General features: G+C 65.5%; 52 protein-coding genes, 2 tRNA genes and 1 pseudogene (1 of these 55 only partly in view). 16 read left to right on the forward strand and 39 right to left on the reverse strand.

The features are described 5' to 3' along the window. Positions 1 to 369: 369 nt before the first annotated feature. Genes ACJJVR_RS16290 through ACJJVR_RS16300 form a run of 3 tightly spaced genes read right to left on the reverse strand, consistent with a single transcriptional unit; the run spans position 370 to position 3,746 of the window. Positions 370 to 1,839: a carboxypeptidase M32 gene (locus ACJJVR_RS16290; RefSeq protein WP_405406131.1), complete on the reverse strand. Its 1,470-nt coding sequence runs from the start codon at positions 1,837 to 1,839 to the stop codon at positions 370 to 372. After that, a complete protein-coding gene (ctaA, locus tag ACJJVR_RS16295) occupies positions 1,836 to 2,981 on the reverse strand; it encodes a heme A synthase (protein ID WP_405406133.1) in 1,146 nt (381 codons plus the stop codon). The genes ACJJVR_RS16290 and ctaA overlap by 4 nt, the downstream gene beginning before the upstream one ends. Before the next feature lie 36 nt (positions 2,982 to 3,017). After that, positions 3,018 to 3,746, reverse strand: a complete 729-nt coding sequence (locus ACJJVR_RS16300; protein WP_405406135.1) for an RNA methyltransferase — start codon at positions 3,744 to 3,746, stop codon at positions 3,018 to 3,020. Positions 3,747 to 3,814: 68 nt separating this feature from the next. Here ACJJVR_RS16300 and ACJJVR_RS16305 point away from each other — a divergent pair, with 68 nt between their 5' ends. After that, the gene (locus ACJJVR_RS16305; protein ID WP_405406137.1) at positions 3,815 to 4,417 is read left to right on the forward strand and encodes a thiamine phosphate synthase; all 603 of its coding nucleotides are present in this window, start codon (positions 3,815 to 3,817) and stop codon (positions 4,415 to 4,417) included. On the opposite strand, the gene purN is transcribed toward ACJJVR_RS16305, so the two are convergent. Then, entirely contained in the window at positions 4,414 to 5,001 is a 588-nt protein-coding gene (purN, locus tag ACJJVR_RS16310) for a phosphoribosylglycinamide formyltransferase (RefSeq protein WP_405406138.1), read from the reverse strand. The two genes, ACJJVR_RS16305 and purN, sit on opposite strands and share 4 nt — an antisense overlap. Next, positions 4,998 to 6,038, reverse strand: coding sequence for a phosphoribosylformylglycinamidine cyclo-ligase (gene purM, locus ACJJVR_RS16315; RefSeq protein WP_405406140.1), 1,041 nt, complete (start codon positions 6,036 to 6,038; stop codon positions 4,998 to 5,000). Before purM ends, purN begins: the two co-directional genes overlap by 4 nt. Positions 6,039 to 6,143: 105 nt before the next feature. Between purM and ACJJVR_RS16320 the strand changes: the two genes are divergently transcribed. Beyond that, positions 6,144 to 6,220, forward strand: a tRNA-Ile gene (locus ACJJVR_RS16320). Between the two features lie 181 nt (positions 6,221 to 6,401). Here ACJJVR_RS16320 and arsJ read toward each other — a convergent pair. The 4 genes from arsJ to ACJJVR_RS16340 all read right to left on the reverse strand — a co-directional run bounded on the left by arsJ (position 6,402) and on the right by ACJJVR_RS16340 (position 10,265). Next, a complete protein-coding gene (arsJ, locus tag ACJJVR_RS16325; protein ID WP_405406142.1) occupies positions 6,402 to 7,673 on the reverse strand; it encodes an organoarsenical effux MFS transporter ArsJ in 1,272 nt (423 codons plus the stop codon). Then, a complete protein-coding gene (locus ACJJVR_RS16330; protein WP_405406143.1) occupies positions 7,670 to 8,680 on the reverse strand; it encodes an ArsJ-associated glyceraldehyde-3-phosphate dehydrogenase in 1,011 nt (336 codons plus the stop codon). The genes arsJ and ACJJVR_RS16330 overlap by 4 nt, the downstream gene beginning before the upstream one ends. Before the next feature lie 4 nt (positions 8,681 to 8,684). Further along, complete coding sequence (locus tag ACJJVR_RS16335; RefSeq protein WP_405406144.1) at positions 8,685 to 9,521, reverse strand: metalloregulator ArsR/SmtB family transcription factor; 837 nt, start codon at positions 9,519 to 9,521, stop codon at positions 8,685 to 8,687. Between the two features lie 351 nt (positions 9,522 to 9,872). Continuing rightward, positions 9,873 to 10,265 carry a RidA family protein gene (locus ACJJVR_RS16340; protein WP_405406147.1) on the reverse strand — a complete coding sequence of 131 codons (393 nt, stop codon included), beginning with the start codon at positions 10,263 to 10,265 and terminating at the stop codon, positions 9,873 to 9,875. Between ACJJVR_RS16340 and ACJJVR_RS16345 the strand changes: the two genes are divergently transcribed. Continuing rightward, a complete protein-coding gene (locus ACJJVR_RS16345) occupies positions 10,227 to 10,979 on the forward strand; it encodes a TetR/AcrR family transcriptional regulator (RefSeq protein ID WP_405406148.1) in 753 nt (250 codons plus the stop codon). The genes ACJJVR_RS16340 and ACJJVR_RS16345 overlap by 39 nt on opposite strands. A gap of 1,118 nt (positions 10,980 to 12,097) precedes the next feature. On the opposite strand, the gene ACJJVR_RS16350 is transcribed toward ACJJVR_RS16345, so the two are convergent. From ACJJVR_RS16350 to ACJJVR_RS16415, 14 genes are all read right to left on the reverse strand, one after another. Continuing rightward, positions 12,098 to 12,173: transfer RNA gene (locus ACJJVR_RS16350), tRNA-Phe, on the reverse strand. Positions 12,174 to 12,287: 114 nt separating this feature from the next. Further along, the gene (locus ACJJVR_RS16355) at positions 12,288 to 12,449 is read right to left on the reverse strand and encodes a DNA gyrase inhibitor YacG (RefSeq protein ID WP_405406150.1); all 162 of its coding nucleotides are present in this window, start codon (positions 12,447 to 12,449) and stop codon (positions 12,288 to 12,290) included. Further along, the gene (locus tag ACJJVR_RS16360; RefSeq protein ID WP_405406153.1) at positions 12,449 to 13,504 is read right to left on the reverse strand and encodes a ribonuclease E/G; all 1,056 of its coding nucleotides are present in this window, start codon (positions 13,502 to 13,504) and stop codon (positions 12,449 to 12,451) included. The genes ACJJVR_RS16355 and ACJJVR_RS16360 overlap by 1 nt, the downstream gene beginning before the upstream one ends. Continuing rightward, a complete protein-coding gene (locus tag ACJJVR_RS16365; RefSeq protein ID WP_405406154.1) occupies positions 13,504 to 14,100 on the reverse strand; it encodes a Maf family protein in 597 nt (198 codons plus the stop codon). The genes ACJJVR_RS16360 and ACJJVR_RS16365 overlap by 1 nt, the downstream gene beginning before the upstream one ends. 40 nt (positions 14,101 to 14,140) lie before the next feature. Beyond that, the gene (infA, locus tag ACJJVR_RS16370) at positions 14,141 to 14,359 is read right to left on the reverse strand and encodes a translation initiation factor IF-1 (protein WP_010397442.1); all 219 of its coding nucleotides are present in this window, start codon (positions 14,357 to 14,359) and stop codon (positions 14,141 to 14,143) included. An 87-nt stretch (positions 14,360 to 14,446) separates the two neighbouring features. After that, on the reverse strand, positions 14,447 to 15,556 hold the full coding sequence (locus ACJJVR_RS16375; RefSeq protein WP_405406156.1) for a hypothetical protein: 1,110 nt from the start codon (positions 15,554 to 15,556) through the stop codon (positions 14,447 to 14,449). Between the two features lie 61 nt (positions 15,557 to 15,617). Beyond that, positions 15,618 to 18,263 (reverse strand): ATP-binding protein, encoded by a 2,646-nt coding sequence (locus ACJJVR_RS16380; RefSeq protein WP_405406157.1) that lies wholly within the window; start codon positions 18,261 to 18,263, stop codon positions 15,618 to 15,620. Next, positions 18,253 to 18,528 carry a hypothetical protein gene (locus ACJJVR_RS16385; RefSeq protein WP_405406159.1) on the reverse strand — a complete coding sequence of 92 codons (276 nt, stop codon included), beginning with the start codon at positions 18,526 to 18,528 and terminating at the stop codon, positions 18,253 to 18,255. The genes ACJJVR_RS16380 and ACJJVR_RS16385 overlap by 11 nt, the downstream gene beginning before the upstream one ends. Then, complete coding sequence (locus ACJJVR_RS16390; RefSeq protein ID WP_405406161.1) at positions 18,528 to 18,887, reverse strand: response regulator transcription factor; 360 nt, start codon at positions 18,885 to 18,887, stop codon at positions 18,528 to 18,530. The genes ACJJVR_RS16385 and ACJJVR_RS16390 overlap by 1 nt, the downstream gene beginning before the upstream one ends. Before the next feature lie 55 nt (positions 18,888 to 18,942). Further along, entirely contained in the window at positions 18,943 to 20,232 is a 1,290-nt protein-coding gene (locus ACJJVR_RS16395) for a short-chain fatty acyl-CoA regulator family protein (protein ID WP_405406163.1), read from the reverse strand. A 3-nt stretch (positions 20,233 to 20,235) separates the two neighbouring features. Continuing rightward, positions 20,236 to 21,075: an ATP-binding protein gene (locus ACJJVR_RS16400; protein ID WP_405406165.1), complete on the reverse strand. Its 840-nt coding sequence runs from the start codon at positions 21,073 to 21,075 to the stop codon at positions 20,236 to 20,238. Continuing rightward, positions 21,072 to 21,929, reverse strand: coding sequence for a twin-arginine translocase subunit TatC (gene tatC / locus ACJJVR_RS16405; RefSeq protein ID WP_405406166.1), 858 nt, complete (start codon positions 21,927 to 21,929; stop codon positions 21,072 to 21,074). The genes ACJJVR_RS16400 and tatC overlap by 4 nt, the downstream gene beginning before the upstream one ends. After that, a complete protein-coding gene (tatB, locus tag ACJJVR_RS16410) occupies positions 21,930 to 22,421 on the reverse strand; it encodes a Sec-independent protein translocase protein TatB (protein WP_405406168.1) in 492 nt (163 codons plus the stop codon). It lies immediately after the preceding gene. A 28-nt stretch (positions 22,422 to 22,449) separates the two neighbouring features. After that, the gene (locus tag ACJJVR_RS16415) at positions 22,450 to 22,713 is read right to left on the reverse strand and encodes a twin-arginine translocase TatA/TatE family subunit (protein WP_405406169.1); all 264 of its coding nucleotides are present in this window, start codon (positions 22,711 to 22,713) and stop codon (positions 22,450 to 22,452) included. A 195-nt stretch (positions 22,714 to 22,908) separates the two neighbouring features. Here ACJJVR_RS16415 and ACJJVR_RS16420 point away from each other — a divergent pair, with 195 nt between their 5' ends. Both ACJJVR_RS16420 and ACJJVR_RS16425 read left to right on the forward strand, forming a co-directional pair. Continuing rightward, positions 22,909 to 23,529 (forward strand): MarC family protein, encoded by a 621-nt coding sequence (locus ACJJVR_RS16420; RefSeq protein WP_405406172.1) that lies wholly within the window; start codon positions 22,909 to 22,911, stop codon positions 23,527 to 23,529. Further along, the gene (locus tag ACJJVR_RS16425; RefSeq protein ID WP_405406174.1) at positions 23,526 to 24,098 is read left to right on the forward strand and encodes a TIGR02281 family clan AA aspartic protease; all 573 of its coding nucleotides are present in this window, start codon (positions 23,526 to 23,528) and stop codon (positions 24,096 to 24,098) included. Before ACJJVR_RS16420 ends, ACJJVR_RS16425 begins: the two co-directional genes overlap by 4 nt. Here ACJJVR_RS16425 and ACJJVR_RS16430 read toward each other — a convergent pair. Both ACJJVR_RS16430 and ACJJVR_RS16435 read right to left on the reverse strand, forming a co-directional pair. Then, positions 24,095 to 25,342: a Zn-dependent hydrolase gene (locus ACJJVR_RS16430; protein WP_405406176.1), complete on the reverse strand. Its 1,248-nt coding sequence runs from the start codon at positions 25,340 to 25,342 to the stop codon at positions 24,095 to 24,097. The two genes, ACJJVR_RS16425 and ACJJVR_RS16430, sit on opposite strands and share 4 nt — an antisense overlap. Beyond that, the gene (locus ACJJVR_RS16435; protein ID WP_405406177.1) at positions 25,339 to 26,526 is read right to left on the reverse strand and encodes a hypothetical protein; all 1,188 of its coding nucleotides are present in this window, start codon (positions 26,524 to 26,526) and stop codon (positions 25,339 to 25,341) included. The genes ACJJVR_RS16430 and ACJJVR_RS16435 overlap by 4 nt, the downstream gene beginning before the upstream one ends. A gap of 166 nt (positions 26,527 to 26,692) precedes the next feature. Here ACJJVR_RS16435 and ACJJVR_RS16440 point away from each other — a divergent pair, with 166 nt between their 5' ends. Continuing rightward, the gene (locus tag ACJJVR_RS16440) at positions 26,693 to 27,274 is read left to right on the forward strand and encodes a MarR family winged helix-turn-helix transcriptional regulator (protein WP_405406178.1); all 582 of its coding nucleotides are present in this window, start codon (positions 26,693 to 26,695) and stop codon (positions 27,272 to 27,274) included. Here ACJJVR_RS16440 and ACJJVR_RS16445 read toward each other — a convergent pair. The 6 genes from ACJJVR_RS16445 to ACJJVR_RS16470 form a co-directional block, all read right to left on the reverse strand. Next, positions 27,178 to 29,451 (reverse strand): FdhF/YdeP family oxidoreductase, encoded by a 2,274-nt coding sequence (locus tag ACJJVR_RS16445; RefSeq protein ID WP_405406180.1) that lies wholly within the window; start codon positions 29,449 to 29,451, stop codon positions 27,178 to 27,180. The two genes, ACJJVR_RS16440 and ACJJVR_RS16445, sit on opposite strands and share 97 nt — an antisense overlap. A 50-nt stretch (positions 29,452 to 29,501) precedes the next feature. After that, positions 29,502 to 31,718 carry a molybdopterin cofactor-binding domain-containing protein gene (locus tag ACJJVR_RS16450; RefSeq protein ID WP_405406182.1) on the reverse strand — a complete coding sequence of 739 codons (2,217 nt, stop codon included), beginning with the start codon at positions 31,716 to 31,718 and terminating at the stop codon, positions 29,502 to 29,504. Continuing rightward, positions 31,715 to 32,677, reverse strand: coding sequence for an FAD binding domain-containing protein (locus tag ACJJVR_RS16455; protein ID WP_405406183.1), 963 nt, complete (start codon positions 32,675 to 32,677; stop codon positions 31,715 to 31,717). The genes ACJJVR_RS16450 and ACJJVR_RS16455 overlap by 4 nt, the downstream gene beginning before the upstream one ends. Continuing rightward, positions 32,674 to 33,201, reverse strand: a complete 528-nt coding sequence (locus ACJJVR_RS16460; RefSeq protein ID WP_405406184.1) for a 2Fe-2S iron-sulfur cluster-binding protein — start codon at positions 33,199 to 33,201, stop codon at positions 32,674 to 32,676. Before ACJJVR_RS16460 ends, ACJJVR_RS16455 begins: the two co-directional genes overlap by 4 nt. A gap of 77 nt (positions 33,202 to 33,278) precedes the next feature. Continuing rightward, entirely contained in the window at positions 33,279 to 34,259 is a 981-nt protein-coding gene (locus ACJJVR_RS16465; RefSeq protein WP_405406186.1) for a bile acid:sodium symporter family protein, read from the reverse strand. Between the two features lie 10 nt (positions 34,260 to 34,269). Beyond that, on the reverse strand, positions 34,270 to 35,847 hold the full coding sequence (locus tag ACJJVR_RS16470) for a gamma-glutamyltransferase family protein (RefSeq protein WP_405406188.1): 1,578 nt from the start codon (positions 35,845 to 35,847) through the stop codon (positions 34,270 to 34,272). Positions 35,848 to 35,939: 92 nt separating this feature from the next. Here ACJJVR_RS16470 and ACJJVR_RS16475 point away from each other — a divergent pair, with 92 nt between their 5' ends. Next, entirely contained in the window at positions 35,940 to 36,575 is a 636-nt protein-coding gene (locus tag ACJJVR_RS16475) for a GntR family transcriptional regulator (protein WP_405406190.1), read from the forward strand. Positions 36,576 to 36,578: 3 nt separating this feature from the next. Here ACJJVR_RS16475 and ACJJVR_RS16480 read toward each other — a convergent pair whose 3' ends face one another. Continuing rightward, positions 36,579 to 39,653 carry an efflux RND transporter permease subunit gene (locus ACJJVR_RS16480; RefSeq protein WP_405406191.1) on the reverse strand — a complete coding sequence of 1,025 codons (3,075 nt, stop codon included), beginning with the start codon at positions 39,651 to 39,653 and terminating at the stop codon, positions 36,579 to 36,581. Continuing rightward, positions 39,650 to 40,759, reverse strand: a complete 1,110-nt coding sequence (locus ACJJVR_RS16485; protein WP_405406193.1) for an efflux RND transporter periplasmic adaptor subunit — start codon at positions 40,757 to 40,759, stop codon at positions 39,650 to 39,652. The genes ACJJVR_RS16480 and ACJJVR_RS16485 overlap by 4 nt, the downstream gene beginning before the upstream one ends. A gap of 174 nt (positions 40,760 to 40,933) precedes the next feature. Here ACJJVR_RS16485 and ACJJVR_RS16490 point away from each other — a divergent pair, with 174 nt between their 5' ends. After that, positions 40,934 to 41,716 (forward strand): inositol monophosphatase family protein, encoded by a 783-nt coding sequence (locus tag ACJJVR_RS16490; RefSeq protein ID WP_405406196.1) that lies wholly within the window; start codon positions 40,934 to 40,936, stop codon positions 41,714 to 41,716. Here ACJJVR_RS16490 and ACJJVR_RS16495 read toward each other — a convergent pair. Then, on the reverse strand, positions 41,713 to 42,444 hold the full coding sequence (locus tag ACJJVR_RS16495; protein WP_405406198.1) for an FkbM family methyltransferase: 732 nt from the start codon (positions 42,442 to 42,444) through the stop codon (positions 41,713 to 41,715). The two genes, ACJJVR_RS16490 and ACJJVR_RS16495, sit on opposite strands and share 4 nt — an antisense overlap. Positions 42,445 to 42,731: 287 nt before the next feature. On the opposite strand from ACJJVR_RS16495, the gene ribA reads away from it, so the two are divergent. Genes ribA through ACJJVR_RS16520 form a run of 5 tightly spaced genes read left to right on the forward strand, consistent with a single transcriptional unit; the run spans position 42,732 to position 46,755 of the window. Further along, entirely contained in the window at positions 42,732 to 43,775 is a 1,044-nt protein-coding gene (ribA, locus tag ACJJVR_RS16500; protein WP_405406481.1) for a GTP cyclohydrolase II, read from the forward strand. A 32-nt stretch (positions 43,776 to 43,807) separates the two neighbouring features. Next, complete coding sequence (locus tag ACJJVR_RS16505; protein WP_405406200.1) at positions 43,808 to 44,716, forward strand: zinc-binding alcohol dehydrogenase; 909 nt, start codon at positions 43,808 to 43,810, stop codon at positions 44,714 to 44,716. A gap of 16 nt (positions 44,717 to 44,732) precedes the next feature. Next, positions 44,733 to 45,128: a 6-pyruvoyl trahydropterin synthase family protein gene (locus ACJJVR_RS16510; RefSeq protein ID WP_405406202.1), complete on the forward strand. Its 396-nt coding sequence runs from the start codon at positions 44,733 to 44,735 to the stop codon at positions 45,126 to 45,128. Positions 45,129 to 45,130: 2 nt separating this feature from the next. Beyond that, a complete protein-coding gene (locus ACJJVR_RS16515; RefSeq protein ID WP_405406204.1) occupies positions 45,131 to 45,904 on the forward strand; it encodes a class I SAM-dependent methyltransferase in 774 nt (257 codons plus the stop codon). A gap of 20 nt (positions 45,905 to 45,924) precedes the next feature. Then, positions 45,925 to 46,755 carry a RibD family protein gene (locus tag ACJJVR_RS16520; protein ID WP_405406205.1) on the forward strand — a complete coding sequence of 277 codons (831 nt, stop codon included), beginning with the start codon at positions 45,925 to 45,927 and terminating at the stop codon, positions 46,753 to 46,755. Here ACJJVR_RS16520 and ACJJVR_RS16525 read toward each other — a convergent pair. Next, a complete protein-coding gene (locus ACJJVR_RS16525) occupies positions 46,739 to 47,896 on the reverse strand; it encodes a CaiB/BaiF CoA transferase family protein (RefSeq protein ID WP_405406207.1) in 1,158 nt (385 codons plus the stop codon). The two genes, ACJJVR_RS16520 and ACJJVR_RS16525, sit on opposite strands and share 17 nt — an antisense overlap. Continuing rightward, positions 47,889 to 49,097, reverse strand: a complete 1,209-nt coding sequence (locus ACJJVR_RS16530; protein ID WP_405406209.1) for an acyl-CoA dehydrogenase — start codon at positions 49,095 to 49,097, stop codon at positions 47,889 to 47,891. The genes ACJJVR_RS16525 and ACJJVR_RS16530 overlap by 8 nt, the downstream gene beginning before the upstream one ends. A gap of 106 nt (positions 49,098 to 49,203) precedes the next feature. Between ACJJVR_RS16530 and ACJJVR_RS16535 the strand changes: the two genes are divergently transcribed. The 3 genes and pseudogenes from ACJJVR_RS16535 to ACJJVR_RS16545 all read left to right on the forward strand — a co-directional run bounded on the left by ACJJVR_RS16535 (position 49,204) and on the right by ACJJVR_RS16545 (position 52,352). After that, positions 49,204 to 50,094, forward strand: coding sequence for a LysR substrate-binding domain-containing protein (locus ACJJVR_RS16535; protein ID WP_405406211.1), 891 nt, complete (start codon positions 49,204 to 49,206; stop codon positions 50,092 to 50,094). A 240-nt stretch (positions 50,095 to 50,334) separates the two neighbouring features. Next, positions 50,335 to 50,595 (forward strand): annotated as a pseudogene (locus tag ACJJVR_RS16540) (transposase); the annotation flags it as partial. 290 nt (positions 50,596 to 50,885) lie between these two features. Beyond that, the gene (locus ACJJVR_RS16545; RefSeq protein ID WP_405406214.1) at positions 50,886 to 52,352 is read left to right on the forward strand and encodes a methyl-accepting chemotaxis protein; all 1,467 of its coding nucleotides are present in this window, start codon (positions 50,886 to 50,888) and stop codon (positions 52,350 to 52,352) included. A 56-nt stretch (positions 52,353 to 52,408) separates the two neighbouring features. On the opposite strand, the gene ACJJVR_RS16550 is transcribed toward ACJJVR_RS16545, so the two are convergent. From ACJJVR_RS16550 to ACJJVR_RS16560, 3 genes are all read right to left on the reverse strand, one after another. Beyond that, positions 52,409 to 53,119, reverse strand: a complete 711-nt coding sequence (locus ACJJVR_RS16550) for a spermidine synthase (protein WP_405406216.1) — start codon at positions 53,117 to 53,119, stop codon at positions 52,409 to 52,411. Positions 53,120 to 53,224: 105 nt separating this feature from the next. Beyond that, positions 53,225 to 55,360, reverse strand: a complete 2,136-nt coding sequence (locus ACJJVR_RS16555) for a methyl-accepting chemotaxis protein (protein ID WP_405406218.1) — start codon at positions 55,358 to 55,360, stop codon at positions 53,225 to 53,227. Positions 55,361 to 55,528: 168 nt separating this feature from the next. Continuing rightward, positions 55,529 to 55,898, reverse strand: partial view of a chemotaxis protein CheD gene (locus ACJJVR_RS16560; RefSeq protein WP_405406220.1) — the 3' portion only. The gene runs 152 nt beyond the window's last position; 370 of the gene's 522 nt are visible here — the last part of the coding sequence; the start codon falls outside the window, past its right edge — the gene reads right to left on this strand; its stop codon occupies positions 55,529 to 55,531.

Below are 55,898 nucleotides of genomic sequence, written 5' to 3' on the forward strand. Positions count from 1 at the left end.
CGCTTCAAAAGCTGCAACCGCGTAAACATCATGTTTGGCGGGCTGAGGGGCTGAAGGCAAGGAGCAGCCCAGTGTGCCAGATGCCACGCGTTACTTGACCCTGTGATCACGCCTGCTGCTCAACAGTTGCGACACACCACAACGCTGACGACACAGCAAAAAGGCATTACGCCATGCAACAGGATGCGGGACGGCAACAGTATTCGTATTTGATCTGTCTTGCACCGTCTTGGCGACTGGCCGTGCCTCCGCAACCTGTGTGCTGACAGCGAACGCGGGACAGTATGGTCTCGACGACCCGCCGCCTGATGGCAAAGCCCCCGGAACATCGTTCCTAGGGCTTTGCCTTTGATACAAATGGATCCGGTGTCAGAGGCCGTAGATGCGACTGAACTTGCTTTCCAGATAGTCCAGCAAGGGCTCCGGGCCGACAGGACGGCCCGCGGCAGTCTCGATCGCGGTGACGGGCGGCAAAAGGCCGCCATGGCGCTGGACGTTCTCTCGGAGCCATTCGGTGGCCGGGGTGGCGTCGCCATGGGCCAGTGAGGCATCCAGATCTGGCACCGCACTGCGCAGCGCATGGTTCAGGCAACCCGCATAGACGTTGCCCAACGCATAGGTCGGGAAATAGCCGAACAGGCCGACGGACCAGTGGACGTCCTGCAGAACACCATTTGCGGGCCGATCGACCGCAACGCCGAAATCCTTGAGAAAGCGCGCGTTCCAGGCCTCGACCAGATCCCGTGTGTCCAGGCGCCCCGAGATCAGATCGCGTTCCAGATCGAAACGCAGCATGACGTGCAGGTTGTACTGCACCTCGTCCGATTCTGTGCGGATGAAGCCTGGGGTGACGCGGTTCACGGTCGCATAGAACGCATCCGGGTCGGTGATGTTCAGGCCGTCGAAAGCCTCGGACATGCGTTCGAACAGCCAGCCGGTAAAAGCGCGGCCGCGGCCCAGCTGGTTTTCATAGATCCGGCTCTGGCTTTCGTGCACACCCATCGACACGCCGCGACCCAGGGGGGTAAAGGCATAGTCCGGGTCGATACCCAGTTCATAGCTGGAATGGCCGACCTCGTGGATGGTCGAATAGAGGCAGTTGAACGGGTCTGTTTCCACCACCCGCGTCGTGATGCGGCTGTCCTGCCAGCGGCCCGAACTGAACGGATGCACCGCCAGGTCCATCCGCCCGCGCGTCCAGTCATAGCCGAATGCCGTGGCGCAGGCACGCGCCAGACGCAGCTGGGTTTCCTGGGGGAAATGGCCTTTCAGCGACTGCGGCTGATCGGCGCCCAGAACGTCGTCGCGCAGGGCGACCAGCCGCGGGCGCATCGCGTCGAACAGCGACGCCAGACGCGCACCGGTCATGCCAGGTTCGTAATCGTCCAGCAGCGCGTCATAGAGATCGCCACCGTCAGCCAGACAGGCGGCCTCTTCGCGCTTGAGCATCAGGACTTGGTCCAGCGTCGGCAGGAAATCGTCGGGCGCATCCTTGGCGCGGGCGTCGGCCCAGATGCCCTGCGCGAGCGAGGTCAGACGCGCCAGTTCGGATGCCAGCCGCGCGGGAATGCGGCTGGTGCGGGCGAAATCGCGCGCGATCAAGGCCACGGCGCGCTGGTCGGCGGGGGTCTGTGGGTCAGTAGCGTCCAACCATTCGCCGATGCGCGCGTCGGTGCGACGCTCGTGCAGGACCTCCTCCATGGCGCCCATCTCTTCGGCGCGCTGTTCGGCGGCGCCGCGCGGCATCACGGTTTCCTGGTCCCAACCCAGCCGTTCGGCGACGGAGGACAGGGCTTCGGTCTGGCGCTGGAAGGCCAGCAGGTCGGTCAGCGCAGTCATCGGATCGCTCCTCGGATCGAGGTTTCAAAGGGATAGCGCGCGTGGTGGCGCGCCCGCAGGATCATCGCGAACAGCACGACCGCGCCGAACTGGTGCGTCAGCGCCAGATGCAGGGGTGATGCGTGGACCACGTTCAGGATGCCCAGCCCGATCTGCGCAGCCATTGCCACGATCATGACGCTGAACGCCCCGCGCGTCACCGGATGGGGCGAGCGACGCGCCCGCAGCCAGACCACGACGGCAAAGATCGCCAGCAGATAGCCCGTCATGCGGTGGATGAACTGGACCAGGGCCGGGTTCTCGAAGAAGTTCCGCCAGCCCAGTGTGCCGTCCCAGATCGCCGCCGGGATCCATTCGCCGCCCATCGTGGGCCAGCCGGTATAGGTGCGGCCCGCGTCGATCCCCGCAACCAGCGCGCCCAGCAGGATCTGCAGGAAGGTCATGTGCGTGAGCCCCGTTGACATGCGGAACAGCTTGGCCTCCCCGGCGCGGCGGGACCGCATCAGCTCGGCCTCGGACCGGGACAGCTGCAGCACGTACCAGGTGATCAGGCCCAGGATCAGGAAGGCGATCCCCAGATGCGTGGCCAGGCGGTACGACGCGACGCGCAGCATGCCGTCGTTCAGGCCCGAACTGACCATCCACCAGCCGATCGCCCCCTGCAGTCCGCCAAGCGCGCCAAGGCCCAGCAGGCGCGGCGTCCAACCAACGGGAATGCGCGAGGTCGCCCAGAAAAAGGCAAAGCCCAAGGCCCAGACCAGACCGACCACGCGGCCCAACAGGCGGTGCCCCCATTCCCACCAATAGATGTACTGAAATTCCGACAGCGACATGCCGCGGTTCAGTTCCTGGTACTGGGGGATCTGGCGATAGAGGTCGAATTCGCTTTGCCAGTCGGCGGCGTTCATCGGCGGGATGGCCCCGGTCACGGGTTTCCATTCGGTGATGGACAGGCCCGAGCCGGTCAGGCGCGTCGCACCCCCCACGACGATCATCGCCAGCACCAGGACGAACAGCACCGCCAGCCAGGCGCGAATCGCGCGGCGTGCACCGCGGGGGCGGGCGTCGATCATGCCGGTGGTCTGGGCGGGTCGGGCTGCGGTCGGCTCCGAGACCTCTTGGAAGACAGGTCGCTTGGCCATCGCGGGGCTCCTTTCGGACAAAGGTTTAGGGGCGGCTCAGCGCCGGGTCAACTGACGCAGGACACCGTGCAGGATGCGCACGTCGCCCTTGGTCAGGGTCAGGCGCGACCACATGTTGCGCATGTTCAGACGCATCGACGCGGCCTTAGTCTCCGGGAAAAAGAACCCGGCCTGCGTCAGCTGGTCGTCGAAATGATCGCCCAACCGTTCGATCTCGATGCGGTCTGCGGGGAATTCGGCGGGCGTCCGCCGCAGATGGGGCGCGGGTTCGGGCGGCAGGATGTCACGCCCGAACTCATACCCCATCAGCAGCACGGCCTGCGCCAGGTTCAGCGACGGGAAATCGGGGTTCACAGGCACCGTCACAATGGCGTTCGCCCGTGCAATGTCGTCGTTTTCCAGCCCCGTGCGTTCCGGGCCAAAGATGATCGCGGTGCGTCCATCATGGGTGCGGGCATGGGCCATCGCGGTGGCGGGGGTATGGACCGGTTTCGTCAGTTCGCGCCCGCGTGCGGTGGTGGCATAGGCATAATCGATGCCCTCCATCGCGTCGGCCAAGGTGGGATAGACGCGGGCCGTGTCCAACACGCGACCGGCGGCCCCCGAGGCCATGGCAACGGCCTTTGGGTTGGGCCACCCGTCGCGCGGATCCACGATGCGCATGTCGGTCAGGCCGAAGTTCAGCATCGCGCGCGCGGCGGCGCCGATGTTCTCGCCCATCTGCGGGCGCACGAGGATGATGACGGGTTGGCGTTCGATCTGCATGGTCCGGCAGATAGTCCGTCTGGCGGCGGCGGGCAAGCTGCGCTATCTGCGACACAAAGGAGATCGCCATGACCGACGCCCCTCAACTGTACCTGATGACCCCCGCCGGTGCGCAGGCATCCAGCCTGGCACCGATGCTGGCCGAGGTGATGGACCGTGTCGCCCCTGCCTGCCTGCGCATTCGCGGCGGCGCCGAGGAGGACGAACTGGGCCGCCTGGCCGACATGGCCCGGGAAATCGCCCATGCCCGCGACGTGGCGGTGGTGATTGACGACCACGTCAAGCTGGCGCTGCGCCACGGCCTGGACGGGGTTCACCTGAACGATGGTGCCAAGGCCGTCCGCTATGCCCGCAAGGAGCTGGGCGACGATGCGATCGTCGGCGCGTTCTGTGGCACGTCGCGCCACGAGGGCATCAATGCGGCCGAGGCGGGCGCGGATTACGTGGCCTTTGGTCCGGTCAGCGACAGCGCGCTGTATCGTGGCGATCCGGTCGAGCTGGAACTGTTCCAGTGGTGGTCGGAAATGATCGAGGCCCCGGTCGTGGCCGAAGGTGCCATCACCCGGGAACTGATCGCCCAACTGTCGCCCATCACCGATTTCATCGCCCTTGGCCCCGAAATCTGGACCCAGGAAGACCCTGCCGCGACGCTGGCCCTTTTGTGGGGCTAAAGGATCAGGGGCGTCCGGTCGCCTGACGCGAACCGCCGCAGCACCGCCGGATACAGGCGGTGTTCCTGTACCAGCACGCGCGCGGCCAAGGTCGCGGCATCGTCGCCCGTCAGCACCGGCACGCGCGCCTGACCCAAGGCCGGGCCTGCGTCAAGTTCCGGCGTGACCAGATGCACGGTGCAACCAGCCTCTGCGTCACCGGCGGCGATCGCGCGGGCGTGGGTGTCCAGTCCGGGGTATTTGGGCAACAAGGACGGATGGATGTTCAGCATCCGACCCTGAAATCGCTGGACGAAATCGGGCGTCAGGATGCGCATGAACCCCGCCAGACAGATGATGTCCGGCTCTGCCGCCAGTAGCGGTTCCAGCAGGGCCTGTTCGAACCCTGCACGGTCGCGCGGAAAGGCGCGGTGATCGACCGCCGCGGTCGGCACGCCCATCTCGGCGGCGCGGGCAAGCCCGCCCGCCTGCGGATCATTCGACGCCACCAGCACGGGTCGCGCCGGGTGATCGCCGGTCATGTCCTGCAGCAGGCGGACCATGTTCGATCCGCCCCCCGAAATCAGGATAGCAACGCGTTTCACGCAAGCGTGCCGGAATAGCGCACGCCCGCGCCCGCGGTAACGGTACCCAAACGGTGCACGGTTTCTCCCTGCTGGGCCAGCAGGTCGGTCAAGACGTTGGCGTGGTCGGCACTGACCACCAGGATCATGCCGATGCCGCTGTTGAAGGTCTTGAGCATCTCGGACGTCTCGATCCCACCGGCCTGCGCCAGCCAGCCGAAGACGGGGGGCAGCGGCCAGCTGCCCAGATCAATGTCGGCGCCCAGGTCCTTGGGCAGAACGCGGGGCAGGTTTTCGGTCAGGCCGCCGCCGGTGATGTGGGCCAGCGCATGCACGCCGCCCGCGCGGATCGCCGCCAGGGCGGGCTTCACATAGAGCCGCGTGGGGGTCAGCAGCGCCTCGCCCAGGGTGGTGTCGGCAAAGGGGGCGGCGTCGGACCACGCCAGACCCGCGCGTTCGGCAACCTTGCGCACCAGCGAATAGCCATTGGAATGCACCCCGTCGGATGCCAGGCCCAGCAGCACGTCGCCCTGCCCCACGCCCGCAGGCAGCGCCGCGCCGCGGTTCATCGCGCCGACCGCAAAGCCCGCCAGGTCGAAATCGCCGTCATGATACATGCCGGGCATCTCGGCGGTCTCTCCGCCGATCAGGGCACATCCCGCGGCCTTGCAGCCGCGGGCGATCCCCTCGACCACGCGGGCGCCCTCGTCCACCGACAGCTTGCCGGTCGCGAAATAGTCCAGAAAGAACAGGGGTTCCGCCCCCTGGCAGACCAGATCGTTGACGCACATGGCCACCAGATCCTGGCCCAGCCCGTCCAGATGCCCGGTGTCGATACCGATGCGCAGCTTGGTGCCCACACCGTCGGTCGCCGCGACCAGGATCGGGTCATCATAGCCCGCCGCCTTCAGGTCGAACAACGCGCCGAACCCGCCAAGCGCATCCATGACGCCCGGCCGCTGCGTGGCGGCGGCGGCAGGCTTGATCCGTTCGACCAGCGCGTTCCCCGCGTCAATGTCGACGCCCGCGTCGCGATAACTGATCCCGTTCTGTGTCATGTCGGCCCCCGGCTGATGTCGGCCCCCGATAACGGAACCCCGTCTTCAGGGCAACGCCCAAGCTTGACCTTGGCGCCAAGCGGCACTAGGCAATGCGTGCTGCGGGGGCCTGTAGCTCAATTGGTTAGAGCAGGGCGCTCATAACGCCTTGGTTGCGGGTTCAAGTCCTGCCGGGCCTACCATCCCCAACACGTGCGACAGGCTGTGCCCTGCGAATGCCGGTTTTGGGTGACATCCATGATATGTGCTGTCGCCTGATGGTCGCGATGACAAGACCACGATCGCCCCTGCCCGGTTCGGATGTCCGGGCAGATCGTCGTTTTGGCATTCAGCAACACGGCGCGCCGACCGACCTCTGATGTATCACTCTAGGGTGTGAGGATTGCCGTGGGGCGTGTGTCCGGTCACCAGCCGACGGGCCGCCCACCAGCTGGCCGCTGCCAACAATCCGGCCGTTACCAGGCACAAGGGCAGCCCGCCCATCTGATAGGACAGGCCCGACAGCAATGTGCCGATCAGACGGCCCGCCGCATTGGCCATATAGTAGAACCCGACATCCCGCGTGATCCGGTGCGCCTGGCCAAATGCCAGAATCAGATAGGAATGGACCGAGGAATTGACCGCAAAGACAAAGCCGAACGCCAACAGGTCCAGCACCAGCAGTGCCGTCAGCCACGGCGCCGGATCACCCGCGACCAGAACCGCCGCGGCCATCGCAAAGGGGATGGGCACCAGCCAGCCAGCCCACCGCACAGCGTCATGGATCACATCGGCCTCGGCTCGGCCTGCACCGCCCAGAATGCGCGGCGCCGCTGCCTGTACCGCACCGTACAGAATGATCCACAGGGCCATGAAACCGCCGACCAGAAAGAACGCCTCGCGTCGGCCCTCGGCGGTCCCGTCCGACAGGACGGCCTGAAAATAGATCGGAATGCCCACCACGAACCACACGTCACGGGCGCCAAACAGGAACATCCGCGCAAGGGACAGGCGGTTCACGCGACTGTCGCGTGACCGCCAGCCGGACCATCCTTCGGATGATCTGACCCGCCCGGGCAGGCCGGGGGGCAGGAACAGAACCACCGCCGACAGGATCAGCGCCAGCACCACGGCCATCCCCCAGATCGCCGCTTGGAACCCCGCCAACGCAAGCAGCGTGGCACCCAGAAAAAAGCCCAGCCCCTTGACCGCGTTCTTGGACCCCGTCAGTGCCGCGACCCACCGGAACAGCCCCCCGTCGGCGGCGGGGGCAAGAACCTTGACCGCGGATTTCGACGACATCTTGGACAGATCCTTGGCCACGCCCGACGCGCCCTGAACCGCCATCACGAACGTCACCGATGCCGTGACACTCCATGCCGGATCCAACTGTGCCAGCGCGGCCAGTGCGGCGATCTGGATGCCCAAGCCCGCATAGAGCGTCGCGGCCAACCCGAACCGCGCCGCCAGCCAGCCGGCCGCAAGGTTTGTGACGATGCCCGCAACCTCGTACAACAGGAACAGGTACGCCAGCTGCACCGGCGAAAAGCCCAATCCGTTGAAATGCAACAAAACCAGCATGCGCAGCGCGCCGTCCGACAGCATGAACGCCCAATAGGCCGCCGTCACCGCGGCATAGGGGCGGACCGGGTTCATGCCATCCGCCCCGCAACCATCCGTGCGACATCGACCAGCCTGCAGGCATAGCCCCATTCGTTGTCGTACCAGGCGTAAACCTTGACCTGCGTGCCGTTCACCACCATCGTCGATCCCGCGTCAATGATCGCGCTGCGCGGATCGTTGATATAGTCGGTCGATACCAGCGGGCGCGTCTCGAACCCCAGAATGCCATCCAGCGGACCCGCGGCGGCGGCGGCGAACAGGGCATTGACCTCATCGACGGTGGTGGGACGCTCGACCTCGAACACGCAATCGGTCAGCGACGCATTCAGAAGTGGCACCCGGACCGCGTGGCCGTTCAGACGACCCGCCAGTTCGGGATAGATCAGCGTGATCGCCGTGACGCTGCCCGTGGTCGTGGGGATCAGGTTCATCAGCGCCGACCGGGCGCGGCGCATGTCCTTGGCCGGTCGGTCCACGATCGTCTGGGTGTTGGTCACGTCATGGATCGTGGTGATCGACCCGTGGCGGATGCCCAAGGCCTCGTGCACGACCTTGACCACCGGGGCCAGACAGTTGGTCGTGCAGCTGGCCGCCGTGACGATGCGCTGGCTGCCATCATACAGGTGGTGGTTCACGCCATAGACCAGGTTCAGCGCCCCGCCATCCTTGACCGGCGTACTGACCACAACTCGGGCCACGCCCGCATCGAAATAGGGCGCGATGCGGTCCGCCGTCCTGAACACCCCGGTCGCATCGATGACCAGATCAACGCCCAGATCGCGCAGTGGCAGGGCATCGATGGTCCGATGATGCGTCAGCGGAATGCGATGCCCATCCAGAACCAGCGCCGCGCCATCGGCAGCGACGGGCACGGGCCATCGGCCATGCACGCTGTCGAACTCCATCAACAGAGCGTGCTGGTCCGCATCGCCCGCCGCGTCGTTCAGCAGAACGATACGGTCCCCCAGGCCCAGGTCGATCATCCGGCGCATGGCCAGCTTGCCGATACGGCCTAAGCCGTTCAATGCGATCCTGGTCATGGGCTCAATCCTCTGAAAATTCCCTGGCGTCGATCTGGTCCACGCGGCTTTGCAGTGAGATGCGATCCAGGCTGGCCACCGGCAAGGCGACGAACGCCTCGATCCGGCGGCGCAGGGCGGCATAGGTCTGTGCAAAGACCAGCGCCTTTTCGGCATCCGTCCCCTGCGCCTTGACCGGGTCCGGCAGGCCCCAGTGGCCTGTGATCGGCTGACCCGGCCAAGGGGGGCATTCCTCGGCAGCCGACGTGTCACAGACGGTAAAGACGAAATTCATGACCGGGGCGTCCGGCGTCTGGAATTCCGACAGGTGCTTGGACCGCAGGGTCGTGATGTCATGGCCGTTGCGGTCCAGCACCTGCAGCGCATGGGGGTTCGGCTGCGTCCCCGCCCGCGTGCCCGCGGAATGCGCAACGAACCTGTCATTGCCCAGATCGCGCAGCAGCGCCTCGGCAAAGATCGAACGGGCGGAATTGCCGGAACAGATGAACAGCACGTGGAAACCGGTCTTAGACATTGTCGTGTCCTCGGGTGGGGGAAATTGGGTCAGCAGGTCCGGGCGCGCCCGCCCCAGATCCAGTGCCAGATAGGCAAGCAGGCGTCCGGTCGCGTCCAGATCGACCGAATACAGCAACGACCGCCCCTGCCGCCGCACGCGGACCAGCCCGCAATCGGTCAGGTCGGACAGATGATGCGACAGGGTATTGGGCTTCAGCCCCAGTGCCTGCGCGATCTCGGTCGGACGGACGGCGCGGGGGGCGAACCGCATAAGCAACCGGATGACGGCAAGGCGTCCGGGGTGGCCAAGAGTGGCAAAGGCATGGGCGATATGGTTATGTTCCATTATTCCGGAATAATGGAATAAATATACTCCGGCCAGTGAACCTTTCATGACAGAACAGCCGGGGTGCCAGATCCATGACGTCGCATCGGTGGCGATCCCATGACATATGCCAATCCCTCTGGGACAGATTGGCGAAAGACCCCAGACAATGACTGCGCCCGCAGTGATCGACCCCAAGTACCGATTGGCAAACGGCCTTATGCACCCGGCACAAAAGGCGATCAGGTAGAGGCTTTGACAGGGCGTCCCCTGCCAGTGCCCCGAGGAATGGGGCACTGTCTCAGGTCGTCCGCGCCTGTTCGTGACAAGCAATCGCGCAGACAGGAGGAATGTCTGCGCCAACGGCCATGATCAGGCAGGGCAGCGGGCGATCACCTTGATCTCAAAGTCAAAGCCAGCCAGCCACGTCACGCCGACAGCCGTCCAGTTCGGGTATGGAGCACGTGGAAAGACCCGGGCCTTTGCCGCCATGACCGCACCAAACTGCGTTTCGGGATCGGTGTGAAAGGTGGTGACGTCCACGATGTCCTCAGGGCCACATCCCCCCGCCTCCAGCACGGCAAGGAGGTTGTCGAACGCCAGTTGAACCTGCTGTGCAAAGTCGGGTTCAGGTGTGCCATCGGAACGGCTGCCCACCTGCCCTGAGACAAAAAGCAGATCCCCGGATCGGATGGCGGCCGAGTACCCGTGCTGCTCATAGAGTGAATGGCGGTCGGCGGGGAAAACCGGTTCATTGCGAAGCATTCAAGATATCCTCTCATGGTGTCGCCTGTTACGGCGAATTCAGATACGCTGCGTATGTTCATTATTTTACATACGCCGCGTATGTCAACTGCCGGCATCGGCATCGGCATCGGAGAGACCATGGCTGGAAAGAGGGCGCAGATGATGGAAGAGACCCGCGCGAAACTTATCGCGGCCGCACGGAGGGCGTTCACGGAACAAGGGTATGCCGGAACATCGATGGATGATCTGACAGCGGCCGTCGGGCTGACGCGCGGGGCGCTGTACCACAACTTCGGGGACAAGCGCGGGCTGCTTGCCGCCGTTGTCGAAGAGGTGGATGGCGAAATGGCGGCGGCGGCCATGGCAGAGGCGGAACGCAGGGGCGGCAGTGCGTGGGACAAGCTTCTTGCGGAGGGATCGGCCTATATCATGGCGGCGCGGAACCCCGAAGTACGGCGCATCGTCCTGTTGGACGGCCCTGCGGTCCTTGGGGATCCCTCGCGGTGGCCAAGCCAGAACAAATGCCTTGCCGCGACCATGCGCAGCCTGGAAATTCTGGCCAACGAAGGCGCCATCAGGCCTGTCTCTCTGGAGGCCGCAGCAAGGCTGCTGAATGGCGCCGCGCTGAACGCCGCGCTCTGGGTTGCTGCCAGCGATGCGCCCGACGAAGTCATGACAGACGCCATCGCAGCCTTTGCACAGCTTGCCTCGGGTCTTTTGACGAAAGGTTAATGGTATGGATGATTGATGCCGCCATGAACGACTACCCGTCAGGCCTACTGATGCAGATCAGGGATCTTCGGCATTACCGTACTACGGCGGCACGGAAAACACGGGGGCTGCGCCGGGCGTCCGGAGTTGCAGACCCGTTCGGCTCTTTGAACAGCCGAGGCGCATTCCGAAGCGGACCGTAGCCAGCATCCGGAAAACCGCATTGTCACAGCCTTCCTCGCCGGCCTCCAAAATCCTGCGAACCCTGATCGCGCCCCCTGAGGAAGCCAGTGGCAGATACGACCACGCTCAGGTCGGACGCCCCCGCTTCACAGATGCAGATCAACGACCTTGTCACGCAATTGAAGACCTCGGGCAAACTCCTGATCAACGGCGCCGGGGCAGGATTAGCCGGTGATTTCGCACGTGACCCTCGATCACCTCATCGCGGCGCAGAGGATTGAGGCCAACGTCGCGGCCTTGAGTAAATACCTTGTCGCGACATTGGACAGTCAGAGCACGGTCAACCGGTCGTCTCAGGGTCACAACACCACGCAACGGGCTAAGCCACCCCGATGCACGAACCATCAAACATCGAACCTCTGCCGCCATGATCGGTGCGGTGCGTCATCAGGCTGACGCACGTGGGTGAGTCTTTCACGGCGCCGCGTTCGTTACCACGCTGATCCTGCCCATCGGGCGTCAGGTGATCTCTTGCTTCACCAATAAGGGCGTGCACCCCGGACCATTTAGCACGGAGAAGACAACTGCACGTGTCACCGCAATGATATGGTGCAAAGCAGGCTTTACCCGCAGCACCTCCGCGCCGACAAGCACCATCACAGGCTTCTTGATGTCAGCCGCCCAACCATCGATAGATGATCGCGTGAGCGTCGAGGCCTTCCGACAAAGTGGGAGCTGTGAGATCACAGAGGTCGCCCATCAGATCCATGAATCCTGATGTCCACATATACGTCGAATGGAACAAAAGACGGTAACGAGAGCGGCTTACCGCGCAGTCCTTACGCACAAATCATCTATGCCACCGGCGTGCCATGGTGCCGCGATGAAATAGAAATCGCATCGACCCGCAGCAGGTCAGCAAAGCATATCGAATTCGTTCGATTTTTATTATTCAATGGTGCCCGGAGACGGATTTGAACCGCCGACACGCGGATTTTCAATCCGCTGCTCTACCAACTGAGCTATCCGGGCCCCGGTAGACCCTGTCGGGTCTTGGGTAGGCGGTGTTTACGAAGCGGCGGCGGGACTGTCCAGACCAAATCTGCGATTTTTCCTGTCATGCCCGGCGCTTTTCAAAACAACAAATCAGTCCCTGCTTTCATCGTCGGTCGGCAGATCCTCCAAGGGCGCGCCGGGAATGACATAGGCCCCGCGCAGCCACTTGGCCAAGTCGACATCAGCACACCGTTTGGAGCAAAATGGGCGGTACTGTGGCTGGCTGTCCTTTTTGCAGATGGGGCAGGCCATCACGATCCTCCGGTCGCTGCCGCCAACCGTGCCAGTGGCACGCGGTCGCGCTTGCGCGTCAGTTCGTACAGGCCCAACGCAGTCCAGCCGACCAGGGTCGTTTCCGACCCGGCGCCGCGAAACGCGCCCTGCAGAACCTGGTCCAGTGTCGCACGGTCCCGCTTTGGCATCGGCGCGAAATCGATCACGATCTGACCGCCCAAACCGCGCAATGCAAGCTGGCGCGGCAGTTCGCGGGCCAAAGCGATGTTAACCTTGAGGCCCGCGGCCAGCGACGTGTCGTTGCCGGTATTGACGTCGACCGCAACCAGCGCCCGCGTTGCCTCGACAGACGCATCGCCGCCGCCCGGCAGCGGCACGCGGTGCGACAGCAGCGCATCGACCGCATCCAGAACGCCGCAACGCTCAAAGCTGTCGTCACCCTCCTCGACGGCGTCGGGGGCGGGTTCGGCCCAGTCCATCCAGGCCTGTTCCCATGGCGTGGGCGCGTCCAGCAGCAGTTCGGGCGCGCCAGACATTTCGGCACAGATGCGGTCGGTCAGTTCGATCAGGTCGTCCAGTTCTGCGCGGATATCGTCGTCGTCGGCGTCCAACCCGACACTGCGCAGGATCAACCCGTGGTCGCGGTCACCCAAGGCCGCCTTGCCGATGGCCTCCAGCTGGTCACGGCGATCCTCATCGCGGATGCTGCGAGAGACGTTGACACCCGGCGCGCCCGGCGTGACCAGTGCGTGGCGGCCGCGAAACAGCAGGCGTGTGGACAAGGGCACGGCCTTGCCGTCCTCGGCCACGCCCGCAACCTGGACGAGCAGAGGCTTGCCCTCGGACACGCCCTTGCGGTCGCGCAGGTAGCCCGTCTGGGCGTCCGGCAAGCGCAGGAACACGCCGCCCTGCCCCTTCATGAACCGGTCGGTCGAGGCACGACAGATTGCGCCCGGTGCAAGCGCGGTCAGCGGATCGCTGGCCACCAGCAGGTCGATCAGTTGACCGTCCTGCATCAGAGCTGCAGATTCGAGGCCGAACAAATGCCCCAGAACGACTTGGCGACCCTTCATCAGGTATGTTCCTTGATCTTGGGATGGATGCCGATTGCGGCCAGCATGGCGGCGGTTTCGGACAAAGGCAGGCCCACCACGGCAGAAAACGACCCCTCCAGCCACGGTATGAAGGCCGCGGCCGCGCCTTGGATCGCATAGCCGCCGGCCTTGCCTTGCCAATCACCCGCGTCCAGATACCGCTCCAGCGCGGCCGGATCGATGGACCGCATGCGGACCTTGGTCTCGACCAGGCGCAGGGCGGTGCGCGGGCCGTGGCGCAGCGCGATCGCGGTCAGCACCACGTGGCGACGCCCCGACATAAGCCGCATGAACGACGCGGCCTCGTCCCGGTTTTCGGGCTTGCCCAGAATGCGGCGGCCCACCGCGACCGTGGTATCGGCGGTCAGCAGCGCCTCGTCATCGGCCAGATCCAGCGCGGCTGCCTTTTCGGCAGCCATGCGGCGGACATAGTCGCGGGGCGGTTCGGCCTTGCGGGGGGTCTCGTCGATATCGGCGGGACGCAGTGCGGCTGGAACGATCCCGATCTGGGCCAGCAGGTCCAGCCGCCGGGGGCTGGCCGATCCCAGGATCAGCCTGGGACATGCATTGGCCATGTCATGGCCTCCGGTGGTGTCGGCCGTCCCGAAGGACGGCTTACTTGAAGCGGTAATTGATCCGCCCCTTGGTCAGGTCATAGGTGTTCATTTCCACCTGCACCTTGTCGCCTGCCAGAACCCGGATGCGGTTCTTGCGCATCTTTCCTGCCATATGTGCGATGATCTCATGGCCGTTTTCAAGCTCGACCCGGAATGTCGCATTGGGCAGGAGTTCCTTCACGACGCCGGGGAATTCGAGCATTTCTTCCTTGGCCATGGTCACTCCGTTCTTGTCATCCCGTCAGATTCGGGACCGACGTTACATGGGACCAGAATGCGGGGAATTCAAGGAAAAAGCGCCCGGTCACCCCCGCAGAACAGTCAGGTCCGTACCCATGGCAAGGCCAACGTCGTCAAGCGCCATCCCCTGGGCGCGGAACGGATCGGGCTGGGACAGATCGCCCGGGTCATGCGCGCCCATCATCGCGACCCCCTGCCCCAGCATCGAAGCGGTGCCGTCGTCTGTCCCGGCCAACGCGGGGTCGCGCAGGCGAATGGCATGACATCCCTCGGCCTCGCCGAATTTCCCGGTGGCCAGGATCTGGCCGTCCTGCGTTTCCAGCGTCGCCTGTGTCAGGCACGCACGCGGCAGGCTCATCAGCCGCCCGTCCAGAAACCCGCGCAGCTCGGCCAGTGACACGCGCTTGCGGCACAGAATGCCGGTAACGGCGACCGGCGCGTCCTGCATCGCATCCGCCAGACTGATCCGCGCGGGAATGGCCGCGGGCGGCAGTGGTTCAACGGTGGGGGGGGCGTCAGGACGGGGGCGCGCCTGGGCTGTGGGCTGTGGCAAAGCCAGCAGAATATGCCCTTCGCGCATGTCCGGAGCCCCCATCGCCAGATGAAAGGACAAGCTGCGCAGCGGCCGATCCTCCAACATCAGGGACAGGGGCCGCGGGTCGTCCAGATGCGTCAGGAAATGATAGCCTGCAACACCCTCGAACCCGTCGACACCTTTCATTTCGGAGGTCAGTTCCGCCAGCATGGCATTGATGAAATCCGAACACAGCAGCGCATCGCTGCGCGTGGGCCGTCGCCGTTCCAACCCGCGAGAGGTCACACGCCCCAATGCCTGCCATTCGACCAGCGCCGCCACCGCCTGCGGGCACAGCGCGACCGCCCCCAGCAGATCGCCCGGCCCCTGCAGCACGACGACCAGCGGCAGTTCGGGCAGCAGTTCGGGCAGTTCAGCCAGCGTCAGCGCCCCGGGCTGTACCGACAGCGTCCTGACAGGCAGCTGGTACAACCGGTCGGCAGCGCGCCCGATGGCGGTCGCTGCGGCGCGGGATGGGGTGGGCGGGGGGGATGCAGGCAATTGCGGCGCCCCGCCCTGCCCCAGCCTGACCTGCGCGCGCGTCTGCAGCATGCGGCGCAATACGCCAGGGGCTTGGTTGCCGGGGTCTGCTTGGGTCATGTCACGTCCGAATCAGGCTGTCGCTGCCCTTTCAAAATGGACCGTCAGGATTGAAAAAGGGTTAACCGGCGGGCACCGGGGGCCGCGCGGGCAGCTGAATGCGGAATGCCGCCCCGTCCTGCCCCGGCAGATAGCTGATGTCGCCACCCAACGTCAGCATGATCTCCCGACAGATCGCCAGCCCCAGGCCCGCCCCGCCCGCACGCGCCGGGTCGTTCAGGCGCGCGAATTTCTCAAAGATCAGTTGTTGTCGCCCGCTGTCGATGCCGCTGCCATTGTCAATGATATCGATGACCGCGCCGCCGCCCTTGGGATGACCGACACGCAGGATCAGTACGGGATGCGCGGCATCGCAATACTTGCGCGCATTGCTGATGACGTTGATCAGTACCTGCAGCAGGCGGTCCGCGTCGGTGATCAGGCCCAGATGTTCCGATGGCAGGTCGCGGTCGATCAGGAACCCCCGTTCGGGCCGCGTCGCCGATGCGGCAGACAGCGCGCGGGTGATCAGATCATGCAGGTTCGCGACAGAGATCGTCAGTTGCGCCCGCCCGCTTTCCAGCACCGACAGGTCCAGTAGGTCGTCCAGCAACCGTGTCAGGCGCCCGGCCTCGTCATGGATGATACCCGCGAACTTTCCGCGTTCATCCGGCGTCAGGTCAGGATCCTTGAGGATCTCGGAGAACGCCCGGACCGATGTCATGGGCGTGCGCAGTTCGTGGCTGATCTGGCCCAGGAACGCATCTTTCTGCACCGATAGCGCGGTCAGCTTGTCGTTGGCCTGACGCAACTGGCGGGCCGTGCGGGTCAGCTCTGCCTGGGCGGCCTCCAGGCGCTGCGTCTCTTCCTTAGCGCGCTGCGCCTCGTCGGCGACCTGCAGCAGGTCGGCCACCGTCAGCGCCACGCCCCCCGCCACGCGATCGATCATCGCATGCGCGGTGGCCGATCCGATGGACCCCGCCAGCCGCCGTTCCAGCCGGGTCAGAAACCGCGGCGTCAGGTCGGGCAGATAGCCGGTCTTGCCCTGCGCACGCGCCTCGGCCTGGAAATGGCGCAGCGCGGCGTCCGGCCCCCAGACCCGGCGCGCCATCGCCAGCAACGGCTCGGCCCGGTCGTCGGCGCGCAGCATGCGGCTGTGGCGGATCGGCTCGACCGCCGACACGAAGGACAGACCCTGCAACCGTTCGACCGGATCGGGAAAACCGAAAATCGACACGCCGACAAAGGCCAGCGTGTTCACCGTCAGCGACAGCGCCACCGCAGCGGTCCACGGATCGACCCCCGGCGGCACCGGCAGGTCGCCCCCGACGCCCACCGACGGCAAAAAGATCAATGCCATCCACAGGACCGACCCGGTGCCGATACCGGCATAGGCCCCCTTGCGATTCGCGCCGCGCCACAACAGCCCGCCCAGCATCGCGGGCAGGACCTGCGCCATGCCGGTGAACGCAACCAGCCCCATCGCGGCCAGAGCCGCCGTGCCCCCCGACGCCTGATGATAGACCCAGCCCGACGCGACGACCGCCAGGATCGCCACCCGCCGCGCGTTCAGGACAAAGCCGCGCAGGTCGTCGGTCTCGTCCGGGGCGGGAATGCGGCGCAGAGCCAGCCAGGCGGGCACCAGCCAATGGTTCGACACCATCGTGGCGACCGCGATCGCGCACATGACCACCATCGACGTCGCCGCCGAAAACCCGCCCAGAAAGACGAGCAGCGCCAGCATGTCCTGACCCGCCGCCGCAGGCAGGGTCAGCACGTACAGGTCTGGGTCCGACCCGGCGGGCAACAGTTCGCGCCCCATCACGGCAATGGGCATCACGAACAGCGACATCACGAACAGGTAGGCCGGAAAGGCCCAGCCCGCGACATGCAGGCGTTCCTCGTCCGCGGCCTCGACGACCATGACCTGAAACATTCGCGGCAGCGTCAGGATCGCGGCGGCGGACACCACGATCAGCGCCGTCCAGCGGTCGGGTTTCAGCAGCCATCCCTGGGCCACCTGCGGATCGCGGCTTGCGATGGCGATGCGGTCCAGCATGTCGATGGGACCATCGGCCAGACCCCAGACCACGAACACCCCAAGCGCCACAAAGGCCACCAGCTTGACGACCGCCTCCAGGGCGATGGCGGTGACGACGCCGTGGTGGCGTTCATCGGCGGCAAGGTTTCGGGTGCCGAACAGGATGGTGAACAGCGCCAGCCCCACCGCGACCCACAGCGCCGTACCCCCCATCGCGCCCGCATCCGCACCGTTGGGCGCATCGGTGGCAAAGATGTCAAAGGACAGGCGCACCGATTGCAGTTGCAGGGCGATATAGGGGGTGGATGCGATGACCGCGATCAGCGTCACGATGGCCGCAAGCGGGTTCGATTTCCCGAACCGGGCCGAGATCAGGTCCGCGACCGAGGTCACGTGATGCATCCGCGCCACGCGCACCAGCCGCCGCAGCCCCCACCACGCCCCGGTGAAGACCAGCGTCGGCCCCAGATAGATCGTCGCAAATTCCAGCCCCGACCGCGACGCGTAGCCAACGGCACCATAGAACGTCCAGGCAGAACAATAGACCGACAGCGACAGCGTATAGACCAGCGGATGGTCCAACCAGCGCACATGCCCGCGCGCCGCAGCCCGGTCGCCGGCATAGGCCACCGCGAACATCAGCGCGACATAGGCAAGGCACGCGCCGACCAGCGCCTCAAAGGGCATCGGGGTCGCCCGGTGGCGCCTCGGCGCGCATGGTCGCGGCCTCGGCCCGCAGCAGGGCGCGATGCAGCGCGCGGATCACCACGATCAGCCCCGCCCACAACCCGAACAGTCCGGCGGCGCCACCGGCATAGGACAGGCTGCCCGGCATCCACCAGACCGGCACCAGCAACAGCAGCATCGTCAGCACCGGCAACACCCGCGCCGCATCGCCAAGACGACGACGGTGAAACGAGGCGCGTTCCAGAAACAGCGGCCGGTCAGGCATCACGCCAGCATCCGGCGAACGGTGGCGCGCAATTCCTGATTGTCGAACGGTTTCGCCAACACCGCATCGGCGCGCGCGGCGTCATCATGCGCCTGTCCCCGCGCGGTCAGCATCAGCACCGGGGTCGCCGCCAGACCGGCATCATCCGCAATGCGCAGATCCTGCAGGATCTCGGTCCCCGACCGGTTGGGCAACATCAGGTCCAAAATCACCAGACGCGGGCGGGCGGCCGTGATCGCCTCGATCCCGCCGGCGCCGTCGGTGTGCAGATCGACCGTCCACCCCTCGCGCGACAGAATGAAACGCACTGCCTCGGCAATGTTGGGCTCGTCCTCGATCATCAGGATGTCCAGTTGCATCCGCCCCTCTCCCCTGCGGCCCGGCGCGGATCATGTGCCGGATCACGGTCCCGTGTCAAAGGGCCCTTTGGGCGTGCCCGCCCTGCGGGACCAGGATCGAGGGTTCGCGCCGCGCCGGACAGTCGGCGCGCGGACAGATGCGACAGGCCGGCCCGATGGGCAGCGCGTCGTCGGGCGGCGGTCCGTCGAACGGCAGGACCAGCATCGTCGCCTCGGTCAGCAGCGGGCCGTCCAAGCCGTGCGGTTGGCGGCGCTGCGCAAACGACAGCGTGCGGAACGCCCGCCCGTCGGGGGTGACCACGATCCGTTCCAGCGCGACCTGCGGCACGGCCAGCCCGTGATACAGCGGCCACAGCGCACAGCTGTCCCCCGGCCGCGGCAATGCAAACCCCTGCGCGGCGCGGCGCAGGGTCAGAACGCCCGATCCGTCGCAGATCAACAGGCCCGCGCCCTGGAACCCCTCGGGGCGCAGATCGGCCAGACGCCGCATCACCAGATCCAGCGGCTGACCAAGCCGCGCGGCCAGACGCACCGGGTCGGGTGGCGTGCCCGCAGCCGGGATCGCGTCCATCAGCGCGCGGTCCGACAGGGCGTCCCGGTCGTCCAGCAAACCCGCCAGCAGGTCCGCGGCCATAGCACGGGCCGCATCCGACGTCAGATCACCCGGATCGGGATCGGCGCTGCCCGGTTCGGCCAGCCATGCCTCGACCTCCTCCTGGGGGGTGCTGGCCTGGCCTTCGGCCTCGAAACTGTCCAGATAGGCGACCAAGGCCTGCGCGGTCAGGGACAGGCGTTGGCTGTCCTGATGCAGGTTTGCGTGAAACCGCTGACGCCATTCGGCCGAAATGTCGCCTTCCTCGACCAGTATCGCCGCCGTGGACCGGACAGAGGTCACGGCCGACAACACCTCGTGCAGGGTGGTCAGCAGATAGGGGTCGCGCGTCATGCGGTCGGACAGGTCGACCAGCTGCCGTTCCAGCCCCGCGCCGCGCCGCGAATGCGCGATCAGCAGGCCTGACCAGCCGGGAAAGCGGGCCAGAAATTCGGTGACCTGATCCAGTTCAGGCACGGTGCCCCCGGCAACGGGGTGGGCCGCAGCCTCGCGCAGGGCGGCAATGCGCACCTCTTCGCGGCCTTCGGCCAGTTCGTCGGGGGGGACGTCCAGAACCTCGGCCAGTCGGGCGATCAGGTCGGCGCCGACCGGGCGGCGGTTGTGTTCGATCAGGTTCAGATAGGCGGGCGAAATGCCCACCGCACGCGCAACATCAGCCTGTCGCCGGGCCATCGCCATCCGGCGTTCCCGGATCCGCGTCCCGGTCAGGACGGTGGCGGGACGCACCGCCACGGCCTAGACCGCCAGACCGTGTCGCCCGGCAAGATCGGTAAAAAATTGCCACGCCACGCGGCCCGACCGGGCGCCACGCGTGGCCTGCCATTCGATCGCCTGCGCGCGCAGATCGTCGGGATCGACCGTCAGGTCATAGGCCGCGCAATAGCCGTCAATCATTGCCAGGAACTGATCCTGGTCGCAGGGATGAAAGCCCAGCCACAGGCCGAACCGGTCGGACAGCGAGACCTTTTCCTCGACCGCCTCGCCGGGGTGGATGGCGCTGGCGCGTTCGTTGTCGATCATCTCGCGCGGCATCAGGTGGCGGCGGTTCGATGTGGCGTACAGAACCACGTTTGCGGGCCGGCCGCTGATGCCGCCGTCCAGCACGGCCTTCAGCGATTTGTACTGGGTATCGTCATGGCTGAAGGACAGATCGTCCGCAAAGAGCACGAACCGGCGTTCGGGGACCGACCCCAAGATCGCCAGCAGCCGCCCGACGGAATGCAGGTCGTCGCGCGCGATTTCGACCAGAACCAGCGGCAGGCCCTGCGCCACGGCCTCGGCATGAACGGCCTTGACCAGCGACGACTTTCCCATGCCGCGCGCGCCCCACAGCAGGGCGTTGTTCGCCCCAAGGCCGCGCGCGAATTGCAGGGTGTTGTCCAACAGCGTACGCCGCGACCGGTCGATGCCGATCAGCTGGTCCAGCCCCACCCCGGCCACATGGGCCACCGGCACCAGGCGATCAGGGTCGGCCTGCCAGACAAAGGCGGTCGCCTCGTCGAACCGGGGCACAGGAGCGGGTGGCGGGGCCAGCCGGTCCAGCGCATCGGCGATCCGCGTCAGCGCAACCGTCATTCGTCGTCCTCGATCCACAGGCCCTTTGCCCGCAGGTCGCGTTCACGCACCACTTCGATGCGGCGAACGATCTGGATCGAAATCTCGTACAACCCGTACACGACCGAGAACAGCACCAGCTGGCTGCCCACGTCGGGCGGGGTCAGACAGGCAGCCAGCGTCAGGATGATCACCACCGCATAGCGGCGCGTGTTGGCCAGCGACTGCGACGACACCAGCCCCGCCCGACCCAACAGCGCCAGCGCCACGGGCAGTTGGAACGACAGGCCGAATGCCAAGATGAACCGCGTGGTCAGGGTCAGGTATTCGCTGACCGATCCCTGAAAGACGATGCCCGCCAACCGGGTGCCGTCCCCCGCCGCCGCAGGATCGTCCGGCAGCGCCAGCGGTCCCTGCTGAAAGCCCAGGAAGAAGGCAAAGACCATCGGCAGGATGATGTAATAGGCAAAGGCGGCCCCAAGCGCGAACATTGCGGGCGATGCCAGCAGGAACGGCAGGAATGCACGGCGTTCGGTCTTGTACAGACCCGGCGCGACAAAGCGCCACAGCTGATAGCCGATCACCGGGAACGACATGATGAACCCACCAAAGAACGCGATGCGGACCGCGACCGAAAAGCCCTCCTGCAGCTTCAGCAGGATCAGGCCGCATTCCTGGCCACGCTCTTCCAGAGCGGCACAGATCGGCCTAGTCAGAAAATTGTAGATCGGGTTCCAGATCAGGTAGGCCAGGATCATCGCCGTGATCAAGGCCAGCACGGACCAGATGATCCGGGTGCGCAGTTCTTTGAGATGTTCGATCAGCGGGGCCGAGCTGCCATCAAGATCATCGTTGATCGGAGTATGCGCTGACACTTACAGGTCCTTCGTGTCCGACCGCCGCACGCCGGAGATGCGGCGGCGCGAATCGGGATTGGGCGCCACTTCGGCAGGGGTCTGGCCCGCAGGCTGCGTCGCCGAATTCGCGGGTTGAGCGGCGGGCGCGGGCACGGCGGCATCGGCACCGCCATCCGCAACCGGGGCTGCTGGGTCGGGCTGGATCCGCTGACCCATGTTGGTCTTGGGGTCCCATTTCTCGAACTTGGTCACGGCGCGGTCCAATGCGTCCAGACCGCGGCTGTTCTTGGAGGTCAGCGAGGACAGGTTCTTCATGCCCTTGGCAGCCTCGTCCAGGCCGCTGCCTTTGGCTGCGTCCTCCATCGCGCTGGTGAACTCGCGGGCCATGCCCCGGGCCCGCGCCATCAACCGTCCAAGCGTATGGAACAGCTTGGGCAGATCCTCGGGGCCGATGACGACAAGCGCGACCACGCCGATCATCAGCAATTCGCTCCAGCCGATATCAAGCATTCGAAAACTCGACCTTGTGGCGCACGGTTCAGGTACGGGTGTCGGTATGCGGCGTCACGTCGCGCGCATCGGTGCCCGGAACGGTATGAACCGGTGCGACAGGCTGGGTCGGCGTGTCCAGGGTCGTGGGCTTGTCCGCGGGCTGTTCGGCGGTGGGTTCATTCAGACCTTTCTTGAAGGCGGTGATTCCCTTGCCGAATTCGCCCATCAGGGACGAAACCTTGCCGCGCCCGAACAGAACGAGGACGACGATGGCGATGACCAGAAGGGCCATGGGGGACGGTGCGTGCATTTCAGTTCTCCGTACCGGTGTCAGGCCGTTGACCTGAGTTCAAGGACTGCGGCCAACTATAGGCCTAGTCCGCAGCCGTTGAAAGCCCACGCCGCATGATTCACCATCGCCCCTGCCCGGTCTACCATGCGATGACGCGATTTTGACGGCGCGTCCCGTCTTGGCAGGCACTTCGGGGCGCGCAATAAGGGCTGCATGGATCTGCAACTGTACCTGACCGCATTCGTCACGCTGTTCGTGGTCATCGACCCGATCGGCCTGACCCCGATCTTCATCGCGCTGACGCCGGGCCAGTCGGGAATGGAACGTCGGCGCATCGGCGCACGGTCGCTGATCATCGCCGCGGTGCTGTTGACGCTGTTCGGACTGACGGGCGACGCGATCCTGTCGGCCATCGGCATCTCCATTTCGGCCTTCCGCATCGCGGGCGGCCTGTTGCTGTTCCTGACCGCGCTGGACATGCTGTTCGAACGCCGCACCGAACGCCGCGAAGGCCAGGCCGAAGGAGAGAACCACGCCGACGATCCGTCCGTCTTTCCCCTGGCCATGCCGTTGCTGGCCGGTCCCGGCGCGCTTGCCACGATGATCCTGCTGGTCGGAGAGAACCGTGGTCTGGGCCATGTCGTCATGGTCCACCTGATGATGCTGAATGTTCTGGGCATCTGCATGGTCCTGTTCGCGCTGGCGACGCCGCTGGCACGCGCGCTTGGGCGGACCGGGGTGATGGTGGTGACGCGGCTGCTAGGCATGCTGCTGGCCGCGCTGTCGGTGCAGTTCGTGATCGACGGGCTGCGCGGATCGGGCCTGTTCGGATGAGCGGCGACGACATCGCCCGCCTGGCCTTTTATGCGATGCTGCTGGTCGTCATCGGCGGCGCGATGCTGTTCGAACTGTCCGGCCGGGGTGGCCGCGCCCTGCGCGCGCTGCTGTTGTGGGCGGTGATCATCGCCGGGCTGGCGGCCGGATACGACTGGTGGCAGCAGACCTATGGCCCCCGTCAGCAGGTGCTGGAGGATGGCACCCGGATAGAGGTTCCCGCAGGGCCCGGCGGCCATTTCCACCTGGAGGCCGTGTTGAACGGCACACCCATCGATTTCATCGTGGACACCGGCGCGACCAGCATCGCGCTTGGCCGCGACGATGCCCGGGCGATCGGGCTGGACCCGGACGCGCTGCGGTTCGGGGGGCAGGCGGTGACAGCCAACGGCCGCGTGGCGACGGCCCCCGTCACAATCGCGGAATTCGCGATCGGCGATGTGGTGGACCGTGACGTGCGGGCGGTGGTGATCGACAGCGCGCTGCAGGACAGCCTGCTGGGCATGTCCTATCTGCGCCGCTTTGCCCGCGTCAGCTTTCAGGGCGACCTGCTGGTTCTGGAACGCTAGCGCGGCGTCGCACCCGACATCTGGCGGATGGTTGCAAAAATCACGTCGATGCCGCGCGCCAGCTGGTCGTAATCGGTCCATTCCTCGGGTGCGTGGGAAATTCCGCCCCGGCTTGGCACAAAGATCAGTCCCGTGGGCGCGAACCCCGCCATGATCATGGCGTCATGCCCCGCGCCGCTGACCATCACCCGGTGCGACACGCCAAGCGTCTCGGCCTGCGCGGACAGCGCGGCGTGGATCTGTTCCGACAGGGGCGTCGGTGGGGCATACAGCTGGCGTTCCACCTGGGCAGTCAGACCGTTGCCCTGCGCATGCGCCACGGCGCCCTGCACCATCTCTATCAGGCGCAGCACGTCCTCTTCGGCGGGGGCGCGCAGATCGACGGTGAAGGTCACCAGATCAGGGATGACATTGGCGCCGCCGGGCAGCACCTCCATCTTGCCGACGGTCAGCACCGACTGTCGCCCGACCTGCCGCGCCAGATCCGGCAACAGCGACAGGATGCCGACCGCGCCGGCCAGCGCATCGCGGCGCTGGTCCATCGGCGTGGTGCCGGCATGGCCCGCCTGACCGCGCACGGTCACGCGCAGTTGCGCCAACCCCACGATGCGATCGACGATGGCAATGTCCTGGCCCTCGGCCTCCAGGACCGGGCCCTGTTCGATATGCAGTTCCAGAAAGGCATGCACCGATCCGGGCAGCAACGCCGCCTGCCCCGCCCGCGCCGGGTCCAGCCCATAGTCAGTCATGGCCTGTGCAGCCGACACGCCCGCATCATCGCACAGATCGTCCAGCACTGCGGGGTCTAGTTGTCCGGTCAGCAGGCGCGACCCGAACAGGCCGCCGCCGAAACGGGTGCCTTCCTCCTCGATCATGGCCACCACCTCGATGGGGCGGTCAGGACGCAGACCCAGATCACGGAACAGAAACGCGGTCTCGATCCCCGCGACGACGCCCGCAGGGCCGTCGAAACGACCGCCATTGGGCACCGAATCCAGATGCGATCCGACCAAGATCGGCGCCAGGTCCGGGCGCGCGCCCTCCAACCGGCCAAAGACGTTGCCGACGGCATCCTCGCGGACCTGCAACCCGGCCTCGACCATGCGGCCGGCCACGAAATTTCGTGCGGCACGATATTCGGGGCTGTAGGTCAGCCGCGTGGTACCCCGACCGGGCGTCGCATTGAAACCATCGATGCCCTCGATCAACGCCTCGATCCGGCGCACATCCGCAAACCCTGTCATCCGATCAGCCCCACGAACAAACCTGCCAGCACGACCGACACCATCGTCACCGTGACAAAGCCCGCGACCAACATCGGCGGCAGCAGATGCGCGGTCAATGCCTCGCGTTCGACGGCGTCGTCGGTCAGCGTGTCGATGACGTCCTTGGTGATGATATAGTCGGCCGGGAACCCGTAAAGCGCGGTCAGCGAACAGGCAAATGCCATCGCGGGTGTGATCCCCAGCAGGCGACCCGTGACCCAGGACGCGACATACATCCCCACCAGCCCGATCGCGATGATCGTCACCAGCGGCACGGCCAGTTGGCCCAGCATTTCAGGCGTGGCACGTTTCAGCCCGTCAAAGATGAACACCATCAGGACCAGCACCGTGAACCCAAAGGCATTGGCCTTGCGCAGCGGCTCACGCTCCAGGAACCCGACCGACGTCGCAACGACGCCGAACACCAGGCACAGCACGAATGGGCTGATGGTGACCACCGGGGCGGCCATTTCCGACACGCCCCAGGCCGCCAGCGCCACGACGCCAAGCCGCAGCATCTTGAAATACGGTGTGTCATAGGCCGCAGGCAGACGTGCGAACAAACGCGGCGGCATTGGCGCGTCACCGGTTTCGGCGACCGGGGCCACGCCCTGCCAGCGACCTGCCCGATGCAGGTCCAGCACGCGCCGCCCCTCGCGCTTCAGCATGATGGCGGTCAGCGGATAGCCCGCAAAGCCCTGCATCACATAGATCAGGATCGCCAGCACCGACAGCGCCTGCAGGCCCGCATCGGCCGCCGCCTGCGACATGATCAGCGACGCCACGACCCCGCCGACCAGCGGCGGCGTCGCAATCACCACCGTCTGCCAGTCCAGTACCGCCACCCCCGCGGTAAACAGCAGCGCCAAGATGCCGCCGATGCCGGACAGTGCCACGACCACCGTGCGCCATTGCCGCGCAAGTTCCGCAAACGACAGCAGCGTGCCCATGTTCGTGATCAGCAGGTACATCGCCAAGAACACGATCGGCGTCTGAAACCCTGCGACCTGAACGATGTCTTCGGGAAAGAACGTCCAATATCCGAACAGGAACAAAATCGCGCAGACAAAAACGGACGGCAGCCACGACCGCGTCCGGGTCGAGACCACATCACCGATCCACAGGATCAGCGCCAGGATGGAAAAGGCCAGCAATTGCGGCATCGGACAACGCCTTTCGAATCAGGATCTGTCAATTGGCGACCTCGTGGCGCAACAGTCGCCGTGCCTGGATCGTGATGGCCGCCACGATTGATCCATCCGGATGTATTGTGCAACGGTCAATCGTCGCATTGATATCGATGCCCCATGCGCCGCCGCGAGGACCTGAATGCAGACCGACGATGCCGATGCGATGCTGGACCGGATGCTGAAGGGCGATCTGTCCGAACTTCTGTCGATCAGCTATGTCGTGCTGGCCAACAATCAGGTGACCAACCGCCATATCGAACGGCTGCACGATATGCCGGTGCAATGCTGGTCGGCACTGCTGGCGACGGTCACCTTTCCCGGCCTGCGGGCGCGCGACCTGATGGCCCTGTTTCCACGTCCGCAGAACACGCTCAGCCGTGCGCTGGCCCTGCTGCAGACGCGCGGCCTGATCGAACAGCGTCCCTGCCCACAGGATGCGCGGGCCAAACGGTTATACCCGACACCTGCGGGGAACGACGTGCTTGCCGTGATCCGCCAGACCGCACGCCAGCGGCAGGAAGAGATTTTCGGCGTCCTTGATGATACCGAACGCGCGACGTTTCTGGCGCTGTGCCACAAGATCGCGGCCGGGCCGAACATGGTCAGGTCGGACGTGATGACCGATCAGCCCAATCGGACGGGGATACCCTTTGACGCGGGTGTGCCGGACGCCAGATCGCCGCGTGACAGCGGTGACAGGGGGTTCAGCTCCGGAAAATAACCCGCGATACAGCCGCGCGGAATGTCATAGGGGATGACCCGCAACCCGTCGACCCGCCGGGCGATTCCATCGTCAGCAGCCGAAGTCAGCGTGATCCGCTGTTCCGCCACCAGCCCTGCGGCCGCCATATCCTCGCGCGCCATCATCACCAGCATACGGTCACCCTCGATCCCGCGCAGTCTGTCGGACATGCCATAGACGGTGGTGTTGAACTGATCGTTCGACCGCAGCGTGATCAGTCGAAAGACACCATCCTGCGTGCCAAGGCCCGTCGCGTCCAAGCTGGCGGGACATGTGAACTGTGCCCTGCCGCTGTCTGTTTGCCAGTCGCGGTTGCGCGCCGGATTGTCACGGTAAAACCCGCCCGGCTGGTTCATGCGGCCTTCGAAATCCTTGAAGTCCTCAGGATAAACCGCCTCGATCAGCGCCCGAATGCGGGCATAGTCGGCGGCCCACCTTGCCCATGGCATCTTGGGATTCGGGTCCAGCGTCGCCGCCGCCATTCGCGCCACGATGACGGTCTCGGACAACAGATGCGGGCTGGCCGGCGTCCGGTTGCCGATCGAGCCGTGAATATGACTAAAGCTGTCCTCGACCGAGACCTGCTGGCTCACGCCCGACTGCATGTCCTGCTCGGCGCGCACCAGACATGGCAGGATCCACGATGCCTTGCCCGGCATCAGATGGGTGCGGTTCAGGCGTGTAGCCACATGCACGGTCAGCGGCATCGACCGCCACGCAGCCGCAACACGGTCGGTATCAGGCACCGCGCGGGCAAGGTTGCCGCCCAACCCCACGAACCCGGTCGCCCGCCCCTCCAGCAATGCCTCGACAAAGGCAGTGGTGTTCCACCCCTCCTCCATCGGCGGCTGGATGTCGAACAGGTCGCGCAGACGATCGTTGGGTGCCAGGTCCGGCTTTTCGGTGATGCCGACGGTGCGCTGACCCTGGACATTGGAATGGCCGCGCACCGGGCTGCATCCTGCCCCCTTGCGGCCGATATTGCCCCGCAGCAACAGCAGATTGACCAGCGTCCCGATCGCGTCAGAGCCATGAACATGCTGCGTCAGACCCATGCCATAGACACCGATCACGGCACGGGACCTGGCATAGATCGCACCGATCCCTTCCATCGCCGCGCGGGTCAGACCGCTGACCTGCTCCAGATCGGACCAGTCGGTCGCATCGACCCAATCCATCCACGCCTGCATGCCATGCGTATGGATGTTCAGAAAATCATGGTCCAGAACGCCACCCTGGCTCCGTTCCAGCGCCAGCACATGCTTGGCGATTCCCGTCAGCGCAGCGATATCACCGCCCGCCTGTACCTGCAGGTACGTGTCCGCGATTTCCGTCGGGGCGCCGATCGTCATCTGCCATGGGCTTTGCGGATTCGCAAACTCCAGCAACCCCTTTTCGCGCAACGGGTTGATGGCGACGATGCAGCAGCCACGTTTCGCGGCCTGTTGCAACGGGTGCAGCATGCGGGGGCTGTTCGTACCGGGGTTCTGACCGATCTGCAGGATCATGTCGCAATTGTCGAAATCGTCAAGCACGCAGGTGCCGACCGGCGATCCAACGACCGTCTTCAGCCCGACCGATGTGGTCTCGTGACACATGTTCGAACTGTCGGGCAGGTTCACGTGACCAAATACCCGCGCGTACAGGCCGTACAGAAAGGACGCCTCCAGACCTGCCTTGCCGGACGCATAGAATGTGACGGCCTTTGGCTCCATCGCGCGCAGACCCTGTCCGATTTCGGTAAAGGCCTCATCCCAGGTCGTCTCCAGATACCGATCGCTGGCCGCGTCATAGCGCAAGGGGTGAGTCAGGCGGCCCGCCATCTCAAGGTCGTATTCCGACCATGTGACCAATTCCGAAACGGTGTGATCCAGAAAGAAGTCCGGGCCACAACGCTCTTTGGTCAGGTCCCACAGGGTCGCCTTGGCACCGTTCTCACAGAACTCCACGACATGCGGGTTTGGAGGTTTGCCCCACGCACAGGACGAACACATCATCCCCCCGGGCTTGTTCTGACGGCGCAAGGTATCCATCGCACCCAGGCCCGGCCTGACCGCGCGGGCCACCTGTGCCATCCCTTGTGCGGAACCCCAACCTCCGACAGGGCCATCATACGAAAATACGCTGTCGTCAGTTTTGGATGGATCGTCGGTCATGTCAGGCTCCTGTCAGGGGAACGGGGGCGGCGCGCCGCCCCCGCAGACGTTCAAGCCGCCGGGACGAACGGGTCAGGCAGACCCGCCAGCAGCTTGTCCGGCGTCATCGGAAAATCGTGCAAACGCACGCCGCAGGCGTTGTAGATCGCGTTCGCGACAGCGCCTGCCGCCCCGCAGATGCCCAATTCGCCCACACCCTTGGCCTGGATCGGTGACGCATGGGGGTCGCGTTCCTCCAGCAGGATCACCTCCATGTCGGGAATGTCTGCATGGACCGGGACGTGATATTCGGCCAGATCGTGGTTCACCAGATGACCGTCACGGCTGTCAAAGGACAGTTCCTCGGTCAGGGCACTGCCGATACCCCAGACCATGCCACCCAGACATTGCGAACGGGCCGTCTTGGCATTCAGAACCCGCCCAAATCCGAACACCCCGGTCATACGACGAATGCGGGTTTCGCCGGTAAAGGCGTTGACCGCGACCTCGCAAAAGAACGCGCCATAGGTGGACTGATTGACCTTCTCCATCAGGTCACCCGGTTCGATCCTGCCGGTGCGGATCAGGTCCTCGGACAGCAGGTCCGTCACGGGCCGCGGTTCTGTCCCCTCGGCCCACGCCATCCCATCCTGCAGCAGCAAATCGTCCGAGGCACACCCAAGCGTCTGCGCCAACGTCGCACGGATCGCCTCGCATGCTCGAAACACCGCGGATCCGGTCGACGATGCGCCCCAACTTCCGCCCGAACCCGCACCCGGCGGCAGGCGGCTGTCGCCCAGACGAACCGTGGTTCGGTCGATGGGCTGCCCCAGCATTTCTGCCGCGACCTGACCCAGAATGGCATAGCTTCCGGTGCCGATATCCGTGTGGTCCGTTTCAACGATCACATGGCCATCGGCCGTCAGCGTGACCCGCGCCTCGGCCTTGGCAAGGATGTTGACGCGCGCAGCAGATGCGACACCCATGCCGATCCACCATTCGCCCTCGCGCCGTGCGCACGGCGTGGAACTGCGCTTGTCCCAGCCAAAGGCGGCGGCGCCCGCGTCCAGTGCCTCAATCAGCCTGCGAGAGGAATAGGGCGTCCCATCTCCGGGGACGGCGTCGGGCAGATTGCGCTTGCGCAATTCGACAGGGTCGATGCCCGTAGCCTCGGCCAATTCGTCCATGGCCACTTCAAGCGCCTGCATGCCGACAGCCTCTCCAGGCGCGCGCACGGACCCGGCAGTCAGGCGCGTGATGTCGGCCTTGCGTACCGCCAAAAGACGATTTTCTCCGGCATAAAGGAATTCGGATGCCTGGGTCACCGGCTCGGAAAAACTTTCTCCGGGCAGGTTCGACACCAACGCCTCGTGCCCGAATGCAGTCAGGCGACCATCGGGACCGCATCCCAGCCGGATGCGCTGTTCGGTCTCGGACCGCCGCATGATCGACTGGAACACCTGCTGACGGCTCATGACGACCCGGACCGGACGGCCCAGATCCTGTGCGGCAAGCGCTGCGGCCACCGCCTCGTGCGAAATGCCCAGCTTTGATCCAAATCCGCCGCCGACATAGGGCGACAGCAACCGCACCCGTTCGGGGTCGATCCCCAGACTGTCGGCCAGCTCAGCAACGTTGAAGCTCAGCATCTGCAGGCTTCCCCACAGGGTCAGATCGTCCCCATCCCATTCCGCAACTGCTGCATGCGGTTCCATCGCAGCACTGACATGGCCGGGCGTCGTCAGTGTCAGATCGACGGAATAGGCAGCCTCACGCATGGCACGATCCAGATCGCCTGCGGTGATCGGATCTGCGCCGGGCTCGGCGTTGGCATCCAGTGGCATGAACGTCGCACCGTCCGACTGATCGTCATAGTCGATGCGCAGCGCCTTGGCAGCCGTCGTGGCCTGTTCGAACGTCTCTGCCACGACCAATGCGACAGGTTGCATGGGAAAATCGACCTTGGAGACGTCCTGTTCGGGTGCCTCTCCTGCGGTTCCTTGTGCCGCGCGGCGCAGCATGCGTTCCGACGAAAAAACGCCCAGAACGCCTGGCATCGCCAGAACCTCCTCGCGGTGAATTCTGGTAACACGGCCCGTGCTGATCGTCGCGCCAACCAGAACGCCTTCGGCACAGTTCGGTCGAGCGTATTCCGCAGCATAGGTCGCAGTTCCCGCCACTTTCAGCGGCCCTTCGGGTCGGTCCAGCGGTTTGCCGATCACGCCCTGTCGGGTCCTGTCCAGCATGTCACGGGTATCGGGGGTGTCATAGGTATCGCTCATGGTCATTCCCCCGTGGCTTCCGCCAGCACCGCAGCAAGCGCGCGGCGAGCCAGCGTGATCTTGAAATCGTTATGGCCTTGGCCGCGCGCATCCTCCAGCAGCAGGTCAGCCGCCTTGTCGAACAGCGCCGGCGTGGCGCGTTCGCCCACCAGCAGCGTCTCTATGCGCTCATCCGTCCATGGCTTGTGGGCGATGCTGCCAAAGGCCATCTGCGCGGCGCCGATGCGGTCACCGTCCATGCGGATCGCGGCCGCGACGGATACCAGCGCAAAGGCATAGGACGCACGGTCACGCACCTTGCGGTACAGCTGGCGCCCACCGATCGGCGCTGGCAGGCGGATCGCGGTGATCACCTCGCCTGCGTTCAGCACGTTGTCACGCGACGGGTCATCACCCGGCAGACGGTGGAAATCACGCATCGCAATCTCGCGCGTGCCCTGCGGACCCTCGGTCTCGACCATGGCGCGCAGTGCCGACAGGGCCACGGCCATGTCTCCGGGATAGGTTGCAATGCAGGCGTCAGATGCACCAAGGATCGCATGGTTGCGGTTCACCCCACCCTGCGCCGCGCAGCCGGTTCCCGGTTCGCGTTTGTTGCAGGGCGACCGCCCGTCCATGAAATAGCCACACCGCGTCCGCTGGCACAGATTGCCGCCCATCGTCGCCTTGTTGCGCAACTGTGGGCTGGCACCGGCCAGAATGGCCCGCGACAACAGCGGCCAATCGGCACGGATCTGCGGATGCGCCGCGCAGTCGGAATTGCTGACCAAGGCGCCGATGCGCAGGCCATCGCCCACGGGGGCAATGTCGTTCAGGCCGACGCGGTTGATGTCCAGCAGGGCGTCGGGCGTTGCGACCTCCAACTTCATCAGGTCCAGCAGGTTGGTGCCGCCTGCGATGAACATCGCGGGGCTGCCGACGGCCTGTGCCAGATCGCCCGCGCGGTCGTATTCGAATGCCTTCATTGGGCGGCCTCCGTCTGGGACATGGCGTCGCGAATGGCGGCCAGGATATTGTCATAGGCACCACAGCGGCACAGGTTGCCACTCATCCGTTCGCGGATTTCGGCATCGGCCACGGCGGGTTTGTCGGCGGGATCGGCGGTGACGGCACTGGGCCAACCCTGACGGATCTCTTCGATCATGGCAGTGGCGGAACAGATCTGGCCGGGGGTGCAATAGCCGCACTGGAACCCGTCATGGTCGACAAACGCCGCCTGCAGGGTCGACAGCGCATCAGGGGTGCCGATCCCCTCGATGGTGGTGATCTCATCCTCGTCATGCATGACCGCCAGCGTCAGGCAGGAGTTGATGCGCCGACCATTGACGATCACGGTGCACGCGCCGCATTGGCCGTGGTCGCAACCCTTTTTCGTGCCGGTCAGCCCAAGGTCCAGACGCAGGACATCAAGCAGACTACGGCGAGGGTCGCCGTGATATTCGTGGGATTGGCCGTTGACGGACAACCTGGCGGCGGGGCGTTTTGCCATTGGGGGCTCCTTGGACCGCGGTGCTGGGTCCAAGGCAACGTGGTCCGGGCCAGCCGGTTCCCCCTATCGCGCGACGGTCACGCCACCAGCGCCGTGGCGTTCCGCCGCGCCCGGTTCTGGGCGATCATCGCACAGATCAGCAGCTGCGCCATGTGATAGATCAGCAGCGGCAGGACCGTTGCCCCGACGGTTTCGGCCGGGAACAGTGCGGTGGCGATGGGCAGGCCCGTCGCCAGGCTTTTCGTCGACCCGCAAAAAAACAGGACGATCCGATCCTCGACCGGCAGGCCGAACACCCGGCCAGCCCCCACCATCAGGCTGAACACACAGGCCAGCAGGACCAGCATCACCGCGATCAGCGCGATCAGTGCGGTGGGCGGGATCGTGGCCCACAGGCCGGACACCGTGCCCGCGCTGAAGGCGGAATAAACGATCAGCAGGATCGCGCCGCGGTCGACCACCAGGGTCAGCATCTTGCGGTTGCGCACGAACGCGCCGACCCACGGGCGCAGGATCTGACCCAGAACAAACGGCAGCAGGATCTGCGTGCCGATGCGCAGCACCGCGTCCAGGCTGACGCCGCCCTCTCCGGTCTGCAGCAGCAGCGCGACCAGCGCGGGTGTCAACGCCACGCCGATCAGGTTCGACAGCGACGCCGCACAGATCGCCGCAGGCACATTGCCCCCCGCCATCGACACGAACGCGATCGAGCTTTGGATCGTCGAGGGCAGCACCGCCAGGAACACCAGCCCCAAGGTGACCTGTGGCCCTAGCAGATCGCCAAAGATCAACGCAAATGCCATGCCCAGCACCGGGATCATCAGATAGGTCGCCGCGAATGTCAGCCCCTGCAGCCGCCAGTTCAGCAGCCCCGCCCGAACAGATGCCGGATCCAGCTTGGCCCCGTACAGAAAGAACAGCAGCGCCACCGCCCAATAGGTCACCTGACCCAGGGCATCCGCCGCCACGCCGCGCGCCGGCAGCATCAGCCCCACCATGACCGTTCCCAGCAGCATCAGCATGTAGCTGTCGATGCCGATGCGTTTCAGAAATCCCATGTCCGTCTCCTTACAGGCCGATGGCCATGCCGTCCTTGCGACTGTCCGACCCGCCCTCCAGCAGACCGTCCCCGATGCGGATCGCCTGCGACCCGCCCATCGGGCCGGTCAGACGCCGGATCATGTGACCCCGCGCGGCCAGATCGTCGCAGATGTCCTGCGGCAGGGTCGGTTCGACCTGCAGGACGCCTTCGGTGGCAAAGGTCCGCGGTTCGTCCATCGCCGCCTGCAGCGACAGGCCGCGGTCGATCACCGCCGACAGGAACGCCGCATGCCCCGCCGCCTGATAATGGCCGCCCATCACCCCGAACGGCATGACGGTACGCCCGCCCTGCGTGACCATGCCGGGAATGATGGTGTGCATCGGACGCTTGCGCGGGCCGATGGCGTTCGGATGGCCGGGGATCAGCCGGAACGACGCGCCCCGGCTCTGGAACAGCACACCGGTCGCGGGGTCGAGCCGCCCAGACCCGAATCCGTGAAAGATCGAATTGATAAACGACACTGCGTTCCCCAGCGCGTCCACGACGCACAGATAAATGGTGTCCTTGTGTTCGGGTTCGTCCCACAGGGCCGGTGCCTGGGCGCGGGTCATGTCGATGCGCGCGCGCAGGGCGGCGATGGCCTCGTCCGACAGCAACCGGTCGGTCAGCCCCGCGCAATGGTCCGCATCGCCCAGCAGTTCGTCGCGGTGGTGATACGCCAGCTTGGTCGCCTCGGCGTGGACATGGATGCGGTCGGCGGGCGCCAGCGCGGCCATGTCGAACCCCTCGATGATCTTCAAGATCAACAGGGCGGCCAGCCCCTGTCCGTTCGGCGGGCATTCGTGGACGTCGAACCCGCGATAGCTGGCACAGATCGGGTCGACCCATTCGGCCCCGTCCGTCGCCTCCGCGAAATCCTGTTCAGTGTGCAGCCCGCCAAGGGACCGCAGATGCGCGACCATGCGCGCGCCGGTGTCGCCCTGATAGAACGCGGCAGGCCCGTGGTCCGCGATCTCCTCCAGTCGGTCGGCCAGCAGGGGTTGGGCAAAGCGCGTGCCGGCCGTGGGCACGGGCAGGAAATGCGCCGCTGCATGCGGATCGGCCGCAACGGTGGCCTGCCCCTCAGCCCAGTCCTGGGCCACGCGGGGGGTGATCGGAAAACCGTCGCGGGCATGGCCGATGGCGTCGCGGAACAGCCGCGACAGCGGCAGGCTGCCCAGATCCGCATGCAACCGGCACCACGCGGAAATCGCGCCGGGCACAGTCACCGCATGGGCGCTGGACTGTGGGATCGTGTCGGTCAGCCCCGCGGCCCGCAATGCGTCGATGGTCGCGGCGGCCGGTGCGCGCCCAGACCCGTTCAGCGCCCGCACCGGCCCGTTCGCAGGCGCGTACAGTGCAAAACAATCGCCACCCATCCCGGTCATCAACGGGTCGACCACCGCCTGCACGGCGCTGGCGGCGATGGCGGCGTCGACCGCGTTCCCGCCCTCGGCCAGAACGGCCAGTCCCGCGGCGCTGGCCAACGGGTGCGACGTGGCGACCATCGCGCGTCCGGACAGGGTGGACGGCCTGCGGCCCGACAGGAAATCGAATGCGGTCATGGGAATGGCTCTCCGGCGTGGAATCACATGGTCAAGCGGTTCCGCTATGTATACATGTTGTGGGCACAAGAATACAATTGATGGATTTTCCGATGTCCCCGACCCGATCGGCCGATCAGATCCACGCAGCGCTGTCAGCGCAGATCATCGCGGGCACGCTGCGCCCCGGCGACCCGTTGGCAGAGACGTCCCTTGCCGCGCGGTTCGGCATGTCACGAACCCCGGTCCGCGAGGCCCTGCAGCGGCTGGCGACGGAGGGGCTGGTGGAACGCGGGCCGCGCCGTGCCTTTCTGGTACGCCGGATGGGCAGCGACGCCCTCCGCCACCTGTTCGAGGCCGTGGCCGAACTGGAGGCGCTGTGCGCCAGCCTGTCCGCGCTGCGCATGACGCCGACGGATCACGCGTTGCTGGCGGGGATCCTGGACCGCGACGACCTGCCCGGCGCGGATTACGCGCAGGCCAACATGCGCTTTCACGAGGCGCTGCGCCACGGCGCGGGCAACACCGTGCTGGCCGATCTTCTGTCCGACCTGAACCGGCGCAGCCTGCCGTGGCGCAACGCCCAGTTCCGGGTGCGCGCGGCCCGCATCGCCACGTCGCGTGCGGAACATCGCGCCATCCTGACGGCGATCACCGCCCGCGATGCGGACCGGGCGGCCGATCTGATGCGGGCGCATATGGGCACGTCGCTTGGCGTGATCCTTGAAATGATCGCCGCGCGGGACTGACCCCTATTCCGCGGGCTGGGGTTTCGGATCGGCCACGGGAACGTCCCGGCGACCGATCCGTTCAATCAGAACATAGATCACCGGCGTCAGAAACAGCGTCAGCACAAACGCCAGCGACAGCCCGCCCACGATGACGGCACCGATGGCGCGACGGCTTTCCGCCCCCGCCCCCGACGCGGTGGCCAATGGTACTGCCCCCAGGATCGTGGCGATGGTCGTCATCAGAACGGGCCGCAGCCGCGTCACGGCACCCTCGCGCGCGGCGGTGACCAGATCGCGACCCTCCTCGCGCAGCTGGTTGGCGAATTCGACGATCAGAATGCCGTTCTTGGCCATAATCCCGATCAACAGAATCATCCCCACCTGTGAAAAGATGTTCACCGACGCTCCGGTCAACAACAACGTCGCCACCGCCCCCGCCAGCCCCAAGGGCACCGTCAGCATGATCGTCAGCGGCGTGCGAAAGCTTTCGAACTGTGCCGCCAGCACCAGGAACACGATCAACAGCGCCATGCCAAAGACGGTCGCGACACCGCCCTGATTCTCCTGATAATCCGCGGCCTGTCCGCGCCAGACCAGCAACGCGCCGGCGGGCAGGTCGGTCGCGGCCTGTTCGACGATGGCGATGGCGCGGGCCAGATCGGTCCCCTCGACCAGATCGGCCTCGGTCTCGACCGACACCAGCCGGTCATAGCGGTCGATGGACGGTACCGTGGCCCCGGTCGTGACGTCGGCGAATGCCGACAGCGGGATCAGGTCGCCGCGCGTGTTGCGGATCAGCACGGACAGCATGTCCTGAAGGCTGTCGCGATCTTCGGGTGCGGCCTGCAGGATCACCGGATATTGGCGGCCGTCGCTGGTGTATTCACCGACATTGCGAGACGCGAACAGCACCTGCAGGGTCTGGGCGACGGTCTCGCTGTCCAGACCCAGATCCTGGGCGCGGGTGCGGTCGATCTCCAGCGATGCGCCGGGCTGATTGGCGGCGTAATCGACCTCGATCCCGGACAGGCCCGGGGAATTGGCCAGATTTGCGGCCACGCCTTCGGCCCATTCAGCAGCGCGCGCCAGATCGGGGCCGCCGATGGACCAACTAATCGAGCCGCTGCCACCGCCAAGGCCCAAGCCCCCCGAGGGACGGATCGAGGTCGACACCTCTGTCATGGCGGTCAGCTGCGGGCGAAGGTCCGCCATGACCTCGTCCACGGTGACGTCGCGACTGTCCCACGGCGCCAGGTTCACGAACATCAACGCACGACGCGAATCCGCGCCCGGACCGATGATGGCAGTGATGTTCTCGACGATGCCCTGATCGCGCAGCGGCTGCATCATCGCCTCGACCTTGCGCGTCGCGGCGTCGGTGTATTCCAGGTTCGACCCCTGCGGCGCGTTCAGCACGATGCGAAAGCTGCCGCGATCCTCGTCCGGGGTCAGCTGGCGTGGCAGCGCCTGATAGACCGACACCGCCCCCGCGACCAGAAACGCGGTGCCCGCCAAAATCACCACGGGACGCGCGATCAACCGCGCCAGAATGCGGTCATAGCCGCGTTCCAGCCAGACAATGGCACGGTTCATGGTGCGGGTCAGCAGGTTCGGACGATCGTCGCGCGGCATGACGCGCGCGGCCAGAACCGGCGACAGGGTCAGCGCCACAAGGCCCGACACGGCGACCGCAATGGCCAGCACGATGCCGAATTCCGCGAACAGCTGGCCCAGTTCGCCGTCCATGAAGCTGACCGGGACGAAAACGGCGATCAGCACGGCCGTGGTGGCGATGACGGCAAAGCTGACCTGCCCCGCGCCCTGCCGCGCGGCCTCTGCCCGCGATTTGCCCATGGCGCGGTGGCGCTGGATGTTCTCCAGCACCACGATGGCGTCGTCGACGACCAGACCGATGGCCAGGATCAGCGCGAACAACGTCAGGATGTTGATGGTGAACCCCAGGGCCAGCATGCCCAGTGCCGCGCCCAGGGCCGATACCGGGATGGTCACGATCGGCACCAGCGACAGCCGCACGGACCCCAGGAACAGAAAGATCACCGCCGTGACCAGGGCCACCGCCTCAAGGAACACATGGATGACCTGTTCGATAGAGCTTTCGATGAACACGGCCTCATCGGTGGTGATGGTCAGCGCCATGCCGTCGGGCAGGGTGTTCCGGATCCGGGCCAGTTCGGCCCGCACGGCAGACGATATGGCCACCGTGTTCGATTGCGCCTGCGGCAGCACGCCAAGACCCAGGGCGACGACGCCGTTCGCGCGATAGATGGTGGTGGTCTCCTCGGCGCCCTCCTCGATGCGGGCGACGTCGCCAAGGCGCAGTGGGCGCCCCCCTTCGTTGCGCAGCACGACCTGTCGGAACACGTCAGCCGAATTGAACCGCGTCTGCGCCAGCACCTGCAGCTGCCTTGCGCCCGTCTCGATCTGGCCTGCGGGCAGCTCGATGTTGTTGGCCTGCAGCGCGCCGATGATGTCGCTGGTGGTGATGCCATAGGCGGCCATGCGCGCCTGATCCAGCCAGATGCGCATCGACGGCGCGCGTTCGCCAAACACCTGTGCATTGGCCACGCCCGGCAGGCGGGCCAACCTGTCGGTGATAAAGCGGCTGGCGTAATCCGACAGCTCCAGCGGCGTCATCGACGGGCTGGACAGGGCCAGCCGGATCACCGGGTCGCCCTCGTCGTCGTTCTTTTCCACGCTTGGCGTGTCGGCCCCGTCGGGCAGGTCGTTCAGCACCCCTTCGATGGCGGCACGGACGTCGTTGGCGGCGCTGTCGATGTCGCGGCCCGGATCGAATGTCAGCACGCTGCGCATCCGGCCCCTGTCGGAACTGGTGCGCATGGCGGTGACGCCGCTGACGCCGGCCAGCGCGCCCTCGATCACGGTGGCCAACTGGTTGTCGACCACGTCGGGGGCGGCCCCGGTGTAATTCACGCGGACGCTGACCTCGGCCGCCTCGACCGAGGGCAATTCGCGCACCGGCAGGCGGGTGATGGCCACCGCCCCGATCAGAACGATCAGCAGGTTGATGACGGTGGCAAAGACCGGGCGGCGCAGGGCAAAGTCGGGAACGCTCATCCGTCTGCTCCGGTCAGGGGATCAGCTGCGGCAGTACGGTCAGGGCGCGGGGTCGCCGTGACGGCCGTGCCCGCCTGAACGCGGTGAAGGTTCGACACGATGATCTGTGTGCCCAGATCCAGCCCCCCCAGAACCTCGACCAGACCATCGGATTGCTGGCCCACCTGGATGTCGGCCCAGGCCGCCTCATCGCCCTGCACGATCAGCACACGCTGGACGTCGCCCTCGACGCTCAGCGCGGATTCGGGGACCGCAGGGCGTTCGCGCTGATCCAGTACCAGTTCGACCTGCAGGAACATCCCGCCGGTCAGCGCGCGGTCCGGGTTGGGCATCTGCGCCCGCAGCGCGATGGACCGCGTGGCGGCATCGACGCGCGTATCGACCAGGCTGATCGTCGCGTCGAACACCCGGTCGGGCCAGGCCGACGACCGCAGCTGTACCCCCTGCCCCACCTCCAGGCGCGGCAACAGCATTTCAGGTACGCCGAAATCGACCTCGATCACCTCAAGGTCGTCCAGCGTGGCGATGGGGGTGCCGCTGTCCAGCATCTGCCCCTCGACGAGGTCGGTCAGGCCGATGACCCCGGAAAACGGCGCGCGCAACTGGCGATCCTCCAGCACCACTTGGGCGCGGTCGCGTTCGGCCTGGGCGCGCAGCTGGGCCGCGCGGGCGGTCTGGAACGCCGCGTCCGACGCCGATCCGCTGGCGTTCAGCCGTTCCTGGCGGGCAAAGGCGGCCTCTGCCTCGGCCAGGGTCGCCTCGGCTGCGGCAAGATCCGCCTGTTCGGCCCGGTCGTCCAGTTCCAGCAGCACGTCGCCGCGCGCGACCTGGGCACCGGGGCGGAACGCGATGCGGGTGATGCGGCCGCTTGCCTCGGGCATCAGGTCGACCGCGCTGCGGGCCCGCGCGGTGCCGACCGCACGGACGCTGTCGACGAAACGGGCGGTCTGGACGGACACCGTTTCGACGGGGACCGCCTGCCCGGAGGGGCCGCCCCGGTCGCGGGCCTGTTCGGGTTCGTCCAGCAGCCGGTCCGACAGCGTCATGCCCCCGGCGGCCGCGGCGATGATCACGATGGCACCGATGGTCGCCTTGACGAAGCGCATGGTCTGTCTTCCTTGGTCTCGGGCCAGAGGGGGCCGGCCACCCTTGCCGCAGGGCGGTGCTGCGCGCAGATTGCCCCTTGGTGCGCATCGTGCAACTGATAATCCCGTGTAACGGCCCGAAACCCGAACTCTGCTCCGTGACGCGGCATGCAGCCGCCCCCGAAAGGATCCCCGATGGGTACGCCCGACGACCTGACTTTGGCCATCGATGTCGCCCATGCCGCCGGAGAGCTGCTGCGCGCGCATTGGAACGACCGTGACCTGCTGACCATCGACGCCAAGCGTCAGGGCGACTTTGTGTCGCAGGCCGATCACCGGTCAGAGGCCCTGCTGCGCGACCGCCTGCTGGGCCCGAACCCCACCGACGGCTGGCTGGGAGAGGAAACAGACGCCATCCCGGGCAACCGCCGCTGGATCGTCGATCCGCTGGACGGCACGAGCAATTTCCTGCGCGGCATCGCGCATTGGGCGGTGTCCATTGCGCTGGAACAGGACGGGCGGCTGGTGCTGGGCGTGATCCACGACCCGCTGAAGGGAGAGACGTTCAGCGCCATGGCCGGGTCGGGCCTGCAGCTGAACGGCCGCGATCTGACCCCCGCCGCGCCACCGGGCTTTGACGCGGCGCTGTTCGGCACGGGCCTGCCGTTCGGCAGCATGCCGCATATCGACGATCATGCCGCCGATCTGGCGCGGGTGTTGCCGGGGACGGCGGGCGTGCGCCGCATGGGTGCGGCGGCGCTGGACCTGGCCTATGTCGCGGCCGGGCGGCTGGACGGATTCTGGGAACGCCGCCTGCGCCCGTGGGACATCAGCGCGGGTCTGGTCCTGCTGCGCGAGGCCGGAATGCGGGTCGAGGGCTGGACCCCCGACGAACGCCCCGAGGATACGGGTACCGTGATCACCGCCCCGCCCGCGATCTTTGACCGGCTGGCCACCACCCTGCGCGCGGGGGGCTAGGCCAGCCGCGCGTACAGGTCGCCCGATCCGCCCCGAGGGTCCAGCCCGGATACCCACAGACGCGCGCCCTCCGCGTCGCGCCAGTCATCCCACAGGAACACCCCCGCCTCTCCGGTGACGGGGTTGAACCGGTACTGCCCCAGTTCGGCCAGCCGGTCGATCACCGCCAACGTGCGGTCGCGGAACGCGGGCAGGTATTCGACAGACAGCATCGGCACGGGCTGGCTCAGCCCGGACAGCACGTCCAGTTCGAACCCCTCGACGTCGATCTTGACGAAATCCGGCATGCCATGGGCCGCGATCAGCGCGTCCATCGTGGTCATCTGCACGTCCTGGCTTCGGTCCCACCGGACATGCTCGAACCCCGGCGCGTCGGCGGCCTCGGTCGCGAAACTTGTGCTCAGCGACGACACCGTAGGGTGCAGCGACGACACCGCCATGCGGGCCATGGTCTGGGTCGGGCCGACGGCCTGTTGCACCAGAACGATGTCGCGCGGCAGGCTGCGACGCAGAAAACCGGCGAACGGTTCCTGTGGCTCGCAGGCGATGACGCGGGCCCCGGCGGCACGCATGGCGCGCGCCCGGCTGCCGACATGCGCGCCGATGTCGAACGCCAGATCGCCCGGCTGCAACAGTTGGCCATAGAACGTCCGCAACTCTTTGCGGCGCAGGGGATTGTAATAGATGGCAAGCGACCGGATCAGCCCCATATAGGCACGCAGTTGCATCGGGTATCCTCAGGTTATGCGGGTCCACCCTATGTCCATCCGGATGCCGCGTCCAGAAAGCCGGGGTCGTTCGGAACGGCGCGCCGAACTTTGCGACATTGTGCCACAACGCGGCAACCTTTGCGGAACTGCTACGTGTTTCAAGACGTTGCGACAAACGTGGCACCCAAATTATCAGGGACGAAAGTTGACCGATGCACGTATTTCCGCCCACCACCCTTGTTGCGCCGTCGATCACCGCGACTGGTGACCCGTTGACGTTGCGCACGGCAGAGCGGGTTGCGCGCATGGTTTCCGATCTGAGGCTGGGGCTGCCCGTGGTTCTGCTGGGCGAACCTGCGGCGGCGCTGATCCTGCCGGTCGAGACGTTGTCGGCTGAGCGATTTGCCGCCTTGGGCGCCGGGGGCGAGTTGGTCCTGACGGCCCGCCGCGCCGAGGCCTTGCGCCATCGCCCGCACGAAGGTGAGGTCGCGTTGTTCCCCGTTCCCGCCGGTGCGCGGCTGAACTGGATTCAGGCGTTGGCTGATCCGTCCCGACAAATGCCTGCATCCGCAGCCCTGCCTCAGGCACCACAGCACGCGCCGACCGTCCTGCACCACGCTGCAATTCGATTGGTCAAGGCGGCGGAACTGTTGCCTGCGGTTCTGGTGATCACCGGTCCCGATGTCGTCGAAACCGCCATGCGCAACGATCTTGGCATTCTGTCCGCCGAGGATGTGCTGAACCAGATTCTGCTTCCCCGCGATCCGCGCCCGGTATCCCATGCGCGTGTTCCAATGCTGTCTGCGCGGAATGGTCGGCTGCACGTCTTTCGCGCCAACGATGGCGGTCCCGAACATTACGCGGTCGAGGTCGGAACCCCGGATCGCGACCGGCCTGTTCTGGTGCGTCTGCATTCGGCGTGTTTCACCGGAGACGTGCTTGGCAGTTTGAAATGCGACTGCGGCCCACAGCTTCAGGCAGCCCTCCGCGCGATGGAGGCGAACGGCACCGGCGTACTGTTGTACCTGAACCAAGAGGGTCGCGGCATCGGGTTGGCCAACAAGATGCGCGCATACAGCCTGCAGGATCAGGGCCTGGATACGGTCGAGGCCAACCACCGACTCGGATTTGAGGATGATGAGCGCGATTTCCGCACGGGTGCGGCGCTGCTGCGTCAGTTGGGGATCGGGCGCGTGCGGCTGATGACCAACAACCCCGCCAAGATCGCCCGTCTGGACAGCGAGGGGATAGAGGTGGTCGAACGGGTCGAGCTCAAGGTCGGTCGCGGACCAGAAAACACCCGCTATCTGGACACAAAAGCGCGCAAGTCGGGACATCTGCTGGCATGACGGCCCGCGCATTATGGTGCACCGCACCAGGCGTGGCGCAGTTGCGTCCCGCGAACATAGGCCATGGCGTCCATGTCCGCACCTTGTTTTCGGGCATCAGCCGCGGCACGGAACGTCTGGTTCTGTCGGGTGAGGTACCGGAAACCGAACGCGACCGGATGCGTGCGCCCTTTCAGGAGGGTGACTTCCCGTTCCCTGTCAAATACGGCTATGCCAATGTCGGTCTGGTGACCGAAGGGGCGTTGGCCGGTCGCCATGTTTTTGCGCTCTTTCCCCACCAGACCGAGTTCCGCCTGTCCGACGACGCGCTGATCGCGTTGCCCAATGCATTGCCGCCAGAGCGCGCAATCATGGCCGCGAACATGGAAACGGCGTTGAATATCCTGTGGGACAGCGGCGCGGGCGCGGGTGACCGCATTGCCATCGTTGGCGGCGGGCTCGTCGGACTGTTGACGGCCTATCTGGCCGCGCGCCTGCCGGGGTCAGAGGTGACTGTCATCGACCCTCTGCCCGACCGCGCTGCTATCGCCCGTGCCTTGGGCTGCGCCTTTGCGGCACCGGACGATGCAACCGGCGACCGGGACGTTGTGATTCACACCAGCGCCTCGCAGGCCGGGCTGGGCCTTGCCCTGTCGCTGGCAGGCCCGCAGGCCACCGTCGCCGAGGCCAGCTGGCACGGTACGCAACAGGTGGCCCTGCCCCTTGGGGGGGCCTTTCACAGCCGCCGCCTGCGCATCGTCAGCACACAAGTGGGCAGCATCCCGCCCGACCGTGCACCCCGCTGGACCTATCGCCGCCGTCTGACCAAGGCGTTGGACCTGCTGTGCGACGCGCGGCTGGACACGCTGATCTCCGGGCAGACGGCGTTCGCCGACCTGCCCGGCGCCTATCCCGGCATTCTGGCCGATCCCGCCACGCTGTGCCACCGCATCGCCTATTGACCCATCTGGAGACACCATGTTCGCCGTCGAAGTTCGAGACCACATCATGATCGCCCATTCTTTCCCGTCGCCGACCTTTGGGCCGGCCCAAGGGGTGCATGGAGCGACGTTCACCGTCGATTGCGCGTTTTTCGCGGCCGAGATGGATCACGAGAGCCTGGTCGTCGACATCGGTCTTGCGACCGAAGCGCTGGCCGAAGCCCTGGCCCCGCTGCGCTATAAGAACCTCGACGATATTCCTGAGTTCAAAGGAAAAATGACGACCACCGAATTCTTGTGCAAGCATATTTTCGACCAGATGGCCACGACCGTGCGCGACGGTGGCCTGAAAGACGGCGGGCGCGTCAAGAAGCTGCGTGTGCTGCTGCACGAAAGCCACATGGCCCGCGCCTGGTACGAAGGGGACATCTGACCATGGGGTTTTCGGCGGAATGGCTGGGCCTGCGCGAACCTGCCGACATGGCGGCACGCGACGCGGCCCTGCTTGCGCAGGCGGCGGCCTTGGCAGGGGCGAACCCTGTCGTACTCGATCTGGGCTGTGGCACGGGGTCGACCTTGCGCACGTTGGGGTCCCACCTGCCGGACAACGCCCGCTGGCATCTGGTCGACAACGACCCCGCCCTTCTGGAACGGGCCGCAACCGAGGCGCCGGGTCGGGCGACGGTTCATCAACTGGACCTGCGCGATTTGGACAGCCTGCCGTTGGAGGGCGTGACTCTGGTCACGGCATCGGCGCTGCTGGACCTGATGCCTGCCGAATGGATCGTCGCGCTGGCGGCTCGTTTGGCCGATGCGGGCGTCCCGTTCTATGCCGCGCTGTCCTATGACGGGATCATGTCCTGGGACCCTGAACTGCCTCGAGATGACGACGTGACACGCGCGTTCAACTACCATCAGCGCGGCGACAAGGGTCTTGGCCCTGCGCTTGGGCCGGACGCTGCCGTGATGGCGGCGCAGATCTTTCGCGATGCAGGCTGCACGGTCCACACGGCGCAAAGCCCATGGCGCGTTGGCCCTGATCAGGCGCCGCTGCATCGCGCATTGGTCCAAGGCATCGCGGAGGCTGCTGCCGACGCCGGCCTGTCGGTCGCCACCGATTGGGGCAGAAGCCGGATCGCAATGGCCGGCGACAGTCGCTGCCTGATCGGGCATCATGATATGCTGGCCTTGCCCCCCGGCAGCGCCTGATACCCCGAGGAGGATCGCCAATGCATGCCGTTAACGTCACCTCTCGGGTCTGGGAACGGCTCTTGTCGGTTCGCACCGGTCAGGCCTGTGCATGCTGCGGTCGGTTCAACCCGGCAGAGCGTGCGGCGATGGATCTGTATGGCCCCATCGCGCGACGCGATCTGGGCCCTGTCACGATTGCCCAGATCGGCCAGTCGCTGGACGGGCGCGTGGCCACGGCCACCGGCGACGCGCGCGACGTGTCCGGCCCCGAGGGGCTGGCGCATCTGCATCGCCTGCGCGCGTTGGTCGATGGCGTGGTGATCGGCGTCAAGACGGCGCTGCACGATCAGCCCCGCCTGACCGTACGCCTGTGCAGCGGCCACAATCCGGCGCGCATCATCATCGACCCGCGTGGTCGTTTGCCCGATGACGCACTGGTGCTGGTGGCCGATGGCGCGCGGCGGATCATCGTTACCGGCATAGACCGCCCTCGCGCGCCCGGGATCGAGGTGCTGCGCCTGCCCGCCCCTGGTGGTCGCCTTGACCCTGCGCGGGTGCTGGACGGACTGCGCGACATTGGCATGGGCTCGCTGCTGATCGAGGGTGGCGGCATCACCATCACCGGTTTCCTGGAGGCAGGCCTGCTGGACCGGTTGCAGGTGTCCATCGCACCGCTGATCATCGGATCGGGACCCCAGGGCCTGACCAGCCTGTCGCCCGTGGACAAGCTGAAGGACGCGCTGCGCCCGGATACGCGCGTCTTTGGCATGGGCAGCGACATCGTCTTTGATTGTGCATTCGGCGATCAGGCGACCCGCGCGGTCATGCCGCTGCATGAGGCGCAGCCGCTGATCACCGCCGCCAGCTGAACGAACCCTCGCCCAGTGCCGGGGCCGCGCCCTGGGCCACGGTCCTGCTGCGCGACAGGGTGATGGGTGTTCGCAGGCCCGCGATCCCCCCGGGCGCCACGACCATGCTTCGCGCCTGCACCTGTGGATCGGACAGGGCTTCGGACACGCGGTTGATCGGTCCCGCGGGGACGCCCACAACCGTCAGTGCGGCGATCAGGTCGGCGCGATCGCGCACAGCCATCGCCCGCGCCAGCGAGGCGCAAAGGACTTCGCGCTCCGCAACCCGCTGTGCATTGGTGGCCAGCGTCGGGTCATCTGCCAGTGCGGGCAGGTCCAGTGCCAGGCACAGCGACCGGAACTGACGGTCGTTTCCGCAGGCGACGATCAGATGCCCGTCACGCGCCGGAAACACCTGATAGGGCACGATGTTCGGATGGGCATTGCCCAGGCGCGCAGGCTCGACCCCGCCCAGCAGGTGGTTCGCGGCCTGATTGGCCAGCACCCCCACCGCGCAATCGAACAGCGCCAGATCGACATGCTGCCCCTGCCCCGACCGCGCACGTTCCGCCAGCGCCGCCTGAATGCCGATGACACCGTACAGGCCCGTGAAGATGTCGATCCACGCCACGCCGACCTTTTGCGGATCGCCCGCAGGATCGCCGGTCAGATCCATGATGCCGCCCATGCCCTGAACCATGAAATCGTATCCCGGCTGGCTGGCCCGCGGCCCCGTCTGCCCGAACCCCGTCACCGAAGCATAGACCAACCCCGGATTGCGCGCCGACAGCGTTGCATGGTCCAGTCCGAACCGGACCAGCCCACCGACCTTGAAGTTCTCGATCACGACGTCGGCGCCATCGATCAGCGTCCGCAGGCGGTCCAGATCGTCCGCGTCATTGAAATCACAGGTGACGCTGGTCTTGCCACGGTTGGTCGCGTGGAAATAGGCGGCCACCGTTTCCATCGTGCCATCCGCGCGGGGACGCTCGATGAAAGGCGGGCCCCATCGGCGGGTGTCGTCGCCTTCGGGGGATTCGACCTTGATCACCTCGGCCCCCAGATCCGCAAGGGTCTGGCCGATCCAAGGACCGGCCAGGATGCGCGCCAGCTCGACGACGCGCAGACCGGACAGCGGGCCAGCCGGCGGGCCTTCAGGCAAAGGCCTGCAGCCCCGTCTGTGCGCGGCCCAGGATCAGGGCGTGGACATCATGCGTGCCCTCATAGGTATTCACCGTCTCCAGGTTCTGGGCGTGGCGCATGACGTGGTATTCGGCCTGGATGCCGTTGCCGCCATGCATGTCGCGCGACAGCCGCGCAATATCCAGCGCCTTGCCACAGTTGTTGCGCTTGATGATCGAAATCATCTCGGGCGCGAACCGGCCCTGATCCATCAGGCGACCAACCCGCAACGACGCCTGCAGGCCCAGGGCGATCTCTGTCTGCATGTCGGCCAGCTTTTTCTGGAACAGCTGTGTCGCGGCCAGGGGGCGGTTGAATTGCTTGCGATCCATCCCGTACCGATGTGCGCGGAACCAGCAATCTTCGGCCGCCCCCATGACGCCCCAGCTGATGCCATACCGCGCGCGGTTCAGACAACCGAACGGCCCGGACATGCCGCTGACATTGGGCAGCAGGGCGTCCTCACCGACCTCGACATTCTCCATGACGATCTCGCCGGTGATCGAGGCGCGCAGGGACAGCTTGCCGCCGATCTTCGGCGCGCTGAGGCCCTTCATGCCCTTTTCGAGGATGAACCCGCGGATCTTGCCGTCATGGGCATCCGACTTGGCCCAGACCACGAACACGTCCGCGATCGGGCTGTTCGAGATCCACATCTTGGCCCCGTTCAGGACATAGCCGCCTTCGGTCTTGACCGCGCGGGTCTTCATGCCCGCCGGGTCCGACCCGGCATCGGGTTCGGTCAGGCCGAAACAACCGATCCATTCGCCGGATGCCAGCTTGGGCAGATATTTCATCCGCTGCTCCTCGGACCCATAGGCATGAATCGGGAACATCACCAGGCTGCTCTGCACCGACATCATCGACCGGTATCCGCTGTCGATCCGCTCGACCTCGCGCGCGACGAGGCCATAGGCGACATAGCCCGCACCGACCCCGCCATATTCCTCGGGGATGGTCACGCCCAGCAGGCCGCTGGCGCCCATCTCGCGAAAGATCTCGGGGTCGGTCTGTTCGTTCAGATAGGCGTCGGTGACCCGCGGGGCCAGCTTGTCGGCAGCAAATGACGCCGCCGTCTCGCGGATCATGCGTTCATCCTCCTCTAACTGGTCGTCCAGCAGAAAGGGGTCTTCCCAGGCAAAGGCCGTGCCTTTGTGATCGACGGTCGTCTTGTCCAGCATGGCGATGGGTCCTGCATGTGATGACTGTTGCCAACAAGGTAACGCAGCCGGACGTTTGTGAAAAACGCTATTTCCTCATGGGTTCATGCACTCTATGAATGAACCCATGCGCCAACGCCGCTTCCTGCCCAGCCTGTCCCAGCTGATCGCGTTCGAGGCGGTCATGCGCCACCGATCCGTCACCGCCGCCGCGGACGATCTGCACCTGACGCAAAGCACCGTCAGTCGGCTGGTCGCCTCGCTGGAACGGCAGCTGGGCAAGGCGCTGTTCATCCGCGACCGCAAGCGCCTGACCCCCACCCCCGAGGCGGTCACCTATGCCGCATCCATCACGCAGGGGCTGGATGTGATCCAGCGCGCCAGCATGGGGCTGATCGCCAATCCGGGCGGGGGCGTTCTGTCCCTGTCGGTGCTGCCGACATTCGCGACGCGCTGGCTGGCGCCGCGGATCGGCCAGTTCCTGTCGGACAATCCCGGTATATCCATCAACCTGTCGACCAAGATCCAGCGCTTCAGCTTTGCCAGTGAGCCTTTTGACGCGGTGATCTATTTCGGCCAGCCCGACTGGCCCGATGCGCATCACTTGCGGCTGTTCGACGAACGGCTGACGGCGTGCGCGTCCCCCGACACGCTGGCGCGCCACCCCGTCGCCCAGCCCTCCGACATGGCGGGTCTGCCGCTGCTGCAGCTGGAGACGCGGCCGTCGGGCTGGGCCGCGTGGTTCGCGGCACAGGGCGGGACGCCGCCCTTGGTGTCGGGGATGGTGATGGACCAGTTCTCGATGATGATCCAGGCGGCCATCGCAGGCCTGGGGGTGGCGCTGCTGCCCAGCTATCTGGCCCAGCCCGAGATCGACGAACGCCGCCTGCAACCCATCCTCTGCCCAGCCGTTCCCGGCGAAGGCGCCTATTGGCTGGCGTGGCCAGAGCGCCGCCAAGGCGACCAGGCCTTTGCCCGCTTTCGCACCTGGATCGCGGATCAGGTCAAGCAGGACTAAGATCGACGGATGCCTGCTCTGTGAACTGGATGCCGTTATCGGTCCGGATAGTGTGGATGCGACAGGGGACGACCTTGAGCAGATGGTCGAGGAACTCCCACGCGGTCTTGCGGTCTGCCTCGTCCACAAGTCGGGCGACTGAAAATTTGCCCGTACGGTTGCTCTGCCCCCTGAAAACTGGACCGTTTGAAACTGGAGTTTTCGGCTAACCTTCTCTGGCTGGGAGAGGAGCAGAGAATGATGAAGGCATCGAAGTTCACGGAAGCGCAAAAGGCGTTCATCCTGAAGCAAGGCGATGAGGGCACGCCGGTGGGCGAGATCTGCCGCAAGGCGGGGATCAGCCAAGCGACCTATTTCAACTGGAAGAAGCGGTATTGCGGGCTGCTGCCCGACGAAATGCGTCGGCTGAAGGCGCTTGAGGACGAGAACGGTCGCCTGAAAAAGATCGTCGCCGACCTGACTTTGGATCGGGAAATGCTGCAGGACGTCATCCGGCGAAAGCTCTGAAGCGAGGTCCACATCCGCGTCGCACTCATGAACCGCTTCAACGCACTCGGCACCGCCGAGATCAGGCGCGTGGCATGAGATCAGCGGGGTAAGGGGAGCTCACCTCGAAACGTGAATCCTGTAACAACGTCGGTCTGGTGCGTAAGTCGGTAGGACAAAGCCGACAGCGGCTTGAGCTTTACGTACCTTTCTCGCCAAAGTGTAAATTCTTCCATTCAGTTTTTCTTAATGATATTAGTCTATTGCTCGGCCTGTCCGCCTTTGCCATGCGAAAGGATCAAGCGGTGACAATCCCCGATTCCCACGACACGATCAACTTGCAGGACAGGCTGGATTTTCTGGGCCTGGACACTGCGTCGCAGGCCAGGCTCAAAGCGATGGCTCCACGAATTGCCGCCAGTGTCGGACCTGCCCTTTCGGAATTCTATACCAAGATTGCGGCCACCCCGGCCCTGCGTCGGCATTTCAGCGATCCGGCACATGCTGACCGCGCCAAAGGCAGTCAGGCCCGCCACTGGGAGCGCATCGCTTCGGGAGAATTTGGACCGGCCTATGCCCTGGCCGTCCGGCGCATCGGCGCCGTCCACGCCCGCATCGGGCTGGAACCGCGTTGGTACATCGGCGGCTATGGGCTGGTGCTTGACTATGTGATCCGCGACCTGCTGAACGAACGACGCACGTGGACCGCCGCCAGCCGTGAGCGTTTGGCGGACGACATCTCGGTGCTGGTGCGGGCTTCGCTGCTGGATATCGACCTGTCGATCTCGACGTATCTCGACCAGATCGACGGACGCCGCAAGGAGGTCGAGGATGCCCAGCAACGCGCCTTTGATGCGCTGTCGAACGCTTTGGGTCGGCTGGCCGAAGGCGATCTTACCGCAAGGCTAGACCCTGATCTGTCCGCCCGGACCCGCTTCAACGAAACCGTTGAACAGCTGGCAGGCATTATCGGGTCGGTGCGCCATTCCGCAGCCCAGATCGGTAACGGCACGGGCGAGATTGCAGCCGCATCGGACGACCTTGCACGACGGACCGAACAGCAGGCCGCAAGCCTGGAAGAAACCGCCGCCGCACTGAACGAAATGACAGAGACAGTTCGCGATTCGGCAACCCGCAGTCGTCAGGCGGAAGAGATGGCCGCCCGCGCCCGCCAGGTCGCGGCACACGGCAGCCAGATTATGGACCAGACGCGCACCGCGATGGATGACGTCTCCTCCAGTGCCAGCGAAATGGGCCAGATCATCGGCGTGATCAGTGAGATCGCATTTCAGACGAACCTGTTGGCGCTGAATGCAGGGGTCGAGGCCGCCCGGGCGGGAGAGGCGGGGCGCGGATTCGCGGTCGTTGCCGCCGAAGTTCGCGCCTTGGCGCAGCGATCGGCGGAGGCCGTGCGGACCATCCAAACCCTGATCGACCGAAGCGTCCAGCAAACAACCCATGGCGTATCCCTCGTTGGGGCGACACATCAGGCATTGTCCGACATCGTCACGGTCTTTAACGAGATCGAGGGGATCGTGACCGAAATGTCATCCACTGCTCAACGCCAGTCATTGAGCATTTCCGAAATCAACAGCGCCGTGCGTTATCTGGACGACGTGACCCAGCAAAACGCCGCCATGGTCGAGGAGGCAAACGCGACAAGCGCCCTGCTGAACACAGAGGTCAAGGATCTGACGCGAATCGTCAGTAGCTTCACGATGGCAAACGTACGGCCACAGGCCACACAGCAGAACTATCGTCAGGCTGTCTGACCTCGACCCACTGGCCGATAGACGCGCCCTGAAAGGGGCGCGCTTTTTCATGACCATCAGTCATCCCGACGCACACTGACCCAGATGACGTGCCGCGATCCGCGTCCAGAACCGGCGGCACGCACACCATGGGTGCTGACATCAAAGCCACAGCCGGCCAAGCGCCGCTCGAATGCAACGTCCGGCTCTGCCGACCACACGGCCAGAACGCCGCCGGGGGACAAGGCACGCCGCGCCGCCTGCAGGCCCGCAGTCCCGTACAGGATATCGTTTCCTGATCGCGTCAATCCGCCTGGTCCGTTGTCGACATCCAGCAGAATCGCGTCAAACGTGCCCGCAGCTTGGCGGATTTGCGCGGCTACATCACCAAGCCTGACCTGTACCCGCGGATCGGACAGACAATCCTTGAAGACTGCCGCCATATGATGCTCGGCCCAATCGATCAGGTCCGGAACGATCTCAGCGACGATCAAGCCAGCTTGAGGCGCAGCAATGGCCTGAGCGGCGCGCAAGGTGAACCCCATGCCCAAGCCCCCGATCAGGATTTGTGGTGCTGGGCGCATCCCCAGGCGGTCCATCGCCAAGGTCGCCAAAGCTTCCTCCGATCCACCAAGGCGACTGTTCATCAGTTCGTTTCCACCCTGCAGGCGGATCGAGAATTCGTCGCCTCGGCGCATCAGCCGCAGGGTGTCGCCATCCGGCGCGATCGCACAGGCCAGTTGCACCCAAGGCAGCATGCCGATCATCCCATCCTGATAAAACCGCATCTGACCTAGCTGATAGCGGTTCTGCAGAAAAGGCATTTGCATGGAACGACAAAGCCCGCGCCGATAAAATCGACGCGGGCCGGTCAACAGGTGTGTCCGAAACTCTTAGAATTCGAACATCTGTCCTTCGTTTCTTCCCCCGACGACACGCAGGGGCACGGGCTCGACCATGGGCAGCGCACTTGATGCGCGGGCGCGGGCCATTTCCGGACGACCCGTCCGGGCTCCTACGCGGAAGCCGGAGATCTCACGGATAAGGTCTTCAGAGCGCTCTTGCAGGGATGCAGCTGCTGCATTGGCCTGCTCGGCGACCGCCGCGTTCTGCTGGGTCACCTGATCCAGCTGATTCACCCCGGTATTGACTTCTGCCAGCCCGATCGCCTGCTCGTTCGCGGCAAGCGAGATCGCGGTGATCTGTTCAGACACCTCATGCGCCTTCGTCAGAATCTGACCAAGGCTATCGCCCGTCTTTCCGACCAAGGCCGAGCCAGCCTTGACCTGTGACGCAGACTGCGAAATCAGCGATTTGATCTCGCGTGCGGAATCCGATGCGCGTTGAGCCAGGCCACGCACCTCGGAGGCGACGACCGCGAAACCGCGCCCAGCCTCTCCGGCACGGGCGGCCTCGACTCCCGCGTTCAGAGCCAGCAGATTTGTCTGGAACGCAATATCATCGATGACACCGATGATCCGGGTGATCTGTTCCGAGGATGCCTCGATCCCGCGCATTGCGGTCACAGCATCACGCACGACCTCGGCGCTGGTTTCGGCGATGTCACGGTTCTGGCGGCTGGCCTGCTCGGCATGGCGAGCGCGTTCGGCGGTCGAATTCACGCTGGCATTCATTTGATTGAGTGCTGCGGCTGACTGTTCAAGTGTCGCTGCCTGTGTCTCCGCCCGGCTGGCCAGATCCTGTGCCGCAGAGGTGATCTCGCCGGCACCGCCGCGGACCTGATCCGCGACATCGGTGATGCGTTTGATCGTGCCGGTCAGATTGTCGACCACGCTGTTGAACGCTTCTCTCAGCCCGTCATAGCCGGCAGGGAACGGATCCGATGGCGGATTCGCGATTTGCTGCGTCAGGTCCCCTTGTGCCAGACGATCCAGACCGGCGCCGATGTCACGCACCACACGCGCCTGCTGGCGCGCCTCGATATCGCGCGTGGCTGCAGCCTCTGCCTCAAGGCGACGGGTCTCCTCGGCCAGCGACTGCGCCTCGACCGCATTCTGGCGGAATATCGACAGGGCCTGGGCCAGTTGTGCCAATTCGTTGCTGCCCTCGGTGCCACGGACCTCTGTGTTCAGATCGCCCCGCGCCAGACGGTTGGTCTGCTCCACAGTCTGGGACAAGCGGACCCGAAGATCACGCGACAAGTATGTGGCGATCACGATGCCCAACGCGATTGCCACTGCGACACCACCAAGGATGGCGACGATGGCGGCCTGCATGATCTCTTCAAATGCAGCGTCCGCTTCGGCTGCCTGCCCCACGGCAGTTTCGCGAATCAGCTGAACAAGCGATAAGGCTTCCTCTTCCGTTGCCGCGACGACCGATGCAGCTTGCCTGACCTCCAGCTCCAACGCGCGCAATTCCGTGGCATCGGCCCAATAGTCGTCGAGACCTGCCGTCGCGGAGGCTACAAGGGCGCCAGCATCGCTGGGAATTGTGCTGCGGCCGATCTCGCGCAACTGCGCCTGTGCGGAATTGAACGGTTCCAGTGCCTCGTCAAAGTCTGCGACATCCGCACCCGACAAAAAGCGGTCCACGCGCGCCCGAGTCACCAGGAAATAATTCGATGCTGCCATCGCGGCATAGGCCTCTTCGCGTGCGTTGCGACTGTCGAACAGGCGCTGCAACTGGTCGATGGTCCGCCGGTGGTCGACACCTGCCTGCTGCATTCGGTCGACCTGCGCAATCCGCGTCCGGTAGAGGTCTACGAGCACCTGCGACTCGGCAATATGACGATCGTTCAGCGTCATCATCGGCACGCCATTCTTGCTGCCCAAGGCGTCCAGCTCACTTGCAAGCTGATGTACACGCTGCATCGCGGTGACGATTACCCCCGCAGCCGCGTCTGTCGGCGCATCGAGGTAGTTGCCCAATGCGATATTGGCCTCGCTGACGCCATGGTTCAGGTCGGCTCCGATCAGCGCCCGTGCCTCGGCATTTTTCTTTACGTCGGAAACATCACGCAGCCGGTTCAACTGATACCAGGTGCCGGCGGCAGACAGGGTCAGCATCAGCAGGATAAGACCGAAGCCCGCTGTGATGCGTGTGGTAATGCGTATATTCTTCAACAAGGCGACAAACTCCGATGCAGGTCAGATGCCGAAGGAACTCGGACGGGACCACGGGAAAGGGCTGCCGCCCGCAAGCGGCAAAGGAACAGCGCGAAAGAAGGCTTCTGATCAGAACAGCTCGATATCTCCCCCTCGTTGGCGCATCGGCTGTTCGCGCACAGGGGCACGCGCTTCGCCAAGCAGGTGCAGTTGAACCCTGCCGATGACCGGCCAGAACCGGATGCGCCTCGCCTGGGTGCCGCACAGATCGCTGGCGATTACCGGAATACCTTCGTCCTGCAGAAAGCGACGCGCAGCATCGGCGTTGCGCTGACCGATATCGGGCAGGCCAGCCATCATTCTTGCGCCACCAAAAAGTTTGGCGCGCAAACGGCTGCGAGCGGCGCCGCGCCTCATCAGTCCGTTCACCAGGACTTCCATAGCCGCGGCGGCATAGCGAATATCAGGTCCGCCCGGTCCTGCATCCGGCAACAGAAAG

The sequence above is a fragment of the Paracoccus sp. Ld10 genome, assembly GCF_045064235.1.
Lineage (GTDB): Bacteria > Pseudomonadota > Alphaproteobacteria > Rhodobacterales > Rhodobacteraceae > Paracoccus.

Excerpts from the sequence above, each read along its gene's own strand:
- ACJJVR_RS16290 (WP_405406131.1), bottom strand. The coding sequence starts at position 1,839 with ATGACTGCGCTGACCGACCTGCTGGCCTTCCAGCGCCAGACCGAAGCC.
- ctaA (WP_405406133.1), bottom strand. The coding sequence starts at position 2,981 with ATGGCCAAGCGACCTGTCTTCCAAGAGGTCTCGGAGCCGACCGCAGCC.
- ACJJVR_RS16300 (WP_405406135.1), bottom strand. The coding sequence starts at position 3,746 with ATGCAGATCGAACGCCAACCCGTCATCATCCTCGTGCGCCCGCAGATG.
- ACJJVR_RS16305 (WP_405406137.1), top strand. The coding sequence starts at position 3,815 with ATGACCGACGCCCCTCAACTGTACCTGATGACCCCCGCCGGTGCGCAG.
- purM (WP_405406140.1), bottom strand. The coding sequence starts at position 6,038 with ATGACACAGAACGGGATCAGTTATCGCGACGCGGGCGTCGACATTGAC.
- arsJ (WP_405406142.1), bottom strand. The coding sequence starts at position 7,673 with ATGAACCCGGTCCGCCCCTATGCCGCGGTGACGGCGGCCTATTGGGCG.
- ACJJVR_RS16330 (WP_405406143.1), bottom strand. The coding sequence starts at position 8,680 with ATGACCAGGATCGCATTGAACGGCTTAGGCCGTATCGGCAAGCTGGCC.
- ACJJVR_RS16335 (WP_405406144.1), bottom strand. The coding sequence starts at position 9,521 with ATGGAACATAACCATATCGCCCATGCCTTTGCCACTCTTGGCCACCCC.
- ACJJVR_RS16345 (WP_405406148.1), top strand. The coding sequence starts at position 10,227 with ATGGCGGTCGGCGGGGAAAACCGGTTCATTGCGAAGCATTCAAGATAT.
- ACJJVR_RS16340 (WP_405406147.1), bottom strand. The coding sequence starts at position 10,265 with ATGCTTCGCAATGAACCGGTTTTCCCCGCCGACCGCCATTCACTCTAT.
- ACJJVR_RS16355 (WP_405406150.1), bottom strand. The coding sequence starts at position 12,449 with ATGGCCTGCCCCATCTGCAAAAAGGACAGCCAGCCACAGTACCGCCCA.
- ACJJVR_RS16360 (WP_405406153.1), bottom strand. The coding sequence starts at position 13,504 with ATGAAGGGTCGCCAAGTCGTTCTGGGGCATTTGTTCGGCCTCGAATCT.
- ACJJVR_RS16365 (WP_405406154.1), bottom strand. The coding sequence starts at position 14,100 with ATGGCCAATGCATGTCCCAGGCTGATCCTGGGATCGGCCAGCCCCCGG.
- infA (WP_010397442.1), bottom strand. The coding sequence starts at position 14,359 with ATGGCCAAGGAAGAAATGCTCGAATTCCCCGGCGTCGTGAAGGAACTC.
- ACJJVR_RS16375 (WP_405406156.1), bottom strand. The coding sequence starts at position 15,556 with ATGACCCAAGCAGACCCCGGCAACCAAGCCCCTGGCGTATTGCGCCGC.
- ACJJVR_RS16380 (WP_405406157.1), bottom strand. The coding sequence starts at position 18,263 with ATGCCCTTTGAGGCGCTGGTCGGCGCGTGCCTTGCCTATGTCGCGCTG.
- ACJJVR_RS16385 (WP_405406159.1), bottom strand. The coding sequence starts at position 18,528 with ATGCCTGACCGGCCGCTGTTTCTGGAACGCGCCTCGTTTCACCGTCGT.
- ACJJVR_RS16390 (WP_405406161.1), bottom strand. The coding sequence starts at position 18,887 with ATGCAACTGGACATCCTGATGATCGAGGACGAGCCCAACATTGCCGAG.
- ACJJVR_RS16400 (WP_405406165.1), bottom strand. The coding sequence starts at position 21,075 with ATGACGGTTGCGCTGACGCGGATCGCCGATGCGCTGGACCGGCTGGCC.
- tatB (WP_405406168.1), bottom strand. The coding sequence starts at position 22,421 with ATGCTTGATATCGGCTGGAGCGAATTGCTGATGATCGGCGTGGTCGCG.
- ACJJVR_RS16415 (WP_405406169.1), bottom strand. The coding sequence starts at position 22,713 with ATGCACGCACCGTCCCCCATGGCCCTTCTGGTCATCGCCATCGTCGTC.
- ACJJVR_RS16420 (WP_405406172.1), top strand. The coding sequence starts at position 22,909 with ATGGATCTGCAACTGTACCTGACCGCATTCGTCACGCTGTTCGTGGTC.
- ACJJVR_RS16425 (WP_405406174.1), top strand. The coding sequence starts at position 23,526 with ATGAGCGGCGACGACATCGCCCGCCTGGCCTTTTATGCGATGCTGCTG.
- ACJJVR_RS16430 (WP_405406176.1), bottom strand. The coding sequence starts at position 25,342 with ATGACAGGGTTTGCGGATGTGCGCCGGATCGAGGCGTTGATCGAGGGC.
- ACJJVR_RS16435 (WP_405406177.1), bottom strand. The coding sequence starts at position 26,526 with ATGCCGCAATTGCTGGCCTTTTCCATCCTGGCGCTGATCCTGTGGATC.
- ACJJVR_RS16440 (WP_405406178.1), top strand. The coding sequence starts at position 26,693 with ATGCAGACCGACGATGCCGATGCGATGCTGGACCGGATGCTGAAGGGC.
- ACJJVR_RS16445 (WP_405406180.1), bottom strand. The coding sequence starts at position 29,451 with ATGACCGACGATCCATCCAAAACTGACGACAGCGTATTTTCGTATGAT.
- ACJJVR_RS16450 (WP_405406182.1), bottom strand. The coding sequence starts at position 31,718 with ATGACCATGAGCGATACCTATGACACCCCCGATACCCGTGACATGCTG.
- ACJJVR_RS16455 (WP_405406183.1), bottom strand. The coding sequence starts at position 32,677 with ATGAAGGCATTCGAATACGACCGCGCGGGCGATCTGGCACAGGCCGTC.
- ACJJVR_RS16460 (WP_405406184.1), bottom strand. The coding sequence starts at position 33,201 with ATGGCAAAACGCCCCGCCGCCAGGTTGTCCGTCAACGGCCAATCCCAC.
- ACJJVR_RS16465 (WP_405406186.1), bottom strand. The coding sequence starts at position 34,259 with ATGGGATTTCTGAAACGCATCGGCATCGACAGCTACATGCTGATGCTG.
- ACJJVR_RS16470 (WP_405406188.1), bottom strand. The coding sequence starts at position 35,847 with ATGACCGCATTCGATTTCCTGTCGGGCCGCAGGCCGTCCACCCTGTCC.
- ACJJVR_RS16475 (WP_405406190.1), top strand. The coding sequence starts at position 35,940 with ATGTCCCCGACCCGATCGGCCGATCAGATCCACGCAGCGCTGTCAGCG.
- ACJJVR_RS16480 (WP_405406191.1), bottom strand. The coding sequence starts at position 39,653 with ATGAGCGTTCCCGACTTTGCCCTGCGCCGCCCGGTCTTTGCCACCGTC.
- ACJJVR_RS16485 (WP_405406193.1), bottom strand. The coding sequence starts at position 40,759 with ATGCGCTTCGTCAAGGCGACCATCGGTGCCATCGTGATCATCGCCGCG.
- ACJJVR_RS16490 (WP_405406196.1), top strand. The coding sequence starts at position 40,934 with ATGGGTACGCCCGACGACCTGACTTTGGCCATCGATGTCGCCCATGCC.
- ACJJVR_RS16495 (WP_405406198.1), bottom strand. The coding sequence starts at position 42,444 with ATGCAACTGCGTGCCTATATGGGGCTGATCCGGTCGCTTGCCATCTAT.
- ribA (WP_405406481.1), top strand. The coding sequence starts at position 42,732 with ATGGTTTCCGATCTGAGGCTGGGGCTGCCCGTGGTTCTGCTGGGCGAA.
- ACJJVR_RS16510 (WP_405406202.1), top strand. The coding sequence starts at position 44,733 with ATGTTCGCCGTCGAAGTTCGAGACCACATCATGATCGCCCATTCTTTC.
- ACJJVR_RS16515 (WP_405406204.1), top strand. The coding sequence starts at position 45,131 with ATGGGGTTTTCGGCGGAATGGCTGGGCCTGCGCGAACCTGCCGACATG.
- ACJJVR_RS16520 (WP_405406205.1), top strand. The coding sequence starts at position 45,925 with ATGCATGCCGTTAACGTCACCTCTCGGGTCTGGGAACGGCTCTTGTCG.
- ACJJVR_RS16530 (WP_405406209.1), bottom strand. The coding sequence starts at position 49,097 with ATGCTGGACAAGACGACCGTCGATCACAAAGGCACGGCCTTTGCCTGG.
- ACJJVR_RS16535 (WP_405406211.1), top strand. The coding sequence starts at position 49,204 with ATGCGCCAACGCCGCTTCCTGCCCAGCCTGTCCCAGCTGATCGCGTTC.
- ACJJVR_RS16550 (WP_405406216.1), bottom strand. The coding sequence starts at position 53,119 with ATGCGGTTTTATCAGGATGGGATGATCGGCATGCTGCCTTGGGTGCAA.
- ACJJVR_RS16555 (WP_405406218.1), bottom strand. The coding sequence starts at position 55,360 with ATGCTGACCCTGTCTGCCGCCGGCACCTGGTATCAGTTGAACCGGCTG.